We start from the raw sequence: 53,513 nt of genomic DNA, 5'->3' as shown, positions 1-53,513 counted from the left end.
CACCACCAGCTGGCCCTGGTCATCGGGCAAGGCCTCGATGCTGATCACCGGCGCCGACGAGCTGACACCGCCGAACATGGTTGCAAACGCGGCGTCTGCCGCATCGCGGCCGGTGGCCAGGCGCACAAACCCCATCGGAATCGCCGTGCCCGAAGGGTCGAACATGTACCAGCGGTGGCCCACATAAACCTCGACATAGGCGTGGAAATCGGTCGGACCCAGGGCCGGATCGGCGCCGTAGTCGATGCCACTGACAAAACGCGCCGGGATGTTGACTGCGCGGCACAGTGCAATCATCAGGTGCGCAAAATCGCGGCAGACACCGGCCTCGTCGATCAGGGTGTCGATCGCCGTGGTGTTGCCGGTGGAACTGTTGGACATGAAGCTCACGCGCTGGTTGACCCAGTCGCGGATCGCCTGGACCCGGCTGTAACCCTGGCGCAGCTGGCCGAACTCCTTGACCGCCAGCCGGTGCAGCCTGTCGGACTGGCAATAGCGGCTGGGGTAGAGGTAAGGCAGCACCGCGCCGGGCAGTTGCAACACACCGACCTCGGCCACCTGGTCGGGTTGCGCCACATGGTGGCGGATATCCACCGTCGCACCGTAACTGACCGTCAGCGGACCGGGCAGGGCCCTGAACTTGAGGTAGCGGTTGCGGCTGACGGCGTCGGTATAAAACTCGGGCTGCAGGACCTGGCTGATGCCCAGGGTTTCGCTGACCACCGCCTGCTCGGGCGTGTGGGCCGCATGGATGTTGAAAATGAAATCGCAGCCGGCATCGGCCACCTGGTAATTCAGTTCAATGGAAAATTTAAGCCTGACCATACAGTGTCTTCCTGGAGTGATGCGGCAGCCCGGCCTGTGTGAGGCGGACGGCCTTCGTGGAGAAATGGCGCTGTGGCGTGACATGCGAAATCCGCAGACAGCGCCGTGCCGCATTCATTTTGAGGGGCAACAACCGGCCGCGGACGCGAACGGGCGAAACGGCCATGACGCTTGGCGACGTCGTCGCATTCGCGCCGGGTGCCGGGTCCGACGCGCACCAGGCCTGGCCGCCTACAGACATCCGCAGGTGATGCTCCGGGCTGTCGACGGGCGCAGAAGCGGAGCGCCGTTCGCTCCTGTTTTTATAGCCGCCTGCGTAATTCAGGCAAGGGCTGATGGCCTTTTTTGTATTGAATTCTCAATAGGGCAAGGTCTGCCCGCGGTAGTCCAGCAGCGCCCCGCTATCGGCCGGCGCCAGACCCGCCAGCACCCCCAGCAGATCAGCGGCGGCTTCGCGCGGCGGGCGCACGGTGAGTCCGGTTTTGGCAAAGGGCTGGCTCAGCGGCGTGTCCACCGTGCCCGGGTGCAGCGCCACACACATGCTTTCCGGGTTGTTGCGTGTCAGCTCGATGGCCGCGGTCTTGACCAGCTGGTTGAGCGCCGCCTTCGAGGCCCGGTAGCCGTACCAGCCCCCCAGCGCGTTGTCGCCGATGCTGCCAACCTTGGCCGACACAAACGCAGCGACGCATCGCCCCTGGCGCGGCAGCAGCGGAAAAAAATGTTTGATCAAGAGCGCCGGGCCGAAGGTGTTGACCAGGAAGACCTGCTGCAGGTAGCCGGCATCGAGATGGCGCCAGCTGCGTTCCGGCTGGCCTTGCGGACCATGAAGAAAACCGGTCGCCACCACCAGCAGGCGCAGTTCCATACCGGACTCGTCGCGCAGGCTGGCCACGGCCTGCGCCGCAGCGGCGATGCTGGCCTCGTCCGCATAGTCGATGCGGAGCTCGCCCGTCCGGCCCAGACCCAGCACGCGGGCATAACTCCCGTCGCGCCGCAGTTGCGCCAGCAGGGCCGCGCCCAGCGCGCCGCCGGCGCCCACCACCACGGCCAGCCCGGATGCAGTTGGCGCGCCGGCTGTCACAGCGCGACCGCTCAGGCCTCATCCATGAAGCGCACCTTGACGCTTTTGCCCTTGACGCCGCCGGTGGCCAGCTTTTGCTGGGCCTGGCTGGCAATCGCGCGGTCCACGGCGACATAGGTGGAGAACTCGTTGACGTTGATCTTGCCGACCTGCTCGCGCGTGAAAGGCGGCACATTGCCGCCATCACCGGTCAGCGCGCCCAGCACGTCGCCGGCGCGAATTTTTTCCTTGCGGCCGCCGACGATCTGCAGGGTCACCATGGGTGGCAGCAGCGGTTCGTTGCTCGCCGGCGTCAGTTCGCTGAGCTTGTGCCATTCGGACTCAGCCTTCTGCAGCACCTCGATTTTCCCCACGTAACCCATCTCGTCCATGCTCGCCAGGCTGATGGCCCAGCCCTCCTCGTCGGCGCGACCAGTGCGGCCGATGCGGTGGATGTGCACTTCGGCGTCCGGCGTCACGTCGACGTTGATGACCATTTCGAGCTGTGCGATGTCCAGGCCGCGCGCCGCCACGTCGGTGGCCACCAACACAGAGCAACTGCGGTTGGCAAACTGCACCAGCACCTGGTCGCGCTCGCGCTGCTCGAGTTCACCAAACAGCGCCAGCGCGCTGAAGCCCTGTTCTTTCAGGTAGGCCACGAGTGCGCGGCACTGCGACTTGGTGTTGCAAAACGCCAGCGTGCTGGCCGGGCGGAAATGGCGCAACACCTGCGCGACGGCGCCGAGGCGGGCTTCGTCGTGGTCGCTGTCCGGCACCTGGTACCAGCGCTGCTGGATCTTGGTTTTTTCATGCTGCGCCTGCATCGTGATGGTTTGCGGCGTCTTCATGAACTGCTGGCTGATTTTCGCAATGCCTTCCGGGTAGGTGGCCGAAAACAGCAGGGTCTGGCGCTCTTTCGGGCACTGCTTGGCGACGGTGGCGATGTCGTCAAAAAACCCCATGTCCAGCATGCGGTCGGCCTCGTCGAGCACCAGGGTGTTCATGGCTTCCAGGTTCAGGTGGCCGCGCGCCAGGTGGTCCATGATGCGGCCCGGCGTGCCAACGACGATGTGGGCGCCGTTTTCCAGGCTCGCGGTCTGGTTGCGCAGCGGCACACCGCCGCACAGCACCACCACCTTGACGTTTTCCTCCGCGCGCGCCAGGCGGCGGATCTCCGTGGCGACCTGGTCGGCCAGCTCGCGTGTCGGGCACAGCACCATGGCCTGCACGGCAAAACGCCGCGCATTGAGGTTGGCCAGCAGGGGAATGGCAAAGGCGGCGGTCTTGCCGCTGCCGGTTTTGGCCTGCGCGATGAGGTCCTTGCCGGCCAGCGCCAGCGGCAGGCTGGCCGCCTGGATCGGGGTCATGGCCAGGTAACCGAGGGTTTTGAGATTGGCCTGCATCGCAGGGTTGAGCGGCAGCGTGCTGAAGTCGGTGCTTGCTGCGCCGGAAGTCGAAGGGGAAGAAGTCATCCCCTGATTATCGACGCTGGGGCTCTTCCAGCCCCCTGGCCTGCCTTGAGAGCCCTTTGGCGGGCGCAGGCAACACCCCCGCCACTGGTGCGCAAAAGATGAATAAAAACAGGCTGTAGCCCTTGTGCAGCGGGCGCCAAAGGCTACTTTATTGATAGCATTTCAGGCTTGGCCAGCGCCGACGGCGCCGACAGGGGCCACGGACGCCCCGCACAGCGTAAGCTTGCCGGAACGCCCGTTTCTGTTAGCCAGCTGCCCCAGCCTTACCCGACCATGCCTTTTGATGACACTCCAGCCGCCCTGGTCCAGGCCTTGGGCGACCTGGGCCTGACGCTCTTTTTTGCGCTGCTGGCCTTGCTGCTACCGGTTACCGCCCTGCTGTGGTGGCTGGCACAGCGTTACGCCGTGCCCGGCAAGACCAGCACGCTGCCGGCCGGCGCCTTCCTGCTGATCCGGCTGGCATCGGGGTTTGCCGTGCTGGTGGCGGCGGCAGCCGTTTTTGCCGAAATCGCCGAGGTCCTCGGCGACGGCCCACGCGCCGTCCAGCTCGACCAGCTGTTTTCAGACGCGCTTCACGCCAGCACCGCCGGGTGGGCCCTGCAGGTCTTCGCGTGGATCACCCGGCTCGGCGACACCGCCACCCTGACGGCCTGGGGTGTGGTGGTGGCGACGGTGCTGCTGCTGCGCGGCCGGCGCTGGTTGGCGCTGGGCTGGGTGCTGGCCATCAGCGGCAACGCCTTGCTCAACACCACGCTCAAGGCGCTGTTTGAAAGAACCCGGCCGGTGCACGACAGCGCCCTGGTGCACGCGGACGGCTGGAGTTTCCCGAGCGGGCACAGCTCCGGCTCGGTGGTGGTCTACGGCATGCTGGCCTACGTCCTGATCCACAGCCTGCCGCCGGCCATGGCGCGGCGCGCGAGCCTGCCGCTGGTGCTGCTGGCCGCCACGCTGGCATTTTCGGTCGGTTGCAGCCGGGTGTTTCTGCAGGTTCATTTCGCCACCGACGTGCTCGCCGGGTTTGCCTCCGGCTCGGCCTGGCTGGCCGTCTGTGTGGCCAGCATCGAGCTGACGCGCCACTACGGCCGCACCCGCGCCGCCGCCGCGAGGTAAAGCGCCAGACGGGGAGTCATCGCCGGTCACCGGTCCGGCGGCTGAAACAGCGCGTCAGTGGTGGCAGAACACCGGCCGGCGCTTTTCAAGAAAGGCGGCCGTGCCCTCCCGCGCATCCTGCGAAGCCACCGCAACCATGAACTGGCCCGCCTCGATGGCCAGACCCTCGTCGATAGACACATTGAGCCCACGCGTCACGGCGCGCAGCGAGGCCGCCACAGCCACAGCGGAGTTCTCGGCGATGCGGTCTGCCATCTGCAGGCAGGCCGGCAACAGTTCATGGGCCGGCACCACGTGGTTGACGAGGCCGAGCAACAGGGCTTCCTCGGCGCTGATGGCGTCGCCGGTCAGGATCATCTCGTTGGCGCGCTTGCGGCCGATGTGGCGTGGCAGGCGCTGCGTGCCGCCGAAAGGGGGAGGAAAACCGAGTCGGATTTCGGGTTTTGCAAAACGCGCATGGCCGGCCGCAATCGCCAGGCTGCAGGCCTCCATGATTTCGCAACCGCCGCCGAAGGCGATGCCATTGACGGCTGCGATGATGGGTTTGGGGTAGTTCTCGATGCGCCGCGTCAGGGCCTGGCCGCGCATGACGAAGTTGCGCCAGGCCACCTCCGGCGATGCGGCGATGTCGGGCGCGAAGCCCGCGACGTCGGCGCCTGCGCTGAAGGCTTTCTCCCCCTGCCCTGTCAGCACCAGGCAGCGCACGCTGTCGTCACGCTCCAGGGCGTTGAGCCTGTCCATGAGTTCGTCGATCAGTTCGTAACTCAGCGCATTGAGTTTGTCGGGGCGGTTGAGGGTGAGCACCACCTGTTGGCCATGGCGTCCGGTTTCTATCAGCATGTTGTCTCCAGTGGGTTTCGGGCAGGGGTGGACGGGGATGCCAATGACAGCACGCCCCAACCGCGCGGGGCGCCCACAAAGTAGGTTGCGGCTTGCGGCGTGACAAAGGACTGGCCGCTCTCGAGCACGATGTCGCTGTCCCGGCGTCCGGCCAGCGCATCGCTGGTGATCCAGAGGCAACCCCCGGTGCAGGTCAGGACCTGGGCGCGCCGCAGGCGCAGAGGTTTGGGGATGGACCCGAGCGTCAACGGGGTTTGTGGGGTTTGAATGGCACACATGGCGGACTCCCTGGAAAGTGTGGTTTGATTCTTCCCTCGTCCCGGCCCGCGCGGCCGGATGGTTTGTCATCCGGGGTATTCCTGCCATTCATGCCATGCTGAGCCCTTCTTCTTCCCATGCGCTGCGCGCCATGTCGCTGGACGCGATACGCGGCTTTGAATCGGCGGCGCGGCACCTGAGCTTCACGGCAGCGGCCGAGGAGCTGTGCATCACGCAGTCGGCCGTCAGCAAGCAGATCAAAACCCTGGAAGACGCGCTGGGCGCGGCGCTGTTCCTGCGCGGCGGCAAGGGGCTGAGCCTCACGCCGCAGGGCCGCGAGCTTTATGAGGCCGCGCGCGCGGCGCTGGCGCAACTGGCCTCGGCCGTGGACCGCCTGCTGGCGGTCGACAGGACGTCGGTAGCGGTCACCACCACGCCCTCATTCGCCGCGCTGTGGCTGGCGCCCAAACTCGCGGCATTCCAGCGGCTGGAGCCGGCCATTGACGTGCGCGTCGACGCCTCGGAAGCCCGGCTGAACCTGGAGCGCGAAGGCATGGACCTGGCCGTGCGGCTCAAACCAGTGTTGCCCGCCGGCGAAGGCCCGCCACCCCTGCTGCAGGAACAAGCGCTGCTCGTCGCCGCGCCGGCCGTCGCGGCGCGCATCCACACCGCCACCGACATCCTGCACACGCCGCTGCTGGTGTACCACGACCCCGCCACGCGCTTTGCGTGGATGTCCTGGACGGCCTGGTACGCGCGCCTGGGCCTGCCGCCGTCGGCCCGGCAGCCTTGCCTGTATTTTTCTCAATACGAACATGTGTTGACAGCCGCCGTGCAGGGCGCCGGGGTGGCCATCGGTCGCACGCCGCTGGTGCTGCCGCTGCTGGGCAGCGGCCAATTGAACGTCGTCCTGCCCGGCCAGACGGTAGCGGGCCTGGGCTACCACATCGTCACGTCGGCCCACAGCGCGCAGCGGCCGGCGGTGCAAAAATTCCGCGCCTGGCTGGAGCGCGAACTCGCGCTGGAAGCCCTCGGCTGAGGCGACTCAGCGTGGGGCCCAGGCGCCGGTACCCTGCAGCACCGGAGACAGCTCCGCCTCGCCCCAGCGCAGGGGCAAAGAAGACGCCACCAGCCGCATCGATTGCACCTTGAAACGCATCAGGCGTTGCGCACCGGCAAAGGATGACAACTCGGGGCCGTCCCAGACGATGCCGGCCGTGACGGCCAGGTACAGCAGGTCACCGTTTTCAAAATCAATGAACAGCAGCCCGGCACGCGGGTTCACCACCAGATTGCCCAGCGTGTTGAAGAAATAGTTGCCTGCAAAGTCCGGCACCGTCAGCACGCCGCCCTCACCCAGGCGCACAAAGCCGGGCTTGCCGCCGCGGTGCGACACGTCCACGCCCGCGGCACGTCCCGCCTGCACGCTGTCACCGGCGTAGGCTGTGGCGATGAAAAACGTGTCGGCGCTGGTGATGATGCGGCGCGCCGCGTCGTCGAGTTGCAACCACTCGTGTACCACCGGCGCGGCTGCGGCGCGGTCTTCGCGATACACCGGCTCGCGCGCCTGGATGTACTTGGGGCAGTTGCCGAAACTCTGGCCAACGTCCACCGAAAATCCCGATGCGCTCATTCCGCGCACCACGCCGTTCATGCGGTTGCGCCGCCGTGTGTGCGGCTCCAGCCCCAGCAAGCCGATGGCCGCGCCTTCTGCCAGGTTGGCGGCCAGCGGATCACCGGGCAGCGGCTGCGCGCGAACGTCCAGCTGCCGCGAGTGAGGCGAGCGCATGAAGCCCGGCGGCTGCGCCAACACCGAGGCCCAGGGCTGGCCGCGCGCATCCAGGGTGCCGGCGATTACAAACGACAGCTGCCCGAAAAATGCGCGATGCTGGTCCGGCATGAAATCGCGGATCACGCGCGGACCGAGCTCAGCGAGCCGCTCTTGCACGCCCACACGCGCCTGCACCGCACGTTCGCCCTCGTGAAACGTGGGAGCGCTCATGGGCTCACCTGCGCACCATGCGCTGCGGTAGCCGCCTTGGGAACGGGCTGCCGGCTCATGCCGCCAGCCCGATGGGGGTTTTGACCATGGGCACAAAACCAGGCAAGGCCTCGATGCGGGCCAGCCAGGCGCGCAGGTTCGGGTAGGGCTCCAGCGAAACGCGACCTTCCGGCGCACGCGCCACATAGCTGTAGTTGGCGATGTCGGCCAGGGTCGGTGCGCTGCCGGCCAAAAAGGCGGACCGGCCCAGATGCTGCTCCATCACCGCGAACAGGGCGTGGGCGCGCTCAATCGCTTCCGTGTTGGCTGGCCGCTTGAACAGTTCGGCCACACGCGCCGCCGACGGCCCGAAAGCGAGCTGGCCCGCAGCCACCGACAGCCAGCGCTGCACACCGGCGGCCGCCAGCGGCTCACGCGGCAACCAGGCATCGGCATCGGCGGCATAACGCCCGGCGAGGTACACCAGGATGGCGTTCGAATCGGCCAGCGTGATGTCGCCGTCCTGGAGGACCGGCACCTGGCCGAAGGCGTTCATCGCGAGAAACGCCGGCGTTTTGTGGCCTTTGGCCACCAGGTCGATGTCCACGCATTCGAAAGGCAGGCCCAGCAGCGAAAGAAACAACTCCACCCGGTGCGAGTGGCCGGAAATGACGGACCGGTAAAGCTTGATCGGCTGGGCGGGAAGCGTTTTGTGGCTGGAACTCGGCGTCGAAGGAGGTGTTGAAGCAGGTGTCGAAGTCATGCGGGTCTTTCTGCAAAGTTATGCCAGTTGGCGTGAAGCCCGGATTCTGTTTGATTCGATATCCTGAATAAATGGCGTCAAATGCATTTGACTCCTCCGATAAACGGATGAATATGGATTAGCATCTCGTGCATGGACAAGCTTCGGGCCATGCAGGCCTTCATCCACATCGCCGAGGAAGGCAGCCTCACGGCCGCGGCGCGGGTCATGGCGTCCTCCCTGCCCGCCATGGTCCGCACACTCGCCGCTTTCGAGGCACAGCTCGGCGTGCGGCTGTTCAACCGGACCACGCGGCGCATCTCGCTGACCGACGAGGGCCGGCGCCACCTGGACAGTTGCCGGCAGATCCTCGCGGCGCTCGGTGACGCGGAAGCGGCCCTCTCGGCCGACGCAGCCGAGCCGGCAGGCCACCTCACCATCACCGCACCCATGCTGTTCGGCCAGATGCATGTAGCGCCCGCCGTGACCCGCTTTGTGCAGAAACACGAAAAAATGCGCTGCAGCGTGGTGCTGGCAGACCGCGTGGTCAACCTTCTGGAGGAAGGCATGGATGTCGGCATCCGCATTGGCGCTCTCGACGACTCCAGCCTGGTCGCCCAGCCGGTGGGACACATCCGGCGCGTGGTAGTGGCCAGTCCGGCCTGGCTGCGGCGCCATGGCGCACCCGCGCATCCCCGGGACCTGCTCAAGGCCAACTGCGTGCGTGTCACCGACCACGCACCGACTTGGGGGCCCTTCAACGACCACGGCCGGCCGCTGCGGCTGGCCGTCAGTGGCAACCTGGAGTTCAACCAGAATGCCCCTGCGGTGCAGGCCTGTGTTGCAGGCGTCGGTCTGGGCAGCTTTTTTTCCTACCAGGTGGCGCCCTTCCTGAAAACCAAACAGCTGCGCACCGTTCTTGAAGCGTTCGAGCCGGCGGTCCGCCCGATCAACGTGGTCTACCCGCATGCCCGGCTGCTGCCCATGCGCACGCGCGTCTTCATCGAATGGATCAGGCACGAACTGCGGGAGTTTCAGACCTGAACGCCGGCGACGGATCAGCGACTCAAGCATTAAATCAGGGCGCAGCCCAGGCGGGTAGAGCGCAAGCAGCTATCATTTTTATATCAAAAGCCCCGCGCCTTGCAGGCACACGGCACTGCAGGCATGCTTGGGCTCTTTCCGGCAAGAACACAGAACACGACCCATGAAAAATTTTGACTTTGACCTGTTTGTCATCGGCGGTGGCAGCGGCGGCGTGCGCGCCGCACGCATGGCCGCGCAGCGCGGCGCACGTGTAGCGCTGGCCGAGGTGGCTGCCATGGGCGGCACCTGCGTCAACGTCGGCTGCATTCCGAAAAAGCTCTACAGCTACGCGGCGCACTATGCCGAAGCCTTTGAGGAATCACACGGCTTCGGCTGGACCGGCGCGGCGCCGGTGTTCGACTGGGCGCGGCTCAAGACCAACCGGGCGCTGGAGATCTCGCGCCTCAACGGCGTGTACCTGCAGCTGCTGCAGGGCTCGGGCGTGCAGATCATCGAGGGCTGGGCCACCCTGGCCGACGCCCACACGGTGGAGGTCGAAGGCAGCCGCTACACCGCCAAACACATCCTGATCGCCACCGGCGGCCGGCCCAGCCTGCCCGAGGTGCAGGGCCGCGAGCTGGTCATCACCTCGGACCAGATTTTCGACATCGATCCCTTCCCGGCGCGCCTCCTGGTGGTAGGCGGCGGCTACATCGCCTGCGAATTCGCCTCCATCTTCAACGGCCTGGGCGCCCAGGTCACCCAGCTGTACCGCGGCGCCCAGGTGTTGCGCGGCTTCGACGCGGAAGTGCGGGCCTTCGTGGCCGCCGAAATGGTCAAGACCGGCGTCGACTTGCGGCTGCACGCCGATGTGGCAGCCATCCGCCAGGCGGCCGACGGGCTGCTCGTGCAGCTGCAGGACGGCAGCAGCACCACGGTTGATGCCGTACTCTACGCGACCGGCCGCCTGCCCAATGTGGCCGGCCTGGGCTTGGAAAACGCGGGTGTGCCGCTCACTGCGCAAGGGGCGATCGAGGTCAATGCCCACTACCAGACCGCCGTGCCGTCGATCTACGCCTTGGGCGACGTGACGGCACGCATCCAGCTGACGCCGGTGGCGCTGGGCGAGGCCATGGTGGTGGTTGACCACCTGTTTGGCGCCGCGGCCGGCAAGAAGCCGCGTCGCATGAGCTACGACTTCATCCCGACGGCCGTGTTCACGCATCCGAACATTGGCACCGTGGGTTATTCGGAAGCCGATGCGCGCAAGGAGTTCGGCAAGGTCAGCATCTACCGCAGCGAATTCAAGGCGCTCAAACACACCCTGAGCGGCAGCACCGAACGCACGCTAATGAAGCTTGTGGTGGACGACGCCTCCGACCGCGTGGTCGGCCTGCACATGGTGGGGGCCGACGCGGGCGAGGTGGTGCAGGGTTTTGCCGTGGCCATGAAGGCCGGCGCGACCAAGGCCATTTTCGACAGCACCATCGGCATCCACCCGACGGCGGCAGAAGAGTTTGTCACCATGCGCGAGCCGGTGAAGGAACCGGCTCGGGCGCCCTGAACGGGCAGGTCCTCACGCCGGCGGCGTGTTGTCCTCTTCGGGAAGAACCAGGTTGGCGCGTTCGATCGCCGCATCAAAGGCGGCCAGTTCGGCATCACCCTGAAACGCGGGACGGCTGTCCAGCGGGTGAAACACCTGATGTTGCAGCCGGCGCAGGGCGTCGGACTGCGCCATCGCCTCCAGCACCTTCTGGGGCGTCATCATCAACATGAAAGGATTGGCGCCGGGCGCGTCGACTTGCATGGCAACTCCTTGTACATACGGTGGCACAGACATGAACGGGTGAAGCAATGGCTGAACTTTAGGAGAGGCGAAAAATTCCGGAAAGTCAGCCAAGTGCCCGATCGTTTGTAGGCGCCCGGATGACACATCCGTCCATCGTGTCACATTCCCGCGCCGCCCGCCTCAGAAGGCCCGCACGCCCTGGTGCCAGGCCGCCCGCACGATGGGCATGTCGCCGCTCATCCGGACCCGGATCAGGTCGGCGCGCAGGCCGGGGGCCAGCTCACCGCGGTCGGTCAGGCCAATGGCGCGGGCCGGGTTGCGCGTGACGGTGTTGACCGCCTTGGGCAGGCCCCAGCCGGCCGTGTCGCGCAGCAAAAACGCCGACTGCAGCAGGCTGGCGGGCACATAGTCCGACGAAAAAATATCGAGCAAATCCAGCTGCGCCAGTTCCGCCGCCGACACATTGCCCGAATGCGATCCGCCCTTGACCAGATTCGGGCCGCCCATGACGATGCCCATGCCGGCCGCGCGGGCCGCCCGCGCGGCGGCCACAGTGGTCGGGAATTCAGAGATGGCAATGCCTTCCTGGCTGGCCTGCTCCACATGCGCCACTTCCGTGTCATCGTGGCTCGCCACCGGCAGCGCGCGGGCTCGGCTGCCGGCAATGACGGCCGCGCGGTTGGGAATGGCAAAACGCTCCTGGTGTTCCCGGCGCTCCTGGACCAGGGCGTCGTATTCCGCGTCGTTGAAGCTGCCGTAACGCTCGGCATAACGCCGGTACTTGCTCAGGTCGCGCCACTGGCGCTGGCCCGGCGTGTGGTCCATCACGCTGACCAGTTCGAGCAGGGAGTCGTCGGCATAGTGCTCGAACACCTCCACGATGTCGGGGGCCGAGACCTCGCAGCGCAGGTGCAGCAGGTGCTCGACCCGCAGCAGGCCTTCGGCGCGGCACTCGTGCAGGGCCTCGATCGACACATGCTGGGTCTGGCTGCGGGTGCCGCCCTGGTCCATGTCCCCGATGACGACCGAATCAAGCACGGTGATGATGCCGGCAGCCGCACACAAGGCGTCATGCATGACCGTGGCGGAATGGGCGTTCCACAACACGCCGGGCCGCGGCACCAAGTGTTTTTCGAGGTTGTCGGTGTGCAGCTCGACCAGGCCAGGCAGCAGCCAGTCGCCGGCCCAGTTTTCCGCGCCGGTGACCGAGGTGTCGCCGCGGTCTATCGAGCGGATGAGGCCGCCCTCGACCACCAGACAGCCGGTGAACTCTTCGTCGGCCGTGACAATTCTTGCGTTCCTGATGATTTTCTGCTTCATGGGGATCTTCCGGTTCAGTTTGATTTTCGATAGTGTTCGACATCCAGGCAGCGGCTGGCGACCGCTTCGCGCACTTCGTCGTCGTGAAAAATGCCGACGACGGCAGCCCCGCGTGCACGTGCCGCATGGATCAGCTCCACCACAACGCGGCGGTTGTCGGCATCCAGCGAGGCGGTCGGTTCGTCGAGCAACAGCACGGGATGGTTGGCAATCAGTCCATGCGCGATGTTCACGCGCTGCTGCTCACCGCCGGAAAATGTCGCGGGCGGCAAATGCCAGAGGCGTTCGTGCAGGTTCAGCCGCGCCAGCCATTGCGCGGCCTGATCGCGCGCATCGTCGGCGGCCACCCCGAGGCGGCGCAGTGGCTCGGCCACGATGTCCAGCGTCGAGACCCGCGGGATCACGCGCAGGAACTGCGAGACATAGCCGAGTGTGCGGCGCCGCACATCCAGCACCTCGCGTGGTGCGGCGGCCGACAGACTGAGCCACTGGTCCTGGTGGCGGATGCGCACCTCTCCGCTGCTGGCGCTGTAATTGCCGTACAGGCAGCGCAGCAGCGAACTTTTTCCGCTGCCGGAATGGCCGGTCAGCGCCAGGCATTCGCCGGGGGCGACGCTCAGGCTGATGCCGGAAAACACCGGCAGGGCCAGGCCGCCTCGTGCATGCAGGGTGAAGGTCTTGGAAAGTTCACTGGTTTCAAGAACAGAAGTCATGGGGATGCCCAGGTGGCGGATCAGGGGGTGAGAACGGAAGACACCAGCAGCTGGGTGTAGGGATGCTGCGGGTCGTCGAGCACGCGGTCGGTCAGGCCCTGCTCGACCACGCAGCCGTCTTTCATGACCAGCATGCGGTGCGCCAGCAGGCGCGCCACCGCGAGGTCGTGTGTGACGATCACGGCCGCCAGCTGCAGCTGGTCGACCAGCTCGCGCAGCAGATCGAGCAGCCGCGCCTGGACCGAGACATCGAGTCCGGTGGTCGGCTCGTCCATGAATACCAGGCGCGGATGGGTCACCAGGTTGCGCGCGATCTGCAGGCGCTGCTGCATGCCGCCCGAGTAGGTACCGGGCAGGTCGTCGATGCGGTCCACGTCGAGTTCGACACGTTCCATCCAGCTCAGGGCCTCGCCGCGCAGCTTGCCGTAGTGGCGTGCGCCCAGGGCCATCATGCGTTCACCGATGTTGGCGCCGCCCGACACATTCATGCGCAGGCCGTCGCGTGCATGCTGCTCGACAAAACCCCAGTCGGTGCGGGCCAGCCAGCGCAGCCGCGCTTCGGACAACCCGGCCAGATCCACCAGCCCGGACGTACCGCGCGACGCGGACGCGCCGCTGCCGGCCTCCTCGCGCAGATCGTAATGAACCGAACCCTCGTCGCACGCCAGGCGCGACGCCAGCAGGCGCAGCAGCGTGGACTTGCCGGAGCCGGATTCACCGACAACGGCCAGCACCTCGCCGGGATAGAGGTCAAAACTCACGCCGCGGCAGGCCCAGCGCAGGCGCTGACCCTGCATGAACTGCTTGCCGGCGTTGCGTACGGACAGGAGAAGATCGCTGCTCATCGCGCGCCCTCCACCGCCAGGCGCGCCAGCGCGTCCGGCATCTGCACCGCCTGCTGCGTGCCGACATGGCCGGCCTCGCGGCGGCCGCTGCAGTAGTCACTGTCGGAACAGACAAACAAGCGGCTGCCTTCGTCATCCACAATCATTTCGTCGAGAAAACTTTCCGCCGCGCCACACAGGGCGCAAGCATGTTCCCAGCGCTGCACTTCAAACGGGTGGTCCTCAAAATCCAGGCTGCGCACCGCGGTGTAGGGCGGAATGGCGTAAATGCGCTTTTCCCGGCCGGCGCCGAACAGTTGCAGTGCCGGGTTCATGTGCATCTTGGGGTTGTCGAACTTCGGTATCGGCGAAGGCGAGGTCAGGTAGCGTTCGTTAACCAGCACCGGGTAGTCGTAGGTCTTGGAGATGGCGCCGAGCTGGGCGATGTCCTCGTAGAGCTTGACGTTCATCAGGCCGTATTCCCCGAGTGCGTGCATGGTGATGGTCTCGAGGCGGCGCGGCTCGAGGCGGAACAGCGGCTCCGGCATGGGCACCTGGTACACAATGGTTTGCGCCTCGGTCAGGGTGGCTTCCGGGATGCGGTGCCGTGTCTGGATGATGGTGGCCTCGGCGGTTTTTTCCGTCGTTGGCACGCCGGTGGTGCGCGCAAAAAAGCGACGGATGTTGACCGCATTGGTGGTGTCGTCCGCCCCCTGGTCAATCACCTTGAGCACATCATCGCGGCCAATGATGCTGGCCGTGACCTGCACCCCGCCAGTGCCCCAACCGTAGGCGAACGGCATTTCACGCGAGCCGAAAGGCACCTGGTAGCCCGGGATGGCGACCGCCTTGAGCATGGCGCGGCGGATCATTTTTTTGGTCCGCTCGTCCAGGAATCCGAAGTTGTAGTGTTCGTCCATCATGCTGCCTTGCGTATCGCCGGTTCGGTGGGGTGGGTGGGTGCTGCAGGGCCCGGGTCCGCGTGTTGGCCGTCCTTGCCTTCCTGCGCATGGGCGGCACGCAGTCGGCGCACCAGTTCCAGCTCGGACTGGAAGTCCACGTAATGCGGCAGCTTCAGGTGCTGCACAAAGCCGGAGGCCTCCAGGCTGTCGGCATGGGACAACACGAACTCCTCGTCCTGCGCCGGCGCCACGGCCAGCTCGCCCAGTTCGCGCGCACGCAGTGCGCGATCGACCAGCGCCATCGCCATGCTCTTGCGTTCGGCCCCGCCAAACGCCAGGCCGTAGCCCTGGGTGAACTGCGGCGGCACCTCGCGGTTGCCGGCAAACTGGTTGATCATCTGGCACTCGGTGACCTCCACCTCGCCGATGTCAATCGCGAAGCCCAGTTCGTCGGCCAGAATTTCCACCGACACGGCGCCGCGCCGTATTTCACCGGCAAACGGATGGGCATTGGCATAACCGCGCTGGGTGGAATAACCGAGCCCCAGCAACCACCCCTCGTCGCCGCGCGCGAGGGCCTGCAGGCGCAGCGGCCGGTCGGCCGGAAACATCAGTGGCTCACGCGTCAGGTCGCCCGGCTCGCTGTCGGCAACGGGGCGCGGTGTCTCCATCAGGCCTTCACGCGCCATCAGTTCATTGACACGCGGCATGCTGGCCGGCAAAGCCTGCGCCGCGGCCGGGGGCGCCGGCGGCGCCTGGTCACCGCCACCTTCGGCCAGCAGGGCAAAGTCGAGCAGGCGCTGGGTGTAGTCGTAGGTGGCACCCAGCACCTGGCCGCCAGGCACATCCTTGAAAGTGGCCGAGACGCGACGTGTCAGCTGCATCCGGCCGGTGTCCAGCGGCAGGCTGTAGCCGAAACGCGGCAGCGTGGTGCGGTAGGCACGCAGCAGGAAAATCGCCTCGATCAGGTCGCCACTGGCCTGCTTGATCGCCAGGGCGGCCAGTTCGGGGTCGTACAGCGAGCCCTCGGACATGACGCGATCCACCGCCAGCGAGAGCTGCGTGCGGATCTGGTCCACCGACAGTTCCGGCAGCGAAGGATCACCGCGGCGCTGGGCGGCGAGCAGCTGCCAGGAGTTCTCGATGGCGGCGGTGCCGCCTTTCACAGCTACATACATGTCAAATCCCCTCCAGACGCCGCACGCGTGTCGTGCGCGGCAGCCCCAGCGCCTTGTCGGCGCAGGTAAAAACAATGTCCACCCCTTGTGGAAACGCGGCGTGGTTGGCTTGCCACTGCGTCCAGAAGTGGTCGGGCAGGCCGGCAATACGCACCGTCTGCATGTCCTGGATGCCGGGACCACGCCACTCGACGGCCGGGCCGTCATCCAGCGAGGGCACTTCAACCAGCAAGGTGGCCGAGCCTTCCGGCGCCTGCGCCGAACCCGGCGCAAAACTGTCCAGTAGCGGCAGGCTCGCCGCATCCAGAATCACGGCAAACGCGGCCTCTGGCAGTGCGGCCGCCCGGCACGCACCGGTGTGAAAACGCAGCCAGTCCGGGGCGGCGCCCTCCTCGCGCTGCCACCATACCGGCGTGTCGTCGTCGGTCAGCGCGAGCAGCAGATGCGCCATGGCCGGGCCCAGGGCCAGACCCGGAACCGCGCCGCCGAGAACGAAGCGCCGGCCCGGCCGCGACAGCGCATCGAGCACACGGCGAAAAGCAGTCTGTGCGTCATGCACCGGATCGGCGAAGCCGGCACTCAGTGGCTGGTTCTGATTCATGCCTGGCCCCGCACAAACGTGAAAAATTCGACTTTCGAGGCGGCCGCCGCGCGGCTGGTCGCGTCCCGCTGACCGGCCTGTTGCCTGGCCAGCGGCTCGACCAACGCATGCATGATGTCCGCGTGGCGTGCAGGGTCCTGCAGCAGCGCATCGACCACGGCAATCAGTTCGGCCTTGCGGCGGTCGCGCCCCAGGGCGTAACCCACGCCCAGTGCTCCCGGGCCGACGCGCAGGGCACAACGCGTCACACTGGCCTCCCCGAGGTTGAAGGCGTCGCCGGTCCCCCCGACCCGGCCGCGCAGCATGACCATGCCCGATTCGGCAGGCCGGACATGCTCCAGCGGTGGCAGGTCGCCCAGGAGAGCCCACGCCTTTTCAAGATCGGGCCGGGTGGCGCGTGCCAGCACGGCGAGCCAGCGCCTGCGGGGTTCATGGTTGGGGTTCATCGACGCGTTTGTCATACAGATGTCTAAATCAGTCACTAGAGTTGGGTTGGTCACTGCAAACAACCGACAGCCACAAGGGCTGCAGGAAGACCCTAGTTCAACCGGACAACATGACCAAATGATGACAAGCGAACGCCCTCTTTCCAGCGCGCCCGGCCGGCGCAGCGGTGTGGCTGTGTGGAGGCAGATTGCCGACACACTGGGCACCGAAATTCGTGACCGCGCCTTCACGGCGACCGGGCGTCTGCCCAGTGAAAACGAACTCTCCACACGTTTTGGTGTGAACCGCCACACGCTGCGCCAGGCGGTCGCCGCCCTGCAGGGTGATGGCCTGGTGCGGATCGAACCAGGCCGTGGCACCTTCGTCCAGCACGAACTGCTCGACTACGTGTTGTCGCGCCGTACACGCTTCAGCGAAAACCTCCAGCGCCAGGGGCTGCTGCCCAGCAAACAGCTGCTCACCGCCCGGGAGATGCCCGCGCCCGAACGTGCGGCGCATGAACTCCGGCTGGGCAAGGGTGACAAGGTGCTGATGGTGGAAATGCTCGACGAGGCCAACGAGCAGCCAATCGCACTGGCCACGGCCTACTACCCTGCCGGGCGATTCGCCGGCCTGCTCGACATGCTTGGCAGCGGCACCTGCACCACCGACATCCTGCGGCACTTTGGTGTCGAGGACTATGTGCGCGCCGAAAGCCGCGTCACCACCCAGATGCCGTCCGCTGAAACCGCGCGCCTGCTGAAGCAGCCGCTGACGCGGCCCGTGCTGTGTGTTGAATGTCTGGACGTCGACATGGCCGGCTTGCCGATCAAGTACGGGGAAACCGTGTTTTCCGGCGACCGGGTCCAGTTGGTGATCAATGCAGGACATGAACCAGGAGCGCTCGCATGAGCGCGCGTTACGCCATCTATTTTGCGCCGGACCGGCACTCACCGTGGTGGGCGTTTGGCGCGCACTGGCTGGGCCGCAACGAACACGACAGCACGGCGCTGCCCCAGCCCTTGCTGGAAGGTTTGCCACCGGCAGAGTTTGCCGCCATCACCGCGGAACCGCGGCGTTACGGCTTCCACGCCACCTTGAAAGCGCCCTTCAGGCTGTCAGCCGCGCACGACGAGTCCTATCTGGTGGCTCGCCTGGGCAGGCTGGCGCAGACGCTGGCACCGGTGGCGCTGGGCCCGCTGCGTGCCGCCGCGCTGGGCAACTTCGTGGCGCTGGTTCCGGCGACTGAGCCCGACGGCCTGCAGGCACTGGCGGCGGCCTGTGTGGCCGGACTCGACGACTTGCGCGCCCCTCCCGAGGCGGCAGAGCTTGCCCGCCGCCGCGCCGCCCCGCTGGACGCCCGCGAAACCGAGCTGCTGGACCTGTATGGCTACCCCTATGTGATGGACAGGTTTCGCCTGCATCTGACCTTGACCGGCCCGGTCGATGCGACTCTTGCCCGACAGGTCAGTCGGGCGGTCGCTGCAGACGTGGACCGACTCAACACCCAGGCCCCCCTGGTGCTGGACCGGCTCTGCCTGTTTGTCGAACGCAGCCCGGGCGCGCCGTTTCAGCGTGTCATGGATGTCAGGCTGGGGGCATGAGCGGCCTCTGGGTGTTTGTCTGCGGCCCTTCCGGTTCCGGCAAGGACAGCGTGATCGACGCTGCGCGGCAGGCGCTGGTCGGGCGGTCCGACATCGTTTTTGCACGCCGCATGGTGACGCGCCCCGTGCAGCCGGGCTCGGATCACGATCCGGTCACCGCACCGGCCTTTGCCGGACTGCTGCAGTCGGGCGGCCTCAGCTGGCACTGGCAGGCGCACGGCTTCTGCTACGGGATCGCCAGCCACTACGCCGACGCTGTCAGCGCCGGCTGCCTCGTGGTGGTCAACGGCTCACGCGCACATGTCAACAGCCTGTCGCCTTCATTTGATACGCGGGTAGTGCAGATCAGCACCGATCCGGAACGCCTGGCCATCCGCCTCGCGCAGCGGGGACGCGATAGCGACATGGCGGTTGCCGAGCGGCTGGCGCGCAACGCAACTTTTGCCGGCATGCCAGCCGACTGTGTGATCGTCAACAATGAAGCACTGGCCGTCGCCGGCCAGCGTCTGGCGGACTACCTGACCGGTTCAGCCAGGCCGGCGGAGGCAGCCTGCTCCAGAATCACGCGGTAGTGGGCCCAATCGGGCGGGGCCGCTGCGGGATCCTTGGCGTGGTCGTCCCAGCGCCGCAGCGCCACCGCATCGGCGGCAAAGGCCTGCGCCATGAACGCGGCGGCTTCCTCCCCGGACAACGGACCGCCCTGCAACGCCAGGCTACGCTGCGATGCCGGTGACAGGCTGGCCTGGTAAGCGTTGTCCACGTGGCAGAGATAACGCTTGGCGTCAACATGCATGCGAATGGGTTCGAGCACGGCGTCCGGAAATGCGCCGCGTAGAAACGGCAGCGCGAGGAACTGGTGCAGGTCGTCAACACCGCCCTCCTTCGCCGGTTCCCGCTGAACGAGCAAATGGCCGAGGTCGTGCAGCAGCGCGGCCGCAACCAGTTCAGGGGATGCGCACGAGCGCTCGGCGAAATGGGCGCACTGCAGTGCGTGCTGCAGCTGGTTGATGGCCTCACCGCCGTACTGCGCGGCTCCCCGCGTCTGAAACAGCGCCGTGATTTCCTCAACTTTCAGGGCCATGGCAGTTCCTAGACGAGGGCTTTGCGGATACGCGCCGAGATCAGGTCGATCACACTGACGGTGACCACAATGATGATCATCACGGCGCAGGTCTCGGCATATTGAAAGCCGCGGATGATCTCCCACAACACGACGCCGATGCCGCCGGCGCCCACCATGCCCACCACCGAAGCGGAACGCACGTTGGACTCGAAGCGGTACAGCGTATAGGAAATCCAGAGCGGCAGCACCTGCGGAATCACGCCGTAGAGGATTTCCTCCAGCGCATGGGCACCCGTGGCGCGTATGCCCTCGACGGGCTGCGGGTCAATCGATTCCACCGCTTCCGAAAACAGCTTGGCCAGAATGCCGGTGGTGTGAATCCACAGCGCCAGCACGCCGGCAAACGGGCCCAGGCCCACGGCCACGATGAAAAGCATGGCAAACACCATCTCGTTGATGGCGCGTGCCGCATCCATCAGGCGACGAATGGGCTGGCGAACCCAGACCGGCGCAATATTGGCCGAGGACAGCAGGGCCAGCGGCACCGCGCAGACCACGGCCAAGGCCGTGCCCCACAGCGCGATCTGCACCGTGACCACCATCTCCTCCAGGTAATAAGACCACTGGCTGAAGTTGGGCGGGAAGAAGCTGGCGGCGTACTCGGCCATGTTGCCGGAATCGCGCAGCAGGTCCAGGGGGCGCATGTCCGCGCCCTTCCACGACAAGGCCAGCAACGCGAGCAGGACGCCCCAGGCCATCAGGCCCAGCAGGCTGGCGCGCGGCACCTGCAGCGGCGCAGGAGGCGCCGGCACGGAGAGATGCACGGGGGTGGTCACGGGCGACCTCAGTTGCGGCTCAGCTCGGCGAGCTTGCGGTCGATCTCGGCGACCTTGGCCTGCTTGTCGGCGGCGGGCAAGCTAGCATCGGCCTCGAATTTGTTGCGCTCCTTGAACAGCTCCAGCTGGCGGATGGGGATCAGCTGGGCATTGGTGGAGGGCTTGAAGGCCGACAGCTTGGAGATCTTCATCAGGACGTCCTTTTCCTGCTGGCTACCCTGGCCGTAGCCATAGAAAAAGTCCTTGAGCTTCTGCTTGGTCGCATCGGGCAGTTCCTTGCGCATGACCAGGGGGTCCAGCGGGATCAGGGGCGAGGTCCAGACGACACGGATGTCCTTGAATTTTTCAGGCAGGCGGTCCTTGATCTTGTCCAGGTTCTCGCTGTTGTTGGTGGCCACATCGACCTGTTTGTTGGCGACTGCCAGTGCGTTGCTCTCGTGGTTGGCACCGCGGGACACCTTGAAGGCTGTTTTGGCGTCGATCTTGTTCTGCGCAAAAACATAGTAGCTGGGTACCAGGAAGCCGGAGGTCGAATTGGGGTCCCCATTGCCGAACGACAGGTTCCTGGCATTCCTGAGCACGTCGTCCAGCGACTTGAGCGGGCTGTCCTTGTGGACGATCAGGTGCGAGTAATAGCCTTGGGTCCCGTCGGCGTTGACCATCTGGGCAAAAATTTCACCGCCGGCGCGGTCCACCGCTTCCATGGCCGACTTGTTGCCGAACCACGCCACATGGACCTTGCCAAAGCGCATGCCTTCGATGATGCCGGCATAGTCCGGCGCAAAGAAGGCGTTGACCTTGTAGCCGGTCTTTTTCGCCATGTCTTCCAGCAGCGGCTGCCAGTCCGACTTCAGGTTCTGCGACGACTCGGTGGAAATGATGCCGAAATTGACTTCCTTGATGTCCTGGGCAAGGGCCGGTGCGACCACCAGAATGGCGGCGGCCAGGCCGCCTATGAATTTCCTGAGCATGGTGATTCCTTGTATGAAGTGAAGAGAAATGGGTTTGTGGTTACCGGGGGCAATTTCCGCTGGCGGTGACGCGGGCTATGGCATCACGAGGCGCGCTGCAATTCGGCCAGCTTCCTGTTGATCAGCTCGAGTCTTGCGGCCTTGTCCTGCGCGTTCATCGCCGCATCGGCCTCCAGCTTTGTCTTCTCGCGAAACAACTCCAGCTGACGCGTGGGCATCAGTTGGGCATCGCCTGATTCGCGAAACCCGCTGAGCGTCAGCTTGTTGAGGATCGCGGTCTCGCGCGCCGCGTCCGGTCCCTTGCCGTAGCCGAGCAGAAACTGTTTGACGCGCTGCCTGGTCTCCCCGTCCAGGTCCTTGCGCCACATGAGCGGGTCACCCGCAATCAGCGGCGACTTCCAGATCACGCGCAGCTTGGCCGCGACTTCGGGGGCGCGCGCCTGCATGCGCTCAAGCACATCGGAGCTGTGCACAGCGGCATCGACCTGCCGGTTGGCCACGGCCATGATGTTGGCCTCGTGGTTGGCGCCGCGGATGTTCTTGAAGGCCGTCTTGGGATCCACCTTGTTCAGCGCAAAGATGTAATAACTCGGCACCAGAAAGCCGGAGGTGGAATTGGGATCGCCCATGCCGAAGTTCAGGGACTTGCCGTTCCTGAGTACGTCCTCAATCGATTGGTACGGACTGTCCCTGTGAACGGACACCATCGAGTGATATCCGATAGACCCGTCGCTGTTGACCACCTGCGCAAACACCTCGGCACCGGCGCGATCCACCGCTTCGATGCCCGCCTTGTTTCCGAGCCAGGCCACCTGGACCTTGTTGAAACGCATGGCTTCGATCACACCGGCATAGTCGGGTGCAAAAAAAGCGTTGACCTTGATGCCCGTGCGCTTTTCCATGTCGGCCAGCAGGGGTTGCCAGTCCTGCTTCAGGTTCTGGCTCGACTCGGTGGACAGGATGCCGAAACTGAACTCCTTCATGCCTTGTGCCTGCACCGGCGCCAGAACGGCGAGCGTCGTCAAGACCAGTCCTGCCAACATTTTGTTGATCATGCTTTCTCCTCGTGAATACAGGGGGGACAACGGAACCCGGCTCAGGCGGCCTGCGCCATCGGTGTTGGCCAGGCGAGGTGGGGAACGGGTTTGGCCTTGTCTTCGAGGCTGGAAATGGCGTCGCCCAGGGACAGGATGTCGTCGGCCTCGGCGCCATACAGATCGCGCAACACGGCGGGCGTCAGGCCCACCGACGGGCCGTCGTACACCACCCTGCCCTGGTGCAGGGCGATGGTGCGGGCGCAATACTTCATGGCCACATTGACCTGGTGCAGTGACACCACCACCGTGCATTGGTCTTCGCGGTTCACGCGGGCCAGGATGTCCATGACCTTGCGCGAAGACTCCGGGTCCAAGGAGGCAATCGGCTCGTCGGCGAGCACCACCCTGGCGCCCTGCACCATGGCCCGCGCAATCGCGGCACGCTGCTGCTGGCCGCCCGACAACGTCGATGCCCGCTGCCCACAACATTCGGCGATGCCCACCCGGCGCAGCGCCTCGAGGCCTCTGGCCTTTTCCTCGGGTGTGAACCAGCGGATCAGGCTGCGCCACATCGGCACCTGGTGCAGGGTGCCGGCCAACACATTGACAATCACCGGCAGGCGCCCTACCAGGTTGAACTGCTGGAAAACAAAACCGATGCCGGACCGCACCGACCGGATGTTGGACGCGATTTTTCCATTGCGCTGCACGGTCCTGCCGTGGATCACGATGGACCCCTGCTCCGACGCGTCGCCGGCCATCAGCCCTGCCATGTGCCGCAGCAAGGTGGACTTGCCGGAGCCGGACGCCCCGATCAGCGCGACCATTTCACCAGGCGCAATGCTCAGGTCGATCTGCTGCAGGGCTTTTCGGCCATTGCCAAAGGTCTTGCTCAGCGTATTGATTCGAATGGCAGCTTCCATGGTCTCTCCGGGAGTGTTGAACCCGGTTGAATCTAGGGCCGCAATGTGTCGGTTTCGTGTCAGGGCCAGGCTGCGGCCCGTCCGGGCGGCCATGCCCACCCGCCCCGCTGCAGGCGTAGCACAATAGGCCCATGCCCTACCTGCCCGCCTTTATCGCCCCCACCCGCTACGCCGATCCGGCCGCCGCACTGGCCCAGGTACAGCGGATTTATGACCAGCAGATTGCCCACCTGCGCGATGCCATGCAACGCTACGTGGCCGGCGAAACCCTGCCCGGGCATGTGCGCGCCTGTTACCCCTTTGTGCGTGTGCACACCGAAACCGTGGCGCGTGCGATCCTGGAAACGCCCGACATTTCCCAGCTCAGTTACGGGTTTGTGGCCGGACCGGGCCGTTTTGAAACCACGCTGACGCGGCCCGACCTCTATGGCAACTACTACCTGGAGCAGTTCCGCCTGCTGATGCAGAACCATTCGGTCGAGCTGGAAGTAGGCACCAGCACCCAGCCCATTCCTGTGCACTTCTCGTTTGCCGAGCACGACCACATCGAAGGCAACCTGAGTGCAGACCGGCGCATGCTGATGCGCGACGTGTTCGACCTGCCCGACCTGGCAGCCATGGACGACGGCATTGCCAACGGCACCTACGAACCCCGGCCAGGCGAGCCGCAACCGCTCTCGCTCTTCACTGCCGCCCGGGTGGATTACTCCCTGCAGCGCCTGCGCCACTACACCGGGACCTCGCCCCAATGGTTCCAGAACTTTGTGCTGTTCACCAACTACCAGTTCTACATCGACGAGTTCGTGCGGCTCGGTCATGAAGAAATGGCCAGACCCGACAGCGAGTACATCGCCTTTGTCGAGCCCGGCAACGTGGTGACACGCCGCACCGGGCTACCGCCCATCGCCGGCGACGAACTGGGCATGGCGCCGCCGCGCCTGCCGCAGATGCCGGCCTACCACCTGATGCGCGCCGACCGTACCGGCATCACCATGGTCAACATCGGCGTCGGGCCGGCCAACGCCAAAAACATCACCGACCACATTGCCGTCCTGCGTCCCCATGCCTGGATCATGCTGGGCCACTGCGCCGGGCTGCGCAACAGCCAGCAGCTGGGCGACTACGTGCTGGCGCACGGCTATGTGCGCGAAGACCACGTGCTCGATGAGGAACTGCCGCTGTGGGTGCCGATTCCGGCACTGGCGGAGATCCAGGTGGCGCTGGAACGCGCGGTGAAAGACGTGACGCATCTCGAGGGCCCGGATCTCAAGCGCATCATGCGCACCGGCACCGTGGCGTCCACCGACAACCGCAACTGGGAACTGCTGCCCGGCAACCAGCCCCAGCGCCGCTTCAGTCAGAGCCGCGCCGTCGCGCTGGACATGGAAAGCGCCACCATCGCCGCCAACGGGTTCAGGTTCCGCGTGCCTTACGGCACGCTGCTGTGTGTCAGCGACAAGCCGCTGCACGGGGAGATCAAGCTGCCCGGCATGGCCAACCACTTCTACCGCGAGCGCGTCGACCAGCACCTGCGCATCGGCATGCGGGCGATTGAACTGCTGCGCGAACAGGGCAGCAGCCAGTTGCACAGCCGCAAACTGCGCAGTTTCTCGGAAGTGGCCTTCCAGTAGCCCCAACGCACCGTTTCAGTGCCGGGGGGAGCCCCCGTCCCCCACGCTCCCCAGACAGCCAGCTTTACATGGCCTGAGTTGACAAGGGGCAAGCCCGAACCTCTGCGAGGTGCAAATAATGCACTTTATGCAGAAGTCTGGTGTTGTCGTCCCATGAATTACTTTCCCTCGACGCTGGCGCTCGCCATGCTGCTGTCCGGTTGTGCCTCACTGGCGCCCCAGAGCGGCGCCCTGCCGCCCACGCCGGTTCCTGCGGCCTGGTCTGGCAGCACCACCACGCCGGCCACCGCGACCTCGCTGGCGCAGTGGTGGCAGCGCTTCAACGACCCCCTGCTCGCCCAATTGGTCACCCAGGCCCTGCAGGCCAACACGACGGTACGCTCGGCGCAAGCCGCGCTGCAGCAGGCCAGGGCCCTGCGCGATGTCAGCGCTGCCAGGCTGGCGCCCACCGTGAACGCCGCCGGTTCGGCCCAGCGCAGCAAGTCGGGCGGCAATGAAGCCGGCAACCTGTTCAAGGCGGGTTTTGACGCCAGCTGGGAGCCCGATGTGTTTGACGCCAGACGCAGCGCCCTGAACGCCACCGAGGCCGACGCCCAGGCTGCGCAGGCCAGCCTGGCCGATACACAGGTTTCGATCGCCGCCGAGGTCGCCGTCACCTACATTGAACTGCGGGGATTGCAGGCGCGCCTGGCGATCGCCCGCAACAACCTGGCCAGCCAGAGCGAGACACAGCAGATCACCGACTGGCGGGTCCAGGCCGGTCTGGCGTCCTCGCTCGATCTGGAGCAGGCGCGCGCCGCCAGCGCGCAGACCAGTGCGCAGATCCCGACCCTGGAAACCAATGCTGCGCAGGCGCAATACAGCCTGGCGGTGCTGACCGGCCAGGCCCCCGGCGCGCTGCAGACCCTGTTGACCGCCGCCGGCCCCGTGCCGCAGGCACCCGGCGCGCTTGCGCTCAGCCTTCCTGCCGACACCCTGCGCCAGCGCCCGGACCTGCGCGCCGCCGAGCAACGCATCAGCGCCGCCCTGGCGCGTGTCGCGCAGGCGGAAGCCGCGCGTTATCCGGGCTTCCAGATCAGCGGCTCGCTCGGCCTGAATGCCCTGACGCTGGGCTCGCTGACCTCCGGCGGCACGCTGGCGAGCGCCTTGCTGGCCAGCATCTCGGTTCCCCTGCTGGACGGTGGCGCAGCCAGGGCGCAGGTGCGCGCGCAGGAAGCAGCGCTGGAGCAGAACCGCGTGGCCTATGAAGCCACCGTGCTGACCGCGCTGCAGGATGTGGAGGACGCCTTGGTCGCCCTGCAGGGCGACCGCGAGCGGCTGGCCCGGCTGCAAATCGCCGCCGATGCGGCAGGCAACGCCGAACTGCTGGCGCGCCAACGCTACGCTAGTGGACTGATCGACTTTCGTACCGTGCTGGAGACGCAGCGCACCCTGCTGTCCACCCAGGACAGCGTGGAAAGCACACGCGCCGGCCTGAGCGCCGACCATGTGCGCCTGTACAAGGCGCTGGGCGGCGGCTGGACGCCGGCGACTGAAACCGTGACACCCTGAACTGCAGGCCGATCCCCATGTTTTGCCAAGCATGCCCATGAACACTCCGACCACCGCTGCGACCTCCGGCGCCGCCACCAGCCCCTCGGCCGCTGACCTGCAAACCCTGCTGGGCGCCGGGCACCCGCGCACGTGGTGGCAGCGTCCCGCCCTGTGGGGCGTCGCCGTCATCGTCCTTCTTCTGGCAGCAGGCCTGGCTTACTGGCTGGCGCAGAAAAAGAGCAGCATCACCCCGAGTTACGTCACCGAGGTGGTGCGCCGCGGCGATCTGACCCTCCATGTCATGGCCAACGGCACCCTGCAGCCCACGCGCTCGGTCAACATCGGCAGCGAGCTGTCGGGAACGGTCAAGCGCGTGCTGGTGGACGTGAACGACCGCGTGAAAAAAGGCCAGGTGCTGGTGGAGCTGGACAACGCCAAGCTGTCCGACCAGGTGTTGCGCTCTCGCGCCGCGCTGGCAGCCGCGCAGGCCCAGCTCGCGCAGGGCACAGCCACGCTCAAGGAGTCGCGCGCCAGCCTGGCCCGCTTCGAGGAAGTGGCGCGCCTGTCGGGCGGCAAGGTACCCTCGGCGGCCGAGCTCGACAGCGCGCGTGCCAGCGTGGATCGTGCCGTGGCCGCCGAAGCCAGCGCGCGCGCCAATGTGGCCGAAGCCAGGGCCGCACTGTCCACCGACGAGACCAACCTGTCCAAGGCCGCGATCCGCTCCTCCATCGACGGTGTGGTGCTGACGCGCACGGTGGAACCCGGCAATGCGGTGGCGGCATCGCTGCAGGCGGTGACACTGTTTTCGATCGCCGAGGACCTGCAGCGGCTGCGGCTCGAAGTCAGTGTGGACGAGGCCGATGTGGGTTCCGTGCAGGTCGGCCAGAAGGCCAGCTTCACCGTCAGCGCCTATCCCGCGCGCCGCTACCCGGCGACGATCACGCGGGTGGCCTACGGCTCGACCAAGACCGACAACGTGATCACCTACACGACCTGGCTCAATGTAGACAACAGCGACCTGAGCCTGCGCCCGGGCATGACAGCGGCGGCCACCATCGTGGCGACCGAGCGCAGGAACGTGCTGCTGGTGCCCAACACCGCGCTGCGTTTCACGCCCGCGCCCACCGCCGACGGCCCCGCCGCGGCGGCGTCCAGCAGCAGTTTCGTCTCCAAACTCATGCCGCGCATGCCGCGCACGGCCGCGCGCCGGGCCACCGATGGCGCCGCGGCGGGGCTGCGTCAGGTCTGGGTGCTCAGGGACGGCCAGGCGGTGGCGGTGACGCTCAAGACCGGCATCAGCGATGGCCGCATGACCGAGGTCAGCGGCGACGGCTTGCAGGAAGGCATGGCGGTGATCACCGACCAGCGCGCCAGCGCAGCGGCTCCATGAGCAAGCCAGGCGCAACGCTCGCTGGCGGCAACACGCCGCTGATCCGCCTGCGTGGCGTGACCAAGGTGTATGGCGAAGGCGCCACGGCCCTGGCCGCGCTCAGAGGCGTGGACCTCGACATCGCAGCCGGCGATTTTGTCGCCATCATGGGCCCCAGCGGCTCGGGCAAGTCCACCGCGATGAACACCATGGGTTGCCTGGACACGCCGACCGCCGGCGCCTACCTGTTCCAGGGGGTACATGTGGAGTCGCTCACGCGCGACCAGCGCGCACGCCTGCGCCGGCGTTACTTCGGCTTTGTGTTCCAGGGCTTCAACCTGCTGGCGCGCACCTCGGCGCAGGAAAATGTGGAGCTGCCGCTGCTGTACCGGGGCGAGCCGGCGGCGGCGCGCCATGCCGCGGCGGCCAAAGCGCTGGCATCGGTCGGGCTGGCGGGCTGGGAACACCACACGCCGGCCGAACTGTCGGGCGGGCAGCAGCAACGGGTGGCGATTGCGCGCGCCATCGTGACCGAGCCGGCCGTGCTGCTGGCCGACGAGCCTACCGGCAACCTGGACACCCAGCGCAGCCGCGAGATCATGGAGCTGTTGTGGCGCCTCAATGTGGACCGGGGCATCACGGTGCTGATGGTCACGCACGAGGCCGACATGGCCGCCTATGCGCGGCGCATTGTGCGTTTTGTCGATGGTGTGGTGGCCAGCGACCAGCTCAACCCGCAGCCGGCCGGCCTGCACGTGGCGGCCGTTGCCGCGGAGACGGAGACGCACTGAGATGTGGCTCAACACGCTGCTGCTTGCGCTGCGCTCGATCCGGCGCAACCTGCTGCGCTCGTTCCTGACCATTCTGGGCATTGTGATCGGGGTGAGTGCCGTGATCACCATGGTCACACTGGGCAACGGGGCCACCCTGGCGGTGCAGAACCAGATCTCCAGCCTGGGCACCAACCTGCTGCAGGTGCGCCCCGGTCAGCGCATGGGCCCGGGCAGCGGCGGCGCCACCGCACCCGCCTTCAAGGAAGCCGATGCCGACGCGATTGCCACACAGATAGGCGGCATCGCGGCGGTGGCGCCGGAGGCGCGCACCAGCAGCACGGTGGTGGCGAGCGGCCGCAACTGGACCAGCAGCATCATCGGCAGCACCAATGCCTGGCTGGACACCGGCAACTGGAAGCTCGGTGACGGGCGTGTATTTTCCGACGACGAACTGCGTGCCGGCGCCGCGGTCTGCCTGATCGGCGAGACCGTGCGGCGCGAGCTCTATGGTGCGCGCAGTGCCGTGGGCGAGCAGCTGCGCGTCAAGCAGATTTCCTGCGAGGTGGTGGGCGTGCTCGCCTCCAAGGGCCAGGGCGCTTTCGGCAACGACCAGGACGACCTGGTGCTGCTGCCGATCAAGACGCTGCAGCGCCGCATCACCGGCAACACCCGTGTCAACACCCTGCTGGTGTCCATGCTGGAGGGCAGCGACCCCGACCGTGTCAAGGCCAGCCTGACCCAGCTGCTGCGCGAGCGCCGCAAGCTGGCCAGCAGCGACGAGGACAACTTCAACGTGCTCGACACCAAGCAGCTGGCCGACACCCTTTCGGGCACGACCAAAGTCATGACCATGCTGCTGGGCGCGGTGGCGGCGGTCAGCCTGCTGGTGGGCGGCATCGGCATCATGAACATCATGCTGGTCAGCGTGACCGAACGCACCCGCGAGATCGGCCTGCGGCTGGCCATCGGCGCGCTGGAGCGTGAGGTGCTGCTGCAGTTTTTGATAGAGGCGGTGGTGCTGGCGGCGCTGGGCGGCCTGATCGGCATCGTGCTGGCCACAGGCGCCTCGCTGGCGCTGGCGGCTGTGATGGATGTGCCCTACCTCTTCAACCCGGCCGTGAATCTGCTGTCCTTCCTGTTCTCGGCCGGTATCGGCGTGCTGTTCGGCTATTTTCCGGCCCGGCGGGCGGCACGCATGGATCCGATCGACGCGCTTCGCCACGAATAGGAGCCAGCCAGGCCTGGGTGGGCGTCATTCCGTGCAGCCGGCGTTGGAGCGGAGAGGTCACGGCCAGATCCGTTCCCTGCAACAGAAGCCGCCCTGCCGTCGGGACAGCCCTTCTGCGATGCCCCGAGAGCCTCAAGACCTGCAGACAACGACGCACGGGTCTTGACAAGAGTCAAACGCAGTTCGCCCGAAAAGGTGCTGAATGGGCGTCTGGCTTCAGCCGTCTGTTGGGCCCCACCACCAGCCACGGCCTCCCTGCCGCAGGGCTTGCGGCTTTTTGACAGATGGAGACCTCCATGAAACCACTTTCAAGCGCACTGGCGGCACTGCTGATGGCCGCTTCGGTCGCAGGAACCGCCTTGGCCAGAGGGCCATGGGCCGCTACCCCCGGCAACACCTGGGGCTACCCGCTCATGACCCCGCAGGAGCGGACCGAGCACCAAACCAGGATGCGCAGCTTCAAGACTTATGAAGAGTGCAAGGCCTACCAGGAAGAGCACCACCAGCAGATGGAAGCGCGCGCCAAGGAGAAAGGCACGACCCTCCCGGCCAGACGGGCGGGTGGATTCGGCTGCGACAACATGAAGGCGCGCGGCTACCTGAAGTGAAACTGCCAGACAGGCCGGGTGTCGCTGCGCAGGTGCGTCTGCGCCTGGTCTCGCGCAGATGTCACCCCAGCTGCGGCCCGCTGCCGCTGGCCGCCGTGTCGCCTGGCCGGATGCCGGCCAGTTCGGCGCGCATCAAGGGCAGGTGCTGCGGATACTCGCGCTGCATGAAATCGACCAGCCCCTCGCGCACATGGCAGCGCAGGTCCCAGTTCCGGCCGGAGCTGGCCGAGGTCACGAGCAGGCGCAGCTGCATGGCCCCCTCGCCCGCTTCCGTGACCTGCAGCTTGCACAGGCGCCGGTCCCAATCGGGTGACGATTCGCACAGACGTTGCGCTTCGGCGCGCAGGGGCGCCATCGGCATGCGGTAGTCCACCCACAGGAAAACCGTGCCGATGATGCTGGCGCTTTTGCGGGTCCAGTTCTGGAAAGGGTTCTCGATGAACCACTGCAGCGGAATGATGAGCCGGCGCTCGTCCCAGATCTTGAGCACCACATAGGTCCCGGTGATTTCTTCCACCCGGCCCCACTCGCCCTCCACGATCAGGACGTCGTCGAGCCGGATGGGTTGCGCCAGCGCAATCTGCAGCCCGGCCATGAGGTTGCTGAAAATCGGCCGCGCGGCAATGCCCACCACCAGACCCACCACGCCGGCCGACGCCAGCAGGCTGGTACCGAACTGCCGCGCCCCCGGGAAGGTCATCAGCATCAGGGCCAGCCCGGTCAGCACGATGGCAAACATCGCGGTTCGGGCCAGCAGACGGGTCTGGGTGTGAATGCGGCGCGCGTGCAGGTTATCTTCGACATCCACCGGGTACAGGTCGGTGACGCCGTGCGCCACACCGCGAACCGCACGCAGCCCCAGCCAGGTCAATGCCGTGAACAGCAGCAGGGCATTGGCGTGGCGCACGCCGCCTATCAGCGCCAGGTCATGGGGTGCGCCCTGCCAGACGGCCTGCAGGGCAATCAACGGCAGCAGTAGCTGGGTCGGCGCCCTGCAGTGCCGGACCACCGTCGCCGCGACCGGCATGGAACGTGTCAGCCGCAGCAGCACGGCCAGGCCCACACGATGCACCAGCAGGGCCAGCACCACCGCCATACCCGCCACCAACAGAAGCCGCAGGGACGAATCTTCCGCCCAGGCCAGCATTTCCATCAGTTCCGGGTATTTCATGGACGCTCCCGTCAAGCCACGCGAGGCTTGACCCGCGAGGCTGCCAGCTTGGCATGGGCCCGCGCAGTCTCCACATCGTCATCAAAGGCCAGCGCCACACCCATGCGGCGTTTGACAAAACTCTCCGGCTTGCCGAACAGCCGGATGTCGGTGTTGGGTACGCCAAGTGCCTCGGCCACACCGTCAAAAACGATGCCCTGGGCATCCACACCGCCGTAGATCACCGCACTGGCACCCGGCGTTTTGAGCGCTGTGTTGACCGGCAGGCCCAGAATGGCGCGCGCATGCAGCTCGAACTCGTTTTGCCACTGCGTGCACATCGTCACCATGCCGGTGTCATGGGGCCGCGGGCTGACCTCGCTGAACCAGACCTCGTCGCCCTTGACGAACAACTCCACGCCGAACAGGCCCAGGCCGCCCGGCTGGCCGTCATGGCCCAGCCCCAGGTTGTCGGTCACCGCCTTGCAGATGTCGCGGCTTTTCTGCAGCGCTGGGGAGGCCATGGGCTGCGGCTGCCAGCTCTCCACATAGTCGCCACTGACCTGCACATGGCCGATGGGCTCGCAGAAGTGGGTGGCGATCTGCCCGTCCGCGCCCATGGCACGCACCGTGAGCAGGGTGATCTCGTAGTCAAAGTCGATGAAGCCCTCGACGATGACCCGGCCGCGGCTCACACGTCCGCCAGCCATGGCGTGGTCCCGGGCGGCCTTGACATCGGCGGGACCGGAAATCTTGCTCTGGCCTTTGCCGGAAGAGCTCATCACCGGTTTCACGACGCAGGGATAGCCGATCTTCGTGTCGATCGCGGCCTGAAGCTCTGCCAGCGAATCGCAAAAGACATAGGGGCTGGTCGGCAGGCCCAGGGTTTCGGCGGCCAGGCGGCGAATGCCTTCGCGGTCCATGGTCAGCCGGGCAGCGCGCGCCGTCGGCACCACACGCACCACGCCCGCCGCTTCGAGTTCTTCCAGCATGGGCGTGGCGATCGCCTCGATTTCGGGGACCACCAGGTGCGGCCTTTCTTTTTCAATCAGCGCCTTGAGCTGGGCCGGGTCGCTCATGGTGATGGTGCGTGCATGGTGTGCAACCTGCTGACCCGGGGCGTTGTCATAACGGTCGGTGGCGATGGTTTCCACGCCCAGGCGCTGCAGCGCGATCAGCACCTCTTTGCCAAGCTCGCCGGAGCCGAGCAGCATGACTTTGGTTGCGTGGGGGGACAGGGGGGTGCCGAAGGTGGTCATGGGATGTGCAGGTGGTGGATGGGTCGGAGGACAGGTCGCAAGTACAAACAAGCCGGGTACGAAGCGCCGTGACCACCACTTTACTTCACCCCGAAAAACGCCCGTCCCCAGGGTGCGCCCCTCTGCGGCAGATGGCCCTACGACACACCGACGCTCACGTTCTGGATGAAAATGGTTCTCATTGACGCCCCCCTCTTCTTCAGAAAGCCTTTCTTGACCCACCCTGTTCCACCTCTCGCACGCCCGCAGGAAGAGTCCAGCCCGGCGCCCGCACGCAAACGCCGTCCGCCGCGCCGCGTGGAAGTCAGCCGCATCGAGGTCCTGAGCCCGGCCATGCGCCGCATCACGCTCAAGGGTGCCGAACTCGAGGGCTTTGCCCCGGCCGGGCCGGCCAGCTATATCAAGCTGATCTTCCCGGAGCCTGGCCAAACCGAGCCGACCCGCCCTTTGCCGGACGGCCCGCGCGCGGTGTCCATGCGCACCTACACCCCGCTGGCGGTGCGGCCTGAGGCGCTGGAAGTCGATGTCGATTTTGTGCTGCATGGCGAAGGCCCGGCGTCGACCTGGGCGGCGCAGGCCACCCTCGGCCAGGTGCTGTTCCTGATGGGACCCGGCCCCGGTTATGCCCTGGACACCGCCGCCACCCAACACCTGCTGATCGCAGATGACAGTGCGCTGCCGGCGGTCGAAACCATTCTGGCGGCCCTCCCCGCCGGCGCCCGCGCGCAGGTGCTGCTGGAAGTCATCAGCGAGGCCGAGCAGCGGCCGCTGCACAGCGCGGCACAGCTGGACGTCGCCTGGCTGGCACGCGGCACCGACCACCGGGCGGCCGGACAGGCCCTGGAAAAGGCGTTGCATGCTGCTGCGCCGATAGGCCCCGACACCCGTGTTTACCTGGCCTGTGAAGCAGCGGCGATGCGGCGCCTCCGCCAGTTGCTGATCACGGCGCTGGGCGTGAGCCGCAGCCAGATCGTGGGCCGGGGTTACTGGAAGCTGGACGTGGTCAACCACCCCGATCACGACTACGGTGAGGACACCTGAAGCCCGTGTGCGGTCAGCCGCTGTCCCGTCCCGCGGCAACAGCCCGGCGCAGGTCGGCAACAATAGCCGCATGAACCCTCCTCTTCTCCAGATCCGGGGCCTGACCAAACACTACGGCAGCGCCGTGGTCGTGGACGACCTGTCGTTCGAGATTGCGCCCGGCGAATGCCTGGGCGTGATCGGCCCCAACGGCGCAGGGAAAACCACCACCCTCCGCATGTGCCTGGGCCTGACGGCGCCGGACACCGGCGACATCACCTATTTTGCGGGCGGCGAGGACCGCGGTTTGCGCATGCCCGACGACGCGCTGGCCATCAAGGCCAGGCTGGGCGTGGTCAGCCAGTTCGACACGCTGGACCCGGACTTCAGCTGCGCCGAAAACCTGCAGGTGTATGGCCGCTATTTCGGCATGAAGCCGGCGCAGGTGCGTGCCCGCGTGCCGGCGCTGCTGGAATTTGCCTCGCTGTCGCACAAGGCCGGCAGCAAGCCCGGCGAACTGTCTGGCGGCATGAAGCGGCGCCTGAGCCTGGCGCGCGCCCTCGTCAACGACCCGAGCCTGCTACTGCTCGACGAACCCACGACCGGGCTGGACCCGCAGGCGCGGCACCTGATGTGGGAGCGACTGCAGCTGCTGCTGCAACAGGGCAAGTCGATTCTGCTGACCACCCACTTCATGGACGAGGCCGAGCGCCTGTGCTCGCGCCTGCTGGTGCTGGACCACGGCAAAAAGATCGCCGAGGGCAAGCCGCGCGAGCTGATCGCGCAACATCTGGAGCCCGATGTGGTCGAGGTGTATGGCAATGGCGCGCTGGAACTGGCCCGGTCCGCGGAACACGACGCGCTGCGCGCGCTGGCCGCACGGGTGGAGGTCAGCGGCGAAACCGTGTTTTTCTACACGCAGGACGCTCGCCCGCTGCTGGACCGGTTGGCTGACCATGGCAGTTTGCGCACCCTGCACCGGCCCGCCAACCTGGAAGACCTGTTCCTCAAACTGACCGGCCGCCAGATCAGGGAGGATGCGTGATGAGCAGCCGACATTCGAACAACCCGTCCATCTGGAGAGCGCCGGACTTGTCGGCGCGCTGGTGGCCTGTCTTCATGCGCAACCTGCTGGTCTGGCGCAAGCTGGCCATACCCAGCTTGGTCGGCAACATTGCCGAACCGCTGATGTGGCTGGTGGCTTTTGGTTACGGCATGGGCGCGCTGGTCGGCGAGATCAAGGTCGGCGGCACCGCCGTTCCCTACATCCTGTTCCTGGCCAGCGGCTCGATCTGCATGAGCGCGATGAACGCCGCCAGCTTCGAGGCGCTGTATTCGGCGTTTTCGCGCATGCATGTGCAGAAAACCTGGGACGGCATCATGAACGCCCCGATCAGCCTGGACAGCGTGCTGCTGGCCGAAATGTTGTGGGCCGCGTTCAAGGCGCTGTTCACCGTGACTGCCATCCTCGGCGTGATGCTGGCCCTGGGCATCAGCCACAGCCCCAAGTTGTTGCTGGCCTGGCCGATCCTGCTGCTGGTCGGCATGATGTTTTCATGCATAGCGCTGATCTTCAATGCGCTGGCCAAGGGTTACGACTTCTTCACCTACTACTTCACGCTGGTGCTGACGCCCATGATGTTCCTCAGCGGCATCTTTTTCCCGCGCGAGCAGTTGCCGCCGCTGGTGCGCACCATCTCCGACTGGCTGCCACTGACCAACGCGGTGGAGATCATCCGCCCCTTGTTCATGGACCAGTGGCCGGTCTCGCCCTGGCGGCACGGGCTGGTACTGGCGGGTTTCACCGTCGCGGGGTTCTGGGTGGCGCTGGCGCTGACGCGCCGGCGCTTCCGGAGCTGAAAACAGCTGCGCGCCCGGCCTGACGCTTTTATACTCTGGCGGGATGAGCGTCCCTACGCCCGCCTCGCTGCTGTCGCCCGAGCTGATCGCCATGATGGACAAGGGCGTGTCGGTCAACGTGAGCTCCTGCAGCCTTGAGCTGCGACCAAGCATCATGCGGGCCGTGGGGAGCGCCCTCACAGCCGGGTGCCAGACGGTCACGGTCTACGTGTCGCGCTCCCAGTCCCGCCAGCTGATTCAGGATATTGCGACCACTGGCCGCATCGCCGTTGTGTTTTCGGAGCCGGCAACACACCGCACGGTCCAACTCAAAGCCAGAGCCGCCCGCATCCGCTGTGCAGAGCCTTCCGATGAAGCCGCGCTGGCGCGCTACCTGGCGTCGATGGAGCAGGAAGTTGGACGGGTTGGGTACGGCCCTGCATTCACGCAGGCCATGCTGGCCAACCGGCTGGAAGACGTGGTGGCCATCAGTTTCGAACCCTTGCAGGCCTTTGACCAGACGCCGGGCCCCGGGGCAGGAACGGCCCTGAGCCTCCAACCGGCGGGCGCAGCGTGATCCCGCCCACCCTTGCCGACATACGTCCCTGCCTGGAAGGCGCGATCCCGGCCGTCATGGCAACTTGCGCGCTCGATGGAACACCCAATGCCGCGTACATCTCGCAGGTGTTTTACGCGGGCGAACGGCAGGTTGCCCTGTCTTTCCAGTTTTTCAACAAAACACGGCAAAACATTCTGGCCAACCCGCACGCCACCGTGCTGGTGCTCCATCCGGTCACCGCAGCCTTCTTTCGCCTGCATCTCCGCTACCTGCGCACGGAAACGCAGGGCCCGGTGTTTGAAGGGATGAAAGCGCAGCTGGCCGGCATCGCCTCGCACAGCGGCATGGCAGCTGTCTTCAAGTTGCGGGGCTCGGACATCTATGAGGTTCAGGAGATCGAGCCTGTTGCCGGCGAGCCGGTGGCGGCCTTGCCAGCGCGTACCCATGTGCTCACGGCGCTGCGCCGTGGCAGCGAACGTCTGGCGCGTTGCACCGGGCTGGACGAGTTGCTCAATTCGACCCTCGCCACCCTGACCGATTTTCTGGACATCCGCCATGCCATGATCCTGATGCTGGACGCCGGCACCCAGCGGCTTTACACCGTCGCCAGCTGCGGTTATGCCGTGTCGGGAGCGGGCTCCGAAATCGAGATGGGCCATGGCGTGATTGGGATGGCGGCGCGCGAACGCACGCCGGTGCGTATCATGCACATGACCAGCGCCTACCTCTACAGCCACGCCATTCGCAGCAGTCTGCTCGATCATGCGCCCGGGCTGCTGCTGGACACCGACATCCCTTACCCCGGACTGGCCGAGCCGCACAGCCAACTGGCCGTGCCCATTGAATCGGCCGGCAGGCTGCTGGGTGTGCTGTTCGCGGAGAGCCCTGAGGACCTGCGTTTCGGCTTTGAAGACGAGGATGCACTGGTCACCCTCGCCGGGCACCTGGGCGCCGCCATCGACCTGATGCAGGCCCGGCCCGACACGCTGGATGCACCTGCCCCCCTGCCTGCAATGTCGTCCATTCCACCCGCAACCGGCACAGCCCTGAGGCTGCGACGGTTCAGGGCCAACGACAGCGTCTTTGTGAATGACAGTTACCTGATCAAGGGCGTGGCCGGCGCCATTTTCTGGAAGCTGGCCAGCGACTATGCCCAGCATGGCCGAACGGAATTTTCCAATCGGGAGTTGCGGCTGGACCCGGCCATTCATTTGCCCGACGTAACCGACAACCTGGAAGCCCGATTGCTGCTGTTGCAGCGTCGGCTCATTGACCACGGCCCACATATCCGCATCGAGAAAACCGGGCGCGGCCGCTTCCGGCTACAGGTGATGCGCCCGCTCGTGCTGCAGGAAGTGCAAGGCTGAATTGGCCGGGTCAAGCCGCGACCAAGCCAGGCGCAGCCGCCAGCCCCAGACCGCGCGTGAGCTTGGCCCACTCCGCGTCACTCAGGTGGGGGCGCACCCGGTCCATGGCGGCTGCAAAGGCTGGGGCCGGTGCATGGACCTGCATTTCGCCCATCATGGTCTGGCGCTCAGCCGGGTTCATGAAAGGCACCAGCCAGCGCAAGGTGTACATCATCTCTTCCGGTGGAATCGAAGCGACCAGTGCGCCGTGGAGGTCCGCCAGCTCGGCATCGGTATAACGCGACCACAGCACCGCGTTGTGCGCCGTTTCCTCCACATGCATGTGCTGGAAATTATCGGCAATGAACAGCGCCAGTTGCCGATACAGCTCCAGCGCCAGGCCAGCGCGCCCAGCCAGCGGCGAGTTCAGTAGCGCGCCGACCAGCCCGCCCAGACTGGCAATATGCTGCCCGTGCTCTTCGTGTTCATGGGCGATCAGATCGCTGGCACCGGGGGCGCGCGCTTCCATGGCTGCATGAATGAACTGGTTCTCGTGCGCCAGATGCGAGGCGCAAAGATCCAGCAGCTCATGCACGCGCTGTGTGGTTGCGGCCAGCTCCAGATCGTCACCGATGTCCATGCGGCCCACTGCCAGCAGCGTATCGGTCATCAGCGCGCGCAACGCCTTGTGAATGCCGGCATACAGATCCAGGCGGGGGGCCGGTTGTGCAGCGGCGAGCTGCGTCATCTCCTGAGGGTGGATATTCATGATGTCTTCTTTCCCAGGCAAAGCCTGCTTATGGCTTCAGCGGCATGACGCACCGCGCGCCAGCCATCAGAAAAGCCAGAAAGAAAGTCTAGGAAGGCACGCTCTGGCGCATCGCTAAATATTGCCTACAACAACCTTAAAAGAACGCTATTTGCGGATCCGAAACGGGAATCGGTCACAACCGGCGCTCGGCTGCCAGCGAAGGCTGTGCCACCCTCCTGAAGGCCAGATCAGGCGGGCAAAGCGAAGCGTGCCGTCAGCTCGCCAAGGTTTAATTCCGCCAGCACCTCCTGCAGCCGCTCCTGAGCCTGGCGGATTTTGGCAGCGTTGGGCGATGGCGGCCGACTCGCAATGATGAGTTCGTTTTTCATCGAATGCTCCCAGCCCACCAGCTCGGTCACCGTGACATCGTAGCCATGGGCTTCGAGTTGCAGGCAGCGCAGCACATTGGTGATCTGGCTGCCGAATTCCCGCGTGTGCAGCGGGTGGCGCCAGAGTTCGGCCAGCGGCGTCTTTGACAAACTCAGCGCCTTGTTCTTGCGCAGCACACTGGCCACCTCGGCCTGGCAGCAGGGCACCAGCACCATGTGGCGCGCCTGTTTCTGCAGGCCAAAGGCAATCGCGTCATCGGTGGCGGTGTCGCAGGCATGCAGGGCGGTGACGATGTCCACCTGCGCCGGCAACTGGTCCGAGCTGGTGGCCTGCTGCACCGACAGGTTGAGGAAAGTCATGCGATCAAAACCCAGGCGCTGCGCCAGCGCGCGCGACTTGTCGACCAGCTCGGCACGTGTCTCGATGCCGTAGATGTGGCCGCCGGTTTTCCCGCCCGGGTGCGCGACATTGAAAAACAGGTCGTAAAGAATGAAGCCGAGGTAGGACTTGCCGGCGCCGTGGTCGGCCAGGGTGAACGGCCGGCCGCTGGCCGAGACTTCCTCGAGCAGCGGTGCAATGAACTGGTACAGGTGGTAGACCTGCTTGAGCTTGCGCCGCGTGTCCTGGTTGAGCTTGCCCTCGCGGGTGAGGATGTGCAGCTCCTTGAGCAGCTCGATGGACTGGCCCGGCCGGAGTTCTTCAATGACCTGGGCGGCCTGGACGGGCGGGGCGTGGCGGGCGGGCTTGCCGGCGCGTGGGATGGGAGGGTGTTGCATGGCCCTCCAGTTTAGTGGGCGGCGCCATGCGCTGCCGAAGCCGCAGCAAGGAATCAGCGGAGGCATGATTCTCGATTGACTTGCACACAATTTAATTGTGTGCAATAATTCAATCCATGACAGGCAAATCCGCACCCACCGACGCCATGCTGCTGCTGGACAACCAGCTCTGTTTTGCGCTGTATTCCACCTCGCTGGCCATGACCAAGCTGTACAAGCCGCTGCTCGACGAGCTCGGGCTGACCTACCCGCAGTATTTGGCCATGCTGGTGCTGTGGGAAAAGGACGGCCTCACGGTGAGCGAACTCGGCGAGCGTCTGTACCTGGATTCAGGCACGCTGACGCCACTGCTCAAGCGCCTGGAAAGCTCCGGGCTCGTGGCGCGCCTGCGCGACGTGCAGGACGAGCGCCGTGTTCACATCAGCCTGACCGCGGCAGGCCGCAAGCTCAAGGGCCGGGCCGCCCGCATACCGGGCTGCATCCTGAGCGCCAGCCAGTGCTCGATTCCCGAACTGGTGTCGCTGACCCAACAGGTGCAGGCCTTGCGCCAGCGGCTGGTCGCGTAAATCGTCAACCCCTTCCCGTTTTCAACCCGCTTCACTTTCGAAGCATCTTCCCAAGGAAATCACCATGACCACCTCACTCGAAAAAGTTCTTTACACCGCCCATGCCCACACCACCGGCGGTCGTGACGGCAAGTCCAAAACCGACGACGGCCGCCTGGACGTCACGCTGAGCTCGCCCGGCACCGCCGGCACCGGCACCAACCCCGAGCAGCTGTTTGCGGCCGGTTACTCCGCCTGTTTCATCGGCGCGATGAAGGCCGTGGCCGGCATGAAAAAGATCGCGCTGCCTGACGACCTGAGCATTGACGCCAGCGTGGACCTGGGCAAGATTCCCGCCGGTTACGGCATCGCCGTCCGTCTGGACATCAGCCTGCCGGGCATGGACCGTACCGCCGCCCAGGCGCTGGTCGACGCCGCGCACCAGGTCTGCCCTTACTCGAACGCCACGCGCGGCAACATCGACGTGACGATCACACTGGTCTGATTTCGTCCTGTCGCCAAAGCGGCCCGCCGGTGTTGAGCCGGCGGGCTTTTTCGCTTATGTTGCGTGCATGAGCACCACCACCCTTCTTGTTCGCAAAAACGATCTGGCCAGCACGCGGCTGAAAACGACTGAAGACGCCCCGCTGGCTAACGGCCAGGTTCGCGTGCGGGTCGAATCCTTTGCGCTGACCTCCAACAACATCACCTACGCCGCCTTTGGCGACGCCATGAATTACTGGCAGTTCTTCCCCACCGGCGAAGAAGGCTGGGGCACCATTCCGGTCTGGGGCTTTGGCAATGTGGTGCAGTCGCTGCATCCAGGTGTGGCGGTGGGCGAGCGGCTCTATGGCTACTACCCCATGGCCTCGGCCACCGTGCTCACGCCCGCGCGCCTGAACACCTCCGGCTTTCACGACGGCGCGCCGCATCGACGCGAACTGCATGCGGTCTACAACCAGTACCTGCGCTGCAGTGCCGACCCGTTTTACACCCCGGACACCGAAGACATCCAGGCCCTGCTGCGGCCGCTGTTCATCACCTCCTTCCTGATCGACGACTTCCTGGCCGACAACGATTTCTTCGGCGCGCGGACCATGCTGCTGTCCAGTGCATCCAGCAAGACCGCTTACGGCACAGCCTTCCAGCTGGCCCAGCGCCCAGGCATCGAAGTCATCGGGCTGACGTCGCCGGCGAATGTGGCCTTTTGCGAAAGCCTGGGCTGCTACAGCCGGGTGCTGACGTATGACCAGCTGGACCAGATTTCTGCCGATGCGGCGTGCATTTATGTGGACTTTGCCGGCAACGCCGGGCTGCGCCTGGCCATCCACACCCGCTTTGCGAACCTGGCCTACAGCTGCTCCATAGGCGGCACCCATGTGGCCGAGCTTGGCGGCGCCCGGGATCTGCCGGGTCCGCGCGCCACGCTGTTTTTTGCCCCTGCGCAGATCAAGAAGCGCAGCGCCGACTGGGGTGCAGAAGGCCTGGGCCAGCGCTTGGTGCAGGCGTGGCAGGCCTTCAGCCGGCGGGCCATGCAAGCTGACGCGCCTTGGCTGCTGGTGCAGCAGCACCAGGGCTCCGAAGCCGTTGCCGCGGCCTACCAGCAGGTGCTGGCCGGCAAGGGTGACCCGCGCATCGGCCACATTCTCAAGCTGTGATCTCGCACACACGCTATTGATTTAATAGCTTCCTGCGCTTACCCACAAAGGGCCTGAGGCACTTTTTATCTTTACCTTTGGGGCCTTTTCCGATTGCACCGACAATGGAGGCATGAGCGAACAACCCTTGGCTACGCCCGTGCCCGACGCCGTGCATGCCTACGAAAAACTGACGCCCGACGTGGTGCTGGACGCACTGGCCAGCGTCGGCCTGTATGGCGACGGCCGGCTCATGGCGCTGTCCAGTTATGAAAACCGCGTCTACCAGGTCCATCTGGAAGCGCCGGCGGGCGCGGGCTCTGCTGCGGGTGACATCGTGGTCGTCAAGTTCTACCGGCCCGGCCGCTGGAGCGACGTGCAGATTCTCGAAGAACATGAATTTGCCGCCGAACTCATGGCCGCGGAAATTCCGGTCGTGGGCGCCCTGGCGCTGAACGGCAGCACCCTGCACCACTTCAACGGGTTCAGCTTCAGCGTCTCGCCGCGCCGCGGCGGCCGCCGGCCCGAGCTCGAGGACCTCAGCGTGCTCGAATGGATAGGCCGCTTTCTCGCGCGCATCCACACGGTCGGCAGCGCCAAACCCTTCAAACACCGGCCTGCGCTGACCCTGCAGACCTTTGGTTACGCCAGCCGCGACCTGCTGCTGGCGGGCAACCACCTGCCGCTGGACATGGCGTCGCGCTGGCTCAAGGCTTTTGAAGAAGCGATGAAGGTGGCGCAAGCCGTGTTTGAAGGCGTGGGCGATATCCGCACCTTGCGCCTGCACGGCGACTGCCACCCCGGCAACATCCTGTGGACACCCGAGGGCCTGGAAGGCGCCGGTCCGCACTTTGTCGACCTCGACGACGCACGCAGCGGCCCGGCCGTGCAGGACCTCTGGATGCTGCTGTCCGGCGAACGCGCCCAATGCCTGCAGCAGCTCGGCGCCCTGGTGGACGGGTACGAAGAATTCCGCGAATTCGACCGCCGCGAGCTGGCGCTGATCGAGCCGCTGCGCACCCTGCGCCTGGTGCACTACAGCGCCTGGCTGGCCCAGCGCTGGCACGACCCGATCTTTCCGATCAACTTCCCGTGGTTCGGCTCCAGCGACTACTGGAAAGGCCAGGTCGACATGCTGGAAGAACAGACGGAAGCCATGCAGGAAGCGCCACTGGTGGCGTAATAACTTGTTCCAGATCCATTTTCGGGAGAAACCATGCCCGCCAAATCCTCTGCCCACACCATTCGCCGTCTCGATGCCGTCACCGACGGCCAGTTGCAGTCGCTGGCCGGGCTGCTGATCGATTGCGTGGAGGGTGGCGCCTCCGTGAGTTTCATGCATCCCCTGCCCATAGCCAGGGCGCTCGCGTTCTGGCGCGGTGTGGCCGACGGCGCGGCCCGCGGTGAACGGGCGCTGCTGGTGGCCGAAGATGCCGCCGGCATCGTGGGCACGGTGCAGGTGCTGCTGGACCAGCCAGAGAACCAGCCGCACCGCGCCGACGTGGCAAAGATGCTGGTGCATCGCCGGGCGCGGCGCCAGGGCCTGGGTGAAGCGCTGATGCAGGCTGCCGAGCAGGTCGCGCGCGAAAGCGGCAAAACGCTGCTGGTGCTGGACACCGCCAGCGAGGATGCCGAGCGGCTGTACACCCGGCTCGGCTGGCAACGCTGCGGCGTGATTCCCGGGTATGCGCTGCTGCCCCAGGGCGGGCTGTGTGACACGACCTACTTCTACCGCCTGCTCGGCCACTGATTTGACCGACCACTGACCATGCCGGAAAACCAGGCGGAACCCGCCCCCGCCCGACCGCTCTGGAAGACCTTTCTGGTCTTCCTCAGTCCGCTGGTCCTGACCAACATGTTGCAGGCCCTGTCGGGCACGCTCAACAACATCTATGTGGGGCAACTGCTGGGTGTCGGTGCACTGGCTGCCGTGGCCAGCTTTTTTCCCCTGTTGCTGTTTTTCATTTCCTTCGTGATCGGCCTGGGGGCAGGTGCGTCCGTTCTCATCGGCCAGGCCTGGGGCGCCAGGGATACTGAAAAGGTGCGTGCCATTGCCGGCACCGTGCTTTGCGCAGGCTTTTCGCTTGGCGTGGTGGTCGGGCTGTGCGGCATGTTGCTGGCCGAACCCATCATGCGCCTGCTGGGTACACCACCGGATGTACTGCCCCAGGCCATCGCCTATGCCCAGGTCATGATGGCTGCCTTGCCGCTGATGTTTGTCTCCATGCTGACGGCGGCGGCGCTGCGCGGTGTGGGCGATACAGTCACCCCGCTGTTGTCGCTGGCGGTCTCCTCGAGCATCATTCTCATACTGACCCCGGCCCTGATCCAGGGCTGGCTCGGCCTGCCGGCACTGGGCGTGACCGGCGGCGCCTGGGCCACGCTGGTATCTGCGGTCATCGCCCTGCTATGGGTGGCCTGGCACCTGAAGCGGCGCGGTCGCACGCTCGCACCGGACAGGGACTTCTGGCGGCATGTACGTCTGGAGAAAAAATTCCTGAAGGCCGTCGTGCGGCTGGGCTTTCCCACCGGGCTGTTCTTCATCACCGGCTCGGTGGCGGACCTCGCCCTGTTGCGTCTGGTGAATGGCTACGGCTCTCATGCCACGGCCGCCTGGGGAGCCGTCAGCCAGGTCATGGCCTATGTCCAGTTTCCCGCCATGTCGATTGCGATTGCGGCGTCGGTGCTGGCGGCGCAGGCCATAGGCGCAGGGCGTCTGCACCAGATCGACAGCGTGACCCGCGTCGGGCTCGGCATGAACATCGCCATCACCGGCGGTCTGGCAGTGGGCGTGCTGGTGTTTGCGCGGACCATCGTCGGGCTGTTCATCACCGATCCGGCGGTCGTCACGCTGGCGGCCGGACTGCTGCACATCACCGTGTGGGCCAGCCTGATTTTCGGCCTGGCCAGCGTCTTCACGTCCGTCATGCGCGCCAGCGGAACGGTGCTGGTGCCCACCCTGATCTCGCTGGGCTGCCTGGGCCTGTTGCTGTTCCCGCTGGGCTGGGCGTTCAGTCAGACTTTCGGGCTGCGCGGCATCTGGATGAGTTACCCGGCCACCTACGCGGTGGCACTGCTGCTGCAGACGGCCTACTTCTTCGTGGTCTGGAAGAAAAAACCCATTCGCAAAATGGTGTGAGTGGATCGCGCCCCGAACGCTAACGAATGCGCGGTGGCGCCTGCAACTGCTCGGGCGTGGTGAAGTAGGCGGCGGTGCTGCCTGCGCGCGCTTTCGCCTGCGCCAGTTCGTGCCGTGCCACGGTGCGCAAATGCACCTCGTCGGGCCCGTCCATCAGGTGCAGGGCCCGGCCCCAGGTCCAGAAATAGGCCAGCGGCGTATCGGGTGACAGGCCCATGGCACCGAAGGCCTGCATGGCACGGTCCACCACCCGTGTCTGCAGCCGCGCGGCCACCACCTTGATGGCGGCCACGCGCGCGCGCAGTTGTGCCGCATCATCTTTGCCTTCGTCAAGCGCCCAGGCCGCGTGAAGAATCAGCAGACGCGCCTGGTCGATCTCGATGCGCGACTCGGCGATCCATTCCTGCACATTGGAAAAATCCGAAAGGTATTTACCGAAGGCCTGGCGCTCCAGCGTGCGTTCCGTGGCCAGCTCCAGCGCCAGCTCGCACTGGCCGATGGTGCGCATGCAGTGGTGCACCCGGCCCGGTCCGAGTCGCGCCTGCGCCATGGCAAAACCCTCGCCCCAGCCGCCCAGCAGGTGGTTCACCGGCACGCGCACGTCGCGCAGCAGGATTTCGCAATGGCCTTCGGGCGCATGGTGGTGCACCACGGCAATGTTGCGCAACACCTGCAGTCCCGGCGTGTCCATGGGCACCAGCACCATGCTGTGCCGGTGATGCGCCCCGGCCGGGTCACCCTCGCCTGGCGCCTCGTCGTTGCGGCACATCACCACCAGCAGCCGGCAGTTGGGGTGCGCCGCTCCGGTAATGAACCACTTGCGGCCATTGAGCACCAGTTGCCCGCCCTCGCGCCGCACGGTGGTCTGCAGGTTGGTCGGGTCGGACGAGGCCACGTCGGGCTCGGACATCGCAAAGGCTGACCGGATGCGGCCTTCCAGCAAGGGCATCAGCCATTGCGAGCGCTGATCGGGCGTGGCAAAGCGGTGCAGCAGTTCCATGTTGCCGGTGTCGGGGGCGCTGCAGTTGAACACCTCCGCGGCCCAGGGCAGGCGGCCCATGGTTTCAGCCAGCGGCGCGTAATCAAGGTGACCCAGGCGCGTGCCGGGCTCGTCCTCCTGCAGGCCCGGCAGAAACAGGTTCCACAAGCCCGCCTCGCGTGCCAGCGCCTTGAGGTCTTCGAGAAAAGGCGGCGGATAAATTCCCTCCTGCACCGAACGGTGCCAGGCCGCGTTGTAGGGCAGCAGGTACTGCTGCATGAAGGCCTCGAGTTGCTGGCGCAGCGCCAGCGCCTTGGGAGAGTGATGGAAGTCCATAAGCCATTGTGCGATTCGGGCGAGACACTGTCAGAACGCAGGCGACACCGCCCGTCACAGCCCCAGGGACTGAAAGATGCCGTCCATGCGCGCCTGCACCGCCGCATCCATGATGATGGGACGGCCCCATTCGCGCTGGGTTTCGCCGGGCCATTTGTTCGTCGCGTCCAGTCCCATCTTGCTGCCCAGACCGCTCACCGGCGAGGCGAAGTCCAGGTAGTCGATGGGCGTGTTTTCGATCAGCATCGTGTCGCGCGCCGGATCCATGCGGGTGGTCAGGGCCCAGATCACCTCGCGCCAGTCGCGCACGTCCACGTCATCGTCCACCACGACCACAAACTTGGTGTACATGAACTGGCGCAAATGGCTCCACACGCCCATCATCACGCGCCGCGCGTGGCCAGGGTAGGCCTTCTTGATGCGCACCAGCGCCATGCGGTAGCTGCAACCTTCAGGCGGCAGGTAAAAGTCGGTGATTTCGGGAAACTGCCTTTGCAGCAGGGGAATGAACAACTCGTTCAGGGCCATGCCGAGCACGGCAGGCTCGTCCGGCGGTTTGCCGGTGTAGGTGGAGTGATAAATCGGGTCGCGCCGCAAGGTGATGCGGTCCACCGTGAACACCGGAAACGAAGCCTGCTCGTTGTAATACCCCGTGTGGTCGCCGAACGGTCCTTCGAGCGCATGCTGGTAGCCGCTGGGGTGGCCAGCATCCGGATAGATGTGGCCCTCGAGCACGATTTCGGCGGTGGCCGGCACGCGCAAACCGCTACCCAGCGCGCGCACCACGTCGGTACGCGCGCCGCGCAACAGGCCGGCGAACTGGTACTCCGACAGGCTGTCGGGCACCGGGGTCACCGCGCCGAGGATGGTGGCCGGATCGGCGCCCAGCGCGACGGCCACGGGATAAGGCTGGCCCGGATGCGCCGCGCCATGGTCGCGAAAATCGAGCGCGCCGCCGCGGTGCGCCAACCAGCGCATGATGAGCTGGTTGCGTGAGAGCACCTGCTGGCGGTAAATGCCCAGGTTTTGCCGTGGCTTGTGCGGCCCCTGGGTGATGACCAGGCCCCAGGTGACCAGAGGCGCAACGTCGCCGGGCCAGCAGTGTTGCACCGGCAACCGCGCCAGATCGACATCAGCACCTTCCCAGACCACCTCCTGGCAGGGGGCTGAACGCAATTCACGCGGCGCCATGTGCCACAAGGTTTTAAGCAGCCCGCCCAGCCCGAGCATGTCTTTCAGGCCCTTGGGTGCTTCGGGTTCCTTGAGGGCTGCGAGCACCTCGCCAAAGGAACGCAGCGCGCGCAGGTCACCTACACCCATGGCGCGCGCCACACGTGCCGGCGTGCCGAACAGGTTGGCCAGCACCGGCATGTTGTGTCCGGTGGGTTGTTCGAACAAGAGGGCCGGGCCACCGGCACGCAGGACGCGGTCGCACAGCGCCGTCATTTCCAGATGCGGCGACACCGGCTCTGCCACGCGGCGCAGGTCGCCGGTCAGCTCGAGCTGGGCCATGAAATCGCGCAGGTCGCGGTAGCGCATGGCTCAGGGCCCGGCCGTGGCGAGAGCCCGCCCGTCCCAGCGCGGGGCCAGGTCGTGCGGCAGGTCCAGCAGGTCCAGCACACGCGCCACGCTGCCGTCCACCAGCTCGGCCACCGACTGCGGACGCTGGTAGAAAGCCGGCATGGGCGGGCAGATGATGGCGCCCATTTCGGTCACGCTGACCATGTTGCGCAGGTGACCCAGGTGCAGCGGCGATTCGCGCACCATCAGCACCAGGCGCCGGCGCTCCTTGAGCACCACGTCGGCGGCGCGCGTGATGAGGTTGTCCGCCAGCCCGTGCGCCACGGCAGCCAGCGTGCGCATCGAACAGGGCGCCACCACCATGGCACTGCATAAAAAGGAGCCGCTGGCAATGGAGGCGCCCACATCGCGCGCGTCGTGCACCTGGTCGGCCAAGGCTTCAACGGCGGCGCGGCTCATGCCCTGCTCCTGGTCGAGGTTGCGCCAGCCCGCGTCGGACACCACCAGGTGGGTCTCGATCCCTGCCAGGGCATCAAGCACCTGCAACAGGCGCGTGCCATACACCGCACCGCTGGCCCCGGAGATCGCAACAATGATGCGTCGGGGTGGGGTCGCGCTGTCACCGGGGAGCATGTTCGTCCGCTCCTCCGGCGGCAATCCCGCCAGCGGTAGGGGATGCACGCAGCGGCACCGCCAGCAGGTCGGCGGCCACACGCTCGAGCACCAGCGCTGCCTGCGCGGGATCGAAGTCCTCGTGCGTGCGCTTTTTGACACCGTATTGCTGGAGCGGGTAATGCCGGTCGGCCGTGATGTCATGGCGCGCCAGCACACTTTTCACGCAGGCCAGCGGGCAGCCATCGAGCGCGATGACGGGCCGCCCGGAGCGCACGATTTTCATCAGATGGGGCACGTCGCCGCCCACCCCGGCAATGCAGGACATCTCGGCGACGCCGCGCCGGTCCAGCTGCAGCGCCACCTGGTTGGCCAGCTGCGCGGCGCTGGAGCATCCCGAACAGGAATAAACCAGCGGCAAACTGCGACGGTCCTCAGTCATGATTTTTACCTGCATGCTGGCGCGGGCCGACACCGGCCGAACGCTGCCGTGGACCCAGGCGTGCCAGCAACTGGAGCGGCGTCCACTGCTGAAAGTCGAGCACCGGCAGTTCCAGGGCATCGAGCGCATTCTTGACGACCAGGCCCAGCTCGGTGTCGCCCTCCATGGCGAGGCGGCGGCTGAAAAAAAGCGTGTCCGGATCTTCCTGGCGCTGCGCCAGGCGCATGAAATCGTGGGCGCTGGCACTGATGGCCAGGTCGGTGGCCTGCTGCCGGGGGCAGGCGGCGAAGCGCTGCCCCGTCCAGGCAAAGTCAAAGGTCAGGCGCGCGTCACGCACATGGATGCGCAGCTTTTTGTGCAGCAACAAGCGGCCCACGTCGGCCGGCAACTGGTGCGCCAGGCCCAGGTTAAGCGCGCTCACCAAGAGCACCGAGCCGGGATAAGCCGGCAGGCGCGCCAGCAGCGACCCGAGGGCCGGCGGCAAGGCAAGGGGAGGAGAGGAAGAAAAGGGTTTCATGGCGGTCCACAGAGTCAGGCCACATACAGCAGCACGGTGATGAAGTGGCAGATGCTGCCGCCCAGCACACACAGGTGCCACCAGCCGTGGCCGTGGCGCAGCTTGTGGTCGGTGGCGTAAAAACCAATGCCCAGGGTGTAGCAAGCACCACCCGCGGCCAGCCAGGCAAAGCCCGCAGGCGTCAGGGCGGTCCACAAGGGCGCCACCGCCACAAGCGCCAGCCAGCCCATCAGCACATAAATGACCAGCGACAGCACACGCGCGCCTTTGGCCAGCCAGATTTCCTGCACGATGCCCAGCAGCGCCAGGCCCCACACCACGCCCAGCAAGGACCAGCCCCAGGCGCCGCGCAGCGAGACCAGAGCGAAGGGCGTGTAGCTGCCGGCGATCAGCAGGTAGATCGAACAATGGTCGAACTTGCGCAGCACGTTTTTGGCGCGACCGCGTACGCTGTGATACAGCGTGGAAAAGACGTACAGCGCCACCAGCATGGCGCCGTAGATGCTGAAGCTCACAATTTTCCAGGGGTCACCGACGAAACCGGCGGGCACGATCAGTGCGACCGACCCCGCCACCGCCAGCCCGGCGCCGACGAGGTGGCTGATGCTGTTGAAACGTTCGCCGTGGTACATCGTTTTCCGCCCTCAGCCAGCGACCGCGGATGCCACCTGCTCCAGGCCGGGGCGGCCGTGCCAGTAGCCATTGCAGCCCTTTTCCGGCATGAGGGGCTGCATGCGCGCCAGCGCCTCCTGCGGCGTCAGCACCTGCTTGCGTGCTGCATCGAACAGGGCGATCACCTCTGCCATGTGCTGCGCCTGCGGACTCAGGCGCACCACATCCACGCCCGCGACACGCATGTCCTCCAGCGCATCGACCAGGTTGTAGACCCGGGCCGACTGGGTCTGCGTGCCGTTGAGCACCAGGAACTCCTCGCTCTCGCGGGTCCTGAGCATCAGGCCGTCCGGGTGGTCGAGGCAACTGAAGCGGCAGTCGTCCTTGGGCAGGTTGCGCTGCCGCGCGGTAAAGCAGCGCGCCGAGTAGGCCAGCGGCATGCGGCCGTAGGCAAACACCTCGGTTTCAAGACCGGGCGGGCGGTTCTGCTGCAACAGCGCAAGATCACCCTGCTTCATCTCCAGCGGCATGACCCAGCGGCAGGCGCCCAGCGAGGCCATCCACTGCAACGACGCCGGGTTGTACAGGTTGAGATGCGGGCCGGCCACAAACGGCAGCTTGCCGGCCAGGCGGTGGACGGCGCCCATGTCGTTGGCCTCGACCCGGAAATCGCCATTGGCCGTGATCCTGTGCATGGTGCCCACATCGCTGCCCGACTCCAGCAGCACCTGGGTCGAGAGCACCACCTCCTTGCCGGCAGCGCGCAGGCGGGTCGCGATGTCCAGCCAGTCGGCCAGGCGCAACTCATGGCGCCGCGAACACACGGTTTCGCCGAGGTAGACCACATCCACCGGGGAGGCAGCGACCGCGTCATAGAAACTGAAGACAGCCTCGCGTTGCCAGTAATACAGCAGCGGGCCCAAGGCGATTTTCATGGTGCGGGTGTCCATCATTTCCAGGGCCGGTGGTAAGCGCCCAGCGTGTGTTGCTGGCCTTCGGCCACCTGGTCCAGGCTGGCCATCCAGGTGGTTTTCGGTGCGTAGCGATGCGGGTTGGCGACGCAATGGTCGATCGCCTCGCGCCAGACCCGGGTGACCTGCGCCACATAAGCCAGGCTGCGCTGGCGGCCCTCGATCTTGATGGCGCGCACACCCATCTTCATGAGCTGCGGCAGGAGTTCGAGCGTGTTCAGGCTGGCGGGCTCCTCGATGGCGTAATAACTCTCGTCGTCACCCACGTCGAAGCGCCCCTTGCACAGCGTGGGGTAGCCGGCGTTTTCCCCGCTGGCATATCGGTCGATCAGCACGCCGCCCAGCCGCGACTCCAGGCCTTGCGGCGTTTCCTGCCAGCGTACGGACTTGGCCGGCGAACACACGCCGTGTGTATTGGGCGATTCGCCCGTCACATAGGACGACAGCGCACAGCGCCCCTCCACCATCACACACAGGCTGCCAAAACCGAACACCTCGATTTCCACCGGCGTCTTGTCGATGACCTGCTGCACCTGTTCCAGCGACAACACACGTGGCAACACCGCGCGAACGATACCGAACTGCTCGCGGTAGAAATTGATCGCCTCGTAATTGGTGGCCGAACCCTGCACCGACAGGTGCAGGCGCAGCGCCGGATAACGGGAAGCGGCGTATTGCATGAGCCCGGGGTCGGCGAGGATCACGGCATCCACCCCCAGGTCCACAGCCTGGTCCAGCGCCGCGCGCCAGGGACCGGGGTTGGCGGCCTGCGGGTAGGTGTTGAGCGCCATGAAAACCTTGCAGCCGCGCTCGTGGGCATACCGGATACCTGCGGCAATGGCGGCCTCGTCGAAATTGAGGCCGGCAAAGTTGCGTGCGTTGGTTGCATCGCGCAGGCCCAGGTAGACACAACTGGCGCCGTTGTCCACCGCGGCCTTCAGGGCCGGCAGGCTGCCGGCTGGACAGACCAGTTCCGGAGGAGGTGGATGGGAAAGGACAGGTTCGGCGAGAGTTGTGGAGGTGGTCATGCGGGTGGCGATCGGACGTCGGGCCCCGAACGGAGCCGTCACAGCGCACGACCATACGCCGATCCTTCCGGATACTTTCTGATCCCCGTCAAGAAATGGGCTCAAGGCCTTCAAGGCGGGAAACAGCGCCGCACGCCTGGACAAAGCAAGACGGCAAACAAGGCGGAGTTCATCAGCCGCGCATTTGACCTGAATCAACAGGGGAATTGCACGGGCTGCTCTTATAGATGTATTATATATACACTTTATAAATCATCCTTGTTTGTCTTTCCTTGTCAATGAATGGAGTCTCCATGAGCCATACCTCTGCCCCCGCCGCGCTCGATATCCGCACCCTTGCGCCCCGCGAGCGACATCCCCTGATCTTCTCGACCTTCAGCCAACTCCGGGCCGGCCAGGCCATGGAATTGATCAACGACCACGACCCGCAGCCGCTGCATCACCAGTTCCAGGCCGAATGGCCAGGCAAGTTCAGCTGGGCTTACCTGGAACAGGGACCGGCCACCTGGCGCGTGGCCATCACCCGGCTGGCGTCCGCTCACAGCGACGGCCAATGCTGCGGCTCCTGCGGCGGCGCCTGATCCCCTTTACAGAAACCAGAAGGAATACGCGATGAAAAACAACAACATGCTGTGGCGCTGGCTCGGCTTCATCTTTGTCCTGTCGTTTGGGGCCCTGGGTTACCTCGGCGTGCAGATCTACCTGACAGCCCCTCCCATCCCCAAGGCCGTCGTCACCACGTCGGGCGAGGTTCTTTTCACCGGCGAGCAGGTCCAGAAAGGCCAGCAGGTCTGGCTGGCCAGCGGCGGCCAGCAGCAAGGCAGCGTCTGGGGCCACGGCGCCTATCTGGCGCCGGACTGGTCGGCCGACTGGCTGCACCGGGAAGCAACGGCGCTCCAGACCATCCATACGCAGGCCTTGCGCAAGGAGCCGTCGGCCATGACAGCGTCCGACCGCGGCGCGGTCGATGCTGCGCTGAAGGAGGAAATGCGGCGCAACACCTACGACCAAACCAGCGAAACCGTCACCGTGTCACGCGACCGTGCACAGGCGATCCGCGAAGTGGCGAGTCACTACAACGCCCTGTTCGGCAGCGACGTGCAGCTGGACAAGCTGCGTGACCAGTACGCGATGACGGGCAACCTGCTGCCGGATGCGGCAGATCGCCAGGCCCTCACAGCCTTCTTCTTCTGGACGTCCTGGGCCGCAACCACCGACCGGCCCGGCGAGGAAAACCTGTCTTACACCAGCAACTGGCCGCATGAGCCCCTGGTGGGCAACAAGATGACCGACTCGGCCGCGATCTGGTCGATGGTCAGCATCGTCCTGCTGCTCGGTGCCATCGCCGCCATGTTGTGGCTGCACGGCAGCCAGCGCCATGAGCCGGAGGCCTTGCCGCCCAAGGCCGACCCGCTGCTGGGCGCGGTCGCCACCCCCTCGA

Annotated in this window: 58 protein-coding genes (2 of these 58 cut by a window edge); 26 read left to right on the top strand and 32 right to left on the bottom strand. The window is 65.9% G+C overall.

Annotation, left to right across the window (positions count from 1 at the left end; genetic code table 11):
• From AAG813_RS12150 to dbpA, 3 genes are all read right to left on the bottom strand, one after another.
• Positions 1–825: the 5' portion of a transglutaminase family protein gene (locus tag AAG813_RS12150; protein WP_341915393.1), read on the bottom strand. The gene continues 54 nt to the left of window position 1, outside the view; the window shows 825 of its 879 coding nt (coding positions 1–825); it begins with the start codon at positions 823–825; the stop codon falls past the left edge of the window.
• Positions 826–1,183: 358 nt separating this feature from the next.
• Complete coding sequence (locus AAG813_RS12145) at positions 1,184–1,906, bottom strand: SDR family NAD(P)-dependent oxidoreductase (RefSeq protein WP_341915390.1); 723 nt, start codon at positions 1,904–1,906, stop codon at positions 1,184–1,186.
• Between the two features lie 11 nt (positions 1,907–1,917).
• Entirely contained in the window at positions 1,918–3,357 is a 1,440-nt protein-coding gene (gene dbpA / locus AAG813_RS12140; protein WP_341915387.1) for an ATP-dependent RNA helicase DbpA, read from the bottom strand.
• A gap of 273 nt (positions 3,358–3,630) precedes the next feature.
• On the opposite strand from dbpA, the gene AAG813_RS12135 reads away from it, so the two are divergent.
• Positions 3,631–4,467, top strand: coding sequence for a phosphatase PAP2 family protein (locus AAG813_RS12135; RefSeq protein WP_341915384.1), 837 nt, complete (start codon positions 3,631–3,633; stop codon positions 4,465–4,467).
• A 54-nt stretch (positions 4,468–4,521) separates the two neighbouring features.
• On the opposite strand, the gene AAG813_RS12130 is transcribed toward AAG813_RS12135, so the two are convergent.
• Positions 4,522–5,307: a crotonase/enoyl-CoA hydratase family protein gene (locus AAG813_RS12130; RefSeq protein WP_341915381.1), complete on the bottom strand. Its 786-nt coding sequence runs from the start codon at positions 5,305–5,307 to the stop codon at positions 4,522–4,524.
• Positions 5,301–5,585: a DUF2917 domain-containing protein gene (locus tag AAG813_RS12125; protein WP_341915378.1), complete on the bottom strand. Its 285-nt coding sequence runs from the start codon at positions 5,583–5,585 to the stop codon at positions 5,301–5,303. Before AAG813_RS12125 ends, AAG813_RS12130 begins: the two co-directional genes overlap by 7 nt.
• A gap of 95 nt (positions 5,586–5,680) precedes the next feature.
• Here AAG813_RS12125 and AAG813_RS12120 point away from each other — a divergent pair, with 95 nt between their 5' ends.
• A complete protein-coding gene (locus AAG813_RS12120) occupies positions 5,681–6,604 on the top strand; it encodes a LysR substrate-binding domain-containing protein (protein WP_341915374.1) in 924 nt (307 codons plus the stop codon).
• Between the two features lie 6 nt (positions 6,605–6,610).
• Here the strand turns inward: AAG813_RS12120 and AAG813_RS12115 are convergent, their stop codons facing one another.
• Together AAG813_RS12115 and AAG813_RS12110 are read right to left on the bottom strand one after the other, a co-directional pair.
• Complete coding sequence (locus tag AAG813_RS12115; RefSeq protein WP_341915371.1) at positions 6,611–7,567, bottom strand: pyridoxamine 5'-phosphate oxidase family protein; 957 nt, start codon at positions 7,565–7,567, stop codon at positions 6,611–6,613.
• 55 nt (positions 7,568–7,622) lie between these two features.
• Positions 7,623–8,309, bottom strand: a complete 687-nt coding sequence (locus AAG813_RS12110) for a glutathione S-transferase (protein WP_341915367.1) — start codon at positions 8,307–8,309, stop codon at positions 7,623–7,625.
• Positions 8,310–8,441: 132 nt separating this feature from the next.
• Here AAG813_RS12110 and AAG813_RS12105 point away from each other — a divergent pair, with 132 nt between their 5' ends.
• Positions 8,442–9,332, top strand: coding sequence for a LysR family transcriptional regulator (locus AAG813_RS12105; RefSeq protein ID WP_341915364.1), 891 nt, complete (start codon positions 8,442–8,444; stop codon positions 9,330–9,332).
• Between the two features lie 163 nt (positions 9,333–9,495).
• The gene (gene gorA / locus AAG813_RS12100) at positions 9,496–10,878 is read left to right on the top strand and encodes a glutathione-disulfide reductase (protein ID WP_341915361.1); all 1,383 of its coding nucleotides are present in this window, start codon (positions 9,496–9,498) and stop codon (positions 10,876–10,878) included.
• A 12-nt stretch (positions 10,879–10,890) separates the two neighbouring features.
• Here gorA and AAG813_RS12095 read toward each other — a convergent pair whose 3' ends face one another.
• The 8 genes from AAG813_RS12095 to phnG form a co-directional block, all read right to left on the bottom strand.
• Positions 10,891–11,121, bottom strand: a complete 231-nt coding sequence (locus tag AAG813_RS12095) for a hypothetical protein (protein ID WP_341915357.1) — start codon at positions 11,119–11,121, stop codon at positions 10,891–10,893.
• Between the two features lie 162 nt (positions 11,122–11,283).
• A complete protein-coding gene (locus AAG813_RS12090; RefSeq protein ID WP_341915354.1) occupies positions 11,284–12,423 on the bottom strand; it encodes an alpha-D-ribose 1-methylphosphonate 5-triphosphate diphosphatase in 1,140 nt (379 codons plus the stop codon).
• A 14-nt stretch (positions 12,424–12,437) separates the two neighbouring features.
• Positions 12,438–13,136: a phosphonate C-P lyase system protein PhnL gene (gene phnL, locus AAG813_RS12085; RefSeq protein WP_341915351.1), complete on the bottom strand. Its 699-nt coding sequence runs from the start codon at positions 13,134–13,136 to the stop codon at positions 12,438–12,440.
• Positions 13,137–13,156: 20 nt separating this feature from the next.
• Positions 13,157–13,981, bottom strand: coding sequence for a phosphonate C-P lyase system protein PhnK (gene phnK / locus AAG813_RS12080; RefSeq protein WP_341915347.1), 825 nt, complete (start codon positions 13,979–13,981; stop codon positions 13,157–13,159).
• Positions 13,978–14,883, bottom strand: coding sequence for an alpha-D-ribose 1-methylphosphonate 5-phosphate C-P-lyase PhnJ (locus AAG813_RS12075; protein WP_341915344.1), 906 nt, complete (start codon positions 14,881–14,883; stop codon positions 13,978–13,980). Before AAG813_RS12075 ends, phnK begins: the two co-directional genes overlap by 4 nt.
• Positions 14,880–16,040 (bottom strand): carbon-phosphorus lyase complex subunit PhnI, encoded by a 1,161-nt coding sequence (locus AAG813_RS12070; protein ID WP_341915341.1) that lies wholly within the window; start codon positions 16,038–16,040, stop codon positions 14,880–14,882. The genes AAG813_RS12075 and AAG813_RS12070 overlap by 4 nt, the downstream gene beginning before the upstream one ends.
• Position 16,041: 1 nt before the next feature.
• Positions 16,042–16,641: a phosphonate C-P lyase system protein PhnH gene (gene phnH, locus AAG813_RS12065; RefSeq protein WP_341915337.1), complete on the bottom strand. Its 600-nt coding sequence runs from the start codon at positions 16,639–16,641 to the stop codon at positions 16,042–16,044.
• Positions 16,638–17,102, bottom strand: coding sequence for a phosphonate C-P lyase system protein PhnG (gene phnG, locus AAG813_RS12060; RefSeq protein WP_341915334.1), 465 nt, complete (start codon positions 17,100–17,102; stop codon positions 16,638–16,640). The genes phnH and phnG overlap by 4 nt, the downstream gene beginning before the upstream one ends.
• Before the next feature lie 103 nt (positions 17,103–17,205).
• Between phnG and phnF the strand changes: the two genes are divergently transcribed.
• From phnF to phnN, 3 genes are read left to right on the top strand one after another with little or no spacing between them, the layout of a single operon-like run.
• Positions 17,206–17,979 carry a phosphonate metabolism transcriptional regulator PhnF gene (phnF, locus tag AAG813_RS12055; RefSeq protein WP_341915330.1) on the top strand — a complete coding sequence of 258 codons (774 nt, stop codon included), beginning with the start codon at positions 17,206–17,208 and terminating at the stop codon, positions 17,977–17,979.
• Positions 17,976–18,671, top strand: a complete 696-nt coding sequence (locus AAG813_RS12050) for a DUF1045 domain-containing protein (RefSeq protein WP_341915327.1) — start codon at positions 17,976–17,978, stop codon at positions 18,669–18,671. The genes phnF and AAG813_RS12050 overlap by 4 nt, the downstream gene beginning before the upstream one ends.
• On the top strand, positions 18,668–19,243 hold the full coding sequence (gene phnN / locus AAG813_RS12045; protein ID WP_341915324.1) for a phosphonate metabolism protein/1,5-bisphosphokinase (PRPP-forming) PhnN: 576 nt from the start codon (positions 18,668–18,670) through the stop codon (positions 19,241–19,243). The genes AAG813_RS12050 and phnN overlap by 4 nt, the downstream gene beginning before the upstream one ends.
• On the opposite strand, the gene AAG813_RS12040 is transcribed toward phnN, so the two are convergent.
• The 5 genes from AAG813_RS12040 to phnC all read right to left on the bottom strand — a co-directional run bounded on the left by AAG813_RS12040 (position 19,186) and on the right by phnC (position 23,501).
• Positions 19,186–19,752 (bottom strand): phosphonate degradation HD-domain oxygenase, encoded by a 567-nt coding sequence (locus tag AAG813_RS12040; RefSeq protein ID WP_341915321.1) that lies wholly within the window; start codon positions 19,750–19,752, stop codon positions 19,186–19,188. The two genes, phnN and AAG813_RS12040, sit on opposite strands and share 58 nt — an antisense overlap.
• A gap of 8 nt (positions 19,753–19,760) precedes the next feature.
• A complete protein-coding gene (gene phnE, locus AAG813_RS12035; protein ID WP_324487701.1) occupies positions 19,761–20,492 on the bottom strand; it encodes a phosphonate ABC transporter, permease protein PhnE in 732 nt (243 codons plus the stop codon).
• Positions 20,493–20,578: 86 nt separating this feature from the next.
• On the bottom strand, positions 20,579–21,541 hold the full coding sequence (gene phnD / locus AAG813_RS12030; protein ID WP_341915316.1) for a phosphonate ABC transporter substrate-binding protein: 963 nt from the start codon (positions 21,539–21,541) through the stop codon (positions 20,579–20,581).
• 83 nt (positions 21,542–21,624) lie between these two features.
• On the bottom strand, positions 21,625–22,596 hold the full coding sequence (gene phnD, locus AAG813_RS12025; protein WP_341915313.1) for a phosphonate ABC transporter substrate-binding protein: 972 nt from the start codon (positions 22,594–22,596) through the stop codon (positions 21,625–21,627).
• A gap of 41 nt (positions 22,597–22,637) precedes the next feature.
• A complete protein-coding gene (gene phnC, locus AAG813_RS12020; protein WP_341915309.1) occupies positions 22,638–23,501 on the bottom strand; it encodes a phosphonate ABC transporter ATP-binding protein in 864 nt (287 codons plus the stop codon).
• Positions 23,502–23,632: 131 nt separating this feature from the next.
• Here phnC and AAG813_RS12015 point away from each other — a divergent pair, with 131 nt between their 5' ends.
• From AAG813_RS12015 to AAG813_RS11990, 6 genes are all read left to right on the top strand, one after another.
• Positions 23,633–25,132: an AMP nucleosidase gene (locus AAG813_RS12015; protein ID WP_341915305.1), complete on the top strand. Its 1,500-nt coding sequence runs from the start codon at positions 23,633–23,635 to the stop codon at positions 25,130–25,132.
• Positions 25,133–25,285: 153 nt separating this feature from the next.
• Positions 25,286–26,683 (top strand): efflux transporter outer membrane subunit, encoded by a 1,398-nt coding sequence (locus tag AAG813_RS12010; protein ID WP_341915301.1) that lies wholly within the window; start codon positions 25,286–25,288, stop codon positions 26,681–26,683.
• Between the two features lie 37 nt (positions 26,684–26,720).
• Complete coding sequence (locus tag AAG813_RS12005; protein ID WP_341915298.1) at positions 26,721–28,055, top strand: efflux RND transporter periplasmic adaptor subunit; 1,335 nt, start codon at positions 26,721–26,723, stop codon at positions 28,053–28,055.
• A complete protein-coding gene (locus AAG813_RS12000) occupies positions 28,052–28,825 on the top strand; it encodes an ABC transporter ATP-binding protein (RefSeq protein WP_341915295.1) in 774 nt (257 codons plus the stop codon). The genes AAG813_RS12005 and AAG813_RS12000 overlap by 4 nt, the downstream gene beginning before the upstream one ends.
• A gap of 1 nt (position 28,826) precedes the next feature.
• Positions 28,827–30,035 (top strand): ABC transporter permease, encoded by a 1,209-nt coding sequence (locus AAG813_RS11995; protein WP_341915292.1) that lies wholly within the window; start codon positions 28,827–28,829, stop codon positions 30,033–30,035.
• Positions 30,036–30,331: 296 nt separating this feature from the next.
• The gene (locus AAG813_RS11990; RefSeq protein ID WP_341915289.1) at positions 30,332–30,643 is read left to right on the top strand and encodes a hypothetical protein; all 312 of its coding nucleotides are present in this window, start codon (positions 30,332–30,334) and stop codon (positions 30,641–30,643) included.
• 61 nt (positions 30,644–30,704) lie between these two features.
• Here AAG813_RS11990 and AAG813_RS11985 read toward each other — a convergent pair whose 3' ends face one another.
• Positions 30,705–31,790, bottom strand: coding sequence for a mechanosensitive ion channel domain-containing protein (locus tag AAG813_RS11985; protein WP_341915398.1), 1,086 nt, complete (start codon positions 31,788–31,790; stop codon positions 30,705–30,707).
• A gap of 35 nt (positions 31,791–31,825) precedes the next feature.
• On the bottom strand, positions 31,826–33,052 hold the full coding sequence (gene purT / locus AAG813_RS11980) for a formate-dependent phosphoribosylglycinamide formyltransferase (protein ID WP_341915285.1): 1,227 nt from the start codon (positions 33,050–33,052) through the stop codon (positions 31,826–31,828).
• 213 nt (positions 33,053–33,265) lie between these two features.
• Here purT and AAG813_RS11975 point away from each other — a divergent pair, with 213 nt between their 5' ends.
• The 5 genes from AAG813_RS11975 (at position 33,266) to AAG813_RS11955 (ending at position 37,837) form a co-directional block, all read left to right on the top strand.
• Complete coding sequence (locus AAG813_RS11975) at positions 33,266–34,093, top strand: siderophore-interacting protein (protein ID WP_341915282.1); 828 nt, start codon at positions 33,266–33,268, stop codon at positions 34,091–34,093.
• Positions 34,094–34,163: 70 nt separating this feature from the next.
• Positions 34,164–35,117 carry an ATP-binding cassette domain-containing protein gene (locus AAG813_RS11970; RefSeq protein WP_341915279.1) on the top strand — a complete coding sequence of 318 codons (954 nt, stop codon included), beginning with the start codon at positions 34,164–34,166 and terminating at the stop codon, positions 35,115–35,117.
• Positions 35,117–35,932 (top strand): ABC transporter permease, encoded by an 816-nt coding sequence (locus tag AAG813_RS11965; RefSeq protein WP_341915275.1) that lies wholly within the window; start codon positions 35,117–35,119, stop codon positions 35,930–35,932. The genes AAG813_RS11970 and AAG813_RS11965 overlap by 1 nt, the downstream gene beginning before the upstream one ends.
• A 43-nt stretch (positions 35,933–35,975) precedes the next feature.
• Positions 35,976–36,488: a hypothetical protein gene (locus AAG813_RS11960; protein ID WP_341915272.1), complete on the top strand. Its 513-nt coding sequence runs from the start codon at positions 35,976–35,978 to the stop codon at positions 36,486–36,488.
• Complete coding sequence (locus AAG813_RS11955) at positions 36,485–37,837, top strand: GAF domain-containing protein (RefSeq protein ID WP_341915269.1); 1,353 nt, start codon at positions 36,485–36,487, stop codon at positions 37,835–37,837. The genes AAG813_RS11960 and AAG813_RS11955 overlap by 4 nt, the downstream gene beginning before the upstream one ends.
• A gap of 10 nt (positions 37,838–37,847) precedes the next feature.
• Here the strand turns inward: AAG813_RS11955 and AAG813_RS11950 are convergent, their stop codons facing one another.
• Both AAG813_RS11950 and AAG813_RS11945 read right to left on the bottom strand, forming a co-directional pair.
• Positions 37,848–38,585, bottom strand: a complete 738-nt coding sequence (locus tag AAG813_RS11950; protein ID WP_341915264.1) for a hemerythrin domain-containing protein — start codon at positions 38,583–38,585, stop codon at positions 37,848–37,850.
• A 230-nt stretch (positions 38,586–38,815) separates the two neighbouring features.
• Entirely contained in the window at positions 38,816–39,733 is a 918-nt protein-coding gene (locus AAG813_RS11945) for an SAM-dependent methyltransferase (RefSeq protein ID WP_341915262.1), read from the bottom strand.
• 116 nt (positions 39,734–39,849) lie between these two features.
• Here AAG813_RS11945 and AAG813_RS11940 point away from each other — a divergent pair, with 116 nt between their 5' ends.
• The 6 genes from AAG813_RS11940 (at position 39,850) to AAG813_RS11915 (ending at position 45,054) form a co-directional block, all read left to right on the top strand.
• A complete protein-coding gene (locus AAG813_RS11940; protein ID WP_341915260.1) occupies positions 39,850–40,299 on the top strand; it encodes a MarR family transcriptional regulator in 450 nt (149 codons plus the stop codon).
• Positions 40,300–40,363: 64 nt separating this feature from the next.
• Entirely contained in the window at positions 40,364–40,783 is a 420-nt protein-coding gene (locus tag AAG813_RS11935) for an organic hydroperoxide resistance protein (RefSeq protein ID WP_341915256.1), read from the top strand.
• 67 nt (positions 40,784–40,850) lie between these two features.
• Complete coding sequence (locus AAG813_RS11930) at positions 40,851–41,936, top strand: DUF2855 family protein (RefSeq protein ID WP_341915253.1); 1,086 nt, start codon at positions 40,851–40,853, stop codon at positions 41,934–41,936.
• A 112-nt stretch (positions 41,937–42,048) separates the two neighbouring features.
• Entirely contained in the window at positions 42,049–43,098 is a 1,050-nt protein-coding gene (locus AAG813_RS11925; protein ID WP_341915249.1) for a serine/threonine protein kinase, read from the top strand.
• Between the two features lie 33 nt (positions 43,099–43,131).
• Complete coding sequence (locus tag AAG813_RS11920; RefSeq protein WP_341915246.1) at positions 43,132–43,665, top strand: GNAT family N-acetyltransferase; 534 nt, start codon at positions 43,132–43,134, stop codon at positions 43,663–43,665.
• A gap of 18 nt (positions 43,666–43,683) precedes the next feature.
• Complete coding sequence (locus tag AAG813_RS11915; RefSeq protein WP_341915243.1) at positions 43,684–45,054, top strand: MATE family efflux transporter; 1,371 nt, start codon at positions 43,684–43,686, stop codon at positions 45,052–45,054.
• Between the two features lie 19 nt (positions 45,055–45,073).
• Here AAG813_RS11915 and AAG813_RS11910 read toward each other — a convergent pair whose 3' ends face one another.
• Genes AAG813_RS11910 through AAG813_RS11875 form a run of 8 tightly spaced genes read right to left on the bottom strand, consistent with a single transcriptional unit; the run spans position 45,074 to position 52,072 of the window.
• The gene (locus AAG813_RS11910; protein WP_341915239.1) at positions 45,074–46,369 is read right to left on the bottom strand and encodes an acyl-CoA dehydrogenase family protein; all 1,296 of its coding nucleotides are present in this window, start codon (positions 46,367–46,369) and stop codon (positions 45,074–45,076) included.
• A gap of 54 nt (positions 46,370–46,423) precedes the next feature.
• Entirely contained in the window at positions 46,424–47,908 is a 1,485-nt protein-coding gene (gene ubiD, locus AAG813_RS11905; RefSeq protein ID WP_341915234.1) for a 4-hydroxy-3-polyprenylbenzoate decarboxylase, read from the bottom strand.
• A gap of 3 nt (positions 47,909–47,911) precedes the next feature.
• Positions 47,912–48,523 carry a UbiX family flavin prenyltransferase gene (locus tag AAG813_RS11900; RefSeq protein ID WP_341915231.1) on the bottom strand — a complete coding sequence of 204 codons (612 nt, stop codon included), beginning with the start codon at positions 48,521–48,523 and terminating at the stop codon, positions 47,912–47,914.
• Entirely contained in the window at positions 48,510–48,944 is a 435-nt protein-coding gene (locus AAG813_RS11895; RefSeq protein ID WP_341915226.1) for a putative zinc-binding protein, read from the bottom strand. Before AAG813_RS11895 ends, AAG813_RS11900 begins: the two co-directional genes overlap by 14 nt.
• Positions 48,937–49,461, bottom strand: a complete 525-nt coding sequence (locus tag AAG813_RS11890; protein WP_341915223.1) for an SCP2 sterol-binding domain-containing protein — start codon at positions 49,459–49,461, stop codon at positions 48,937–48,939. Before AAG813_RS11890 ends, AAG813_RS11895 begins: the two co-directional genes overlap by 8 nt.
• Before the next feature lie 14 nt (positions 49,462–49,475).
• Positions 49,476–50,093, bottom strand: coding sequence for a hemolysin III family protein (locus AAG813_RS11885; RefSeq protein ID WP_341915220.1), 618 nt, complete (start codon positions 50,091–50,093; stop codon positions 49,476–49,478).
• A gap of 12 nt (positions 50,094–50,105) precedes the next feature.
• The gene (locus AAG813_RS11880) at positions 50,106–51,008 is read right to left on the bottom strand and encodes a U32 family peptidase (protein WP_341915216.1); all 903 of its coding nucleotides are present in this window, start codon (positions 51,006–51,008) and stop codon (positions 50,106–50,108) included.
• Positions 51,009–51,022: 14 nt separating this feature from the next.
• The gene (locus tag AAG813_RS11875) at positions 51,023–52,072 is read right to left on the bottom strand and encodes a peptidase U32 family protein (protein ID WP_341915213.1); all 1,050 of its coding nucleotides are present in this window, start codon (positions 52,070–52,072) and stop codon (positions 51,023–51,025) included.
• A 293-nt stretch (positions 52,073–52,365) separates the two neighbouring features.
• Here AAG813_RS11875 and AAG813_RS11870 point away from each other — a divergent pair, with 293 nt between their 5' ends.
• Positions 52,366–52,653, top strand: coding sequence for a DUF2249 domain-containing protein (locus AAG813_RS11870; protein ID WP_341915210.1), 288 nt, complete (start codon positions 52,366–52,368; stop codon positions 52,651–52,653).
• A gap of 31 nt (positions 52,654–52,684) precedes the next feature.
• On the top strand, positions 52,685–53,513 hold the beginning of the coding sequence (locus tag AAG813_RS11865) for a nitric-oxide reductase large subunit (RefSeq protein WP_341915205.1). It continues 1,448 nt past the right edge of the window; only the first 829 of its 2,277 coding nucleotides appear in the window; the start codon lies at positions 52,685–52,687; the stop codon falls past the right edge of the window.

It is taken from the genome of Polaromonas sp. YR568 (assembly GCF_943371715.1).
Taxonomy (GTDB): Bacteria; Pseudomonadota; Gammaproteobacteria; order Burkholderiales; family Burkholderiaceae_C; genus Polaromonas.
This window is presented reverse-complemented; position numbering and strand designations above follow the sequence as displayed.

Excerpts from the sequence above, each read along its gene's own strand:
- dbpA (WP_341915387.1), bottom strand. The coding sequence starts at position 3,357 with ATGACTTCTTCCCCTTCGACTTCCGGCGCAGCAAGCACCGACTTCAGC.
- AAG813_RS12135 (WP_341915384.1), top strand. The coding sequence starts at position 3,631 with ATGCCTTTTGATGACACTCCAGCCGCCCTGGTCCAGGCCTTGGGCGAC.
- AAG813_RS12130 (WP_341915381.1), bottom strand. The coding sequence starts at position 5,307 with ATGCTGATAGAAACCGGACGCCATGGCCAACAGGTGGTGCTCACCCTC.
- AAG813_RS12125 (WP_341915378.1), bottom strand. The coding sequence starts at position 5,585 with ATGTGTGCCATTCAAACCCCACAAACCCCGTTGACGCTCGGGTCCATC.
- AAG813_RS12120 (WP_341915374.1), top strand. The coding sequence starts at position 5,681 with ATGCTGAGCCCTTCTTCTTCCCATGCGCTGCGCGCCATGTCGCTGGAC.
- AAG813_RS12115 (WP_341915371.1), bottom strand. The coding sequence starts at position 7,567 with ATGAGCGCTCCCACGTTTCACGAGGGCGAACGTGCGGTGCAGGCGCGT.
- AAG813_RS12110 (WP_341915367.1), bottom strand. The coding sequence starts at position 8,309 with ATGACTTCGACACCTGCTTCAACACCTCCTTCGACGCCGAGTTCCAGC.
- AAG813_RS12105 (WP_341915364.1), top strand. The coding sequence starts at position 8,442 with ATGGACAAGCTTCGGGCCATGCAGGCCTTCATCCACATCGCCGAGGAA.
- gorA (WP_341915361.1), top strand. The coding sequence starts at position 9,496 with ATGAAAAATTTTGACTTTGACCTGTTTGTCATCGGCGGTGGCAGCGGC.
- AAG813_RS12095 (WP_341915357.1), bottom strand. The coding sequence starts at position 11,121 with ATGCAAGTCGACGCGCCCGGCGCCAATCCTTTCATGTTGATGATGACG.
- AAG813_RS12090 (WP_341915354.1), bottom strand. The coding sequence starts at position 12,423 with ATGAAGCAGAAAATCATCAGGAACGCAAGAATTGTCACGGCCGACGAA.
- phnL (WP_341915351.1), bottom strand. The coding sequence starts at position 13,136 with ATGACTTCTGTTCTTGAAACCAGTGAACTTTCCAAGACCTTCACCCTG.
- phnK (WP_341915347.1), bottom strand. The coding sequence starts at position 13,981 with ATGAGCAGCGATCTTCTCCTGTCCGTACGCAACGCCGGCAAGCAGTTC.
- AAG813_RS12075 (WP_341915344.1), bottom strand. The coding sequence starts at position 14,883 with ATGATGGACGAACACTACAACTTCGGATTCCTGGACGAGCGGACCAAA.
- AAG813_RS12070 (WP_341915341.1), bottom strand. The coding sequence starts at position 16,040 with ATGTATGTAGCTGTGAAAGGCGGCACCGCCGCCATCGAGAACTCCTGG.
- phnH (WP_341915337.1), bottom strand. The coding sequence starts at position 16,641 with ATGAATCAGAACCAGCCACTGAGTGCCGGCTTCGCCGATCCGGTGCAT.
- phnG (WP_341915334.1), bottom strand. The coding sequence starts at position 17,102 with ATGACAAACGCGTCGATGAACCCCAACCATGAACCCCGCAGGCGCTGG.
- phnF (WP_341915330.1), top strand. The coding sequence starts at position 17,206 with ATGATGACAAGCGAACGCCCTCTTTCCAGCGCGCCCGGCCGGCGCAGC.
- AAG813_RS12050 (WP_341915327.1), top strand. The coding sequence starts at position 17,976 with ATGAGCGCGCGTTACGCCATCTATTTTGCGCCGGACCGGCACTCACCG.
- phnN (WP_341915324.1), top strand. The coding sequence starts at position 18,668 with ATGAGCGGCCTCTGGGTGTTTGTCTGCGGCCCTTCCGGTTCCGGCAAG.
- AAG813_RS12040 (WP_341915321.1), bottom strand. The coding sequence starts at position 19,752 with ATGGCCCTGAAAGTTGAGGAAATCACGGCGCTGTTTCAGACGCGGGGA.
- phnE (WP_324487701.1), bottom strand. The coding sequence starts at position 20,492 with ATGGCCTGGGGCGTCCTGCTCGCGTTGCTGGCCTTGTCGTGGAAGGGC.
- phnD (WP_341915316.1), bottom strand. The coding sequence starts at position 21,541 with ATGCTCAGGAAATTCATAGGCGGCCTGGCCGCCGCCATTCTGGTGGTC.
- phnD (WP_341915313.1), bottom strand. The coding sequence starts at position 22,596 with ATGATCAACAAAATGTTGGCAGGACTGGTCTTGACGACGCTCGCCGTT.
- phnC (WP_341915309.1), bottom strand. The coding sequence starts at position 23,501 with ATGGAAGCTGCCATTCGAATCAATACGCTGAGCAAGACCTTTGGCAAT.
- AAG813_RS12015 (WP_341915305.1), top strand. The coding sequence starts at position 23,633 with ATGCCCTACCTGCCCGCCTTTATCGCCCCCACCCGCTACGCCGATCCG.
- AAG813_RS12010 (WP_341915301.1), top strand. The coding sequence starts at position 25,286 with ATGAATTACTTTCCCTCGACGCTGGCGCTCGCCATGCTGCTGTCCGGT.
- AAG813_RS12005 (WP_341915298.1), top strand. The coding sequence starts at position 26,721 with ATGAACACTCCGACCACCGCTGCGACCTCCGGCGCCGCCACCAGCCCC.
- AAG813_RS12000 (WP_341915295.1), top strand. The coding sequence starts at position 28,052 with ATGAGCAAGCCAGGCGCAACGCTCGCTGGCGGCAACACGCCGCTGATC.
- AAG813_RS11995 (WP_341915292.1), top strand. The coding sequence starts at position 28,827 with ATGTGGCTCAACACGCTGCTGCTTGCGCTGCGCTCGATCCGGCGCAAC.
- AAG813_RS11990 (WP_341915289.1), top strand. The coding sequence starts at position 30,332 with ATGAAACCACTTTCAAGCGCACTGGCGGCACTGCTGATGGCCGCTTCG.
- AAG813_RS11985 (WP_341915398.1), bottom strand. The coding sequence starts at position 31,790 with ATGCTGGCCTGGGCGGAAGATTCGTCCCTGCGGCTTCTGTTGGTGGCG.
- purT (WP_341915285.1), bottom strand. The coding sequence starts at position 33,052 with ATGACCACCTTCGGCACCCCCCTGTCCCCCCACGCAACCAAAGTCATG.
- AAG813_RS11970 (WP_341915279.1), top strand. The coding sequence starts at position 34,164 with ATGAACCCTCCTCTTCTCCAGATCCGGGGCCTGACCAAACACTACGGC.
- AAG813_RS11965 (WP_341915275.1), top strand. The coding sequence starts at position 35,117 with ATGAGCAGCCGACATTCGAACAACCCGTCCATCTGGAGAGCGCCGGAC.
- AAG813_RS11960 (WP_341915272.1), top strand. The coding sequence starts at position 35,976 with ATGAGCGTCCCTACGCCCGCCTCGCTGCTGTCGCCCGAGCTGATCGCC.
- AAG813_RS11950 (WP_341915264.1), bottom strand. The coding sequence starts at position 38,585 with ATGAATATCCACCCTCAGGAGATGACGCAGCTCGCCGCTGCACAACCG.
- AAG813_RS11945 (WP_341915262.1), bottom strand. The coding sequence starts at position 39,733 with ATGCAACACCCTCCCATCCCACGCGCCGGCAAGCCCGCCCGCCACGCC.
- AAG813_RS11940 (WP_341915260.1), top strand. The coding sequence starts at position 39,850 with ATGACAGGCAAATCCGCACCCACCGACGCCATGCTGCTGCTGGACAAC.
- AAG813_RS11935 (WP_341915256.1), top strand. The coding sequence starts at position 40,364 with ATGACCACCTCACTCGAAAAAGTTCTTTACACCGCCCATGCCCACACC.
- AAG813_RS11930 (WP_341915253.1), top strand. The coding sequence starts at position 40,851 with ATGAGCACCACCACCCTTCTTGTTCGCAAAAACGATCTGGCCAGCACG.
- AAG813_RS11925 (WP_341915249.1), top strand. The coding sequence starts at position 42,049 with ATGAGCGAACAACCCTTGGCTACGCCCGTGCCCGACGCCGTGCATGCC.
- AAG813_RS11920 (WP_341915246.1), top strand. The coding sequence starts at position 43,132 with ATGCCCGCCAAATCCTCTGCCCACACCATTCGCCGTCTCGATGCCGTC.
- AAG813_RS11915 (WP_341915243.1), top strand. The coding sequence starts at position 43,684 with ATGCCGGAAAACCAGGCGGAACCCGCCCCCGCCCGACCGCTCTGGAAG.
- AAG813_RS11910 (WP_341915239.1), bottom strand. The coding sequence starts at position 46,369 with ATGGACTTCCATCACTCTCCCAAGGCGCTGGCGCTGCGCCAGCAACTC.
- ubiD (WP_341915234.1), bottom strand. The coding sequence starts at position 47,908 with ATGCGCTACCGCGACCTGCGCGATTTCATGGCCCAGCTCGAGCTGACC.
- AAG813_RS11900 (WP_341915231.1), bottom strand. The coding sequence starts at position 48,523 with ATGCTCCCCGGTGACAGCGCGACCCCACCCCGACGCATCATTGTTGCG.
- AAG813_RS11895 (WP_341915226.1), bottom strand. The coding sequence starts at position 48,944 with ATGACTGAGGACCGTCGCAGTTTGCCGCTGGTTTATTCCTGTTCGGGA.
- AAG813_RS11890 (WP_341915223.1), bottom strand. The coding sequence starts at position 49,461 with ATGAAACCCTTTTCTTCCTCTCCTCCCCTTGCCTTGCCGCCGGCCCTC.
- AAG813_RS11885 (WP_341915220.1), bottom strand. The coding sequence starts at position 50,093 with ATGTACCACGGCGAACGTTTCAACAGCATCAGCCACCTCGTCGGCGCC.
- AAG813_RS11880 (WP_341915216.1), bottom strand. The coding sequence starts at position 51,008 with ATGAAAATCGCCTTGGGCCCGCTGCTGTATTACTGGCAACGCGAGGCT.
- AAG813_RS11875 (WP_341915213.1), bottom strand. The coding sequence starts at position 52,072 with ATGACCACCTCCACAACTCTCGCCGAACCTGTCCTTTCCCATCCACCT.
- AAG813_RS11870 (WP_341915210.1), top strand. The coding sequence starts at position 52,366 with ATGAGCCATACCTCTGCCCCCGCCGCGCTCGATATCCGCACCCTTGCG.